The following is a 43,162-nucleotide window of genomic DNA, read 5'->3' as shown; positions in this document are numbered from 1 at the left end:
TCACGGTTTTTTAAGTACCGTCAAACTTTTTTCGCTTTCCACATCTTCTTGTCGCACCCCGCAACCTTCGTTGCAAGACGCTGAAGCTGCTTCAGCGGAGCCTTCGATTATGCACTGTTTTTTCAAACCGCGTCAACTTCGAAGAAGATTTTTTCGACTTCCATCTTCTTGCCTTCCACCCGGTCAGGGTGGCCGCTAGAAGCGCTTTGCAGCGTTGTCTGCCGAGCCCACGAGTATATGCCAAATTCAGGGCGCTGCAAGACTGCGGTGAACAAAATCGACGCCGGAGCCGTTCCTTACAGGGCAGCGCAATTCAGGGCGCTGCAAGACTGCGGTGAACAAAATCGACGCCGGAGCCGTTCCTTACAGGGCAGCGCTTCGCGCTGCCCTGTAAGGAACGGGGGCACCTCCGATAATCCGTGCCACATGGCACTCATCACACTCCTCGACGCCCAACTCGCGTTCGGTCACGTCCCGCTGCTCGATCATGCGGACTTTTCTCTTCTCGAATCCGAGCGCATCGGCCTCATCGGCCGCAACGGTGCGGGCAAGTCGTCGTTGCTGAAGATATTGGGCGGTCTGGAAAAGACCGACGACGGCACGCTGCAGATGCAGCAGAACCTCCGTGTCGCATACGTCGCCCAGGAGCCTCAACTGGATATGGACGCGGATGTATTTACCGCAGCCAGCCAGGGCCTGGGGCCTGTCATTGCCATACGGGATCTCTATCTCTCTGGTGCGGATGGCCTGGATCTGGACGCCCTTCAGTCGCAGATTGAAGCGTTCGACGCCTGGAACTGGGAGCAGCGCGTAGAAGAAACATTGCATCGGCTCCATTTGGACCGCAACGCCCGCGTCGGCTCCCTTTCCGGCGGTACCCGCAAGCGTGTCGCGTTGGCACAGGCCTTGGTAGCCGCGCCAGACGTGCTCCTATTAGATGAGCCCACCAACCATCTGGATCTGGACTCCATCGAATGGCTCGAGCAATTGCTGATCGACTTCAAGGGAAGCGTTGTCACAGTTACGCACGACCGCAGCTTCTTGAACCGTGTCGCAACCCGCATCGTTGAGTTGGACCGGGGCAAGCTGGGTTCCTATCCCGGCAATTTCGAGCAATACCTCCTGCAGAAGGAAGAGCAACTCGCCCAGGAAGCCATCATCAGCGCCAAGGCCGACAAATTGCTGGCGCAAGAGGAGATCTGGATCCGCAAGGGTGTCGAAGCCCGCCGCACCCGCAGCCAAAGCCGCATCAGCCGGCTCGAAGCCCTGCGGGCAAGCCGCGCTGCGCGCCGGGAAGTCCAGGGCAGCGTCAACATGGACGTGGCATCAGGCCAATCAAGCGGCAAGATCGTGGCCGAACTCACCGAAGCGACAAAGTCCTTCGGCGAGAAGACGGTGATCCGTAATTTCACCGGCACCATCCTGCGCGGCGACAAAGTCGGCCTGCTCGGCCCCAACGGTGCGGGCAAGACCACGCTGCTCAAGCTCATCCTCGGCGAACTCGAGCCCGACAGCGGCAAGATCCGCCGCGGCACCAACCTGCAGGTAGCGTATTTCGACCAGATGCGCGACAAGCTCGACCTCGACGCCACGCTGGAAGACTTCATCAGCCCCGGCAGCGAATGGATCGAAATCGGCAACCAGCGCAAGCACGTCAAAAGCTACCTTTCCGACTTTCTCTTCTCCCCTGCACGCGCGAACTCCCCGGTTCGCTCGCTCAGCGGCGGCGAGCGCAACCGGCTGCTGCTGGCACGCCTCTTCGCTCGGCCGGCCAACGTGCTTGTGCTCGACGAACCGACCAACGACCTGGACATCGACACCCTCGAACTGCTCGAGGGCCTGCTGCAGGATTACGACGGGACCGTGTTCCTGGTCAGCCATGACCGGACCTTCCTGGACAATGTGGTGACCAGCACGATCGCTTTCGAAGGCGATGGCCGCTGGCGCGAATATGAAGGCAGTGTGCAAGACTGGTTGATCCAATCGAAGCGCGCTCGCGAGATTGCCGAACAACGGCAGGCTGCCAGCCCACCGGCGCCTGCAGCCGCGCCAGCCGCGGCGCCCGCCGAACCGGCGAACGCTCGCCCGGCAGCGCCGCGCAAGAAGCTCAGCTACAAGGAGCAGCGTGAACTCGACGCCCTTCCCGCCCTGATCGAAGCGCTCGAAGCCGAGCAAAAGCGCATCGGCGAAATGCTCGAACTCGACGGCGGAGCGATTTACGCCGCCGATGCCTCGCGCGCCGCCGAACTGAGCCAGCGCCACGCCCAGATCGACGACGAATTGCTGGCCGCCCTGGAGCGGCAGGAAGAATTGTCCGCCGGACGTTAGTGCGTTAGTTCTCCAAAAAACTGGCCCGCCGTCCCACGCGCGGACAACGCCGACTAGGCTATACATGCGGCTTCCAAGTTCCTGGAAAGCCGCATGTCTTCCATCTCCGCGTTCCTCGGCCGGTCTCTCGTGCTCCTGGCCATCTTGCTGCAAGGCGCCTGCGCGCAATTGCCCGAGAACGTCGACCGGCCGGTATCGACCGCACTTCCCCCCTCATCCGGCACGCCGCTGGAGGCCCTGGTCCAGCAGCGGCGAAAAACCGACGCGGCACGCTTCGAATCGGGTTTTCTGCTGCTCGGGGGCGCTCCCGCCGCCTACGGCAGCCGGCTCGCCCTGATAGAGGGGGCGCAGAAAACGCTCGATTTGCAGTACTACGCCATCCACGCCGATGCCAGTACCGGGCGGCTGCTGCGGAGCATCCGCTCGGCAGCCCAGCGCGGCGTGCGCGTACGGATCCTGCTCGACGACCTTCACAGCACCGGCCGGGATGCGATGGTGCTGGCCATGGCCTTCGTGCCCAACATCGAAATGCGGCTGTTCAACCCGCTTGCGGGCGGGCGCCGCTCTTCGTTCGCGCGCATGCTCAATTCCGCCGGTGATGCCTCGCGCATCCAGCAGCGGATGCACAACAAGCTCTTCATTGCGGACAACGTTCTCGGCGTAACAGGTGGCCGCAACCTGGGCGACGCGTATTTCGGCAACGCGCTGAAGGGCAACTTCATCGATGTGGACATCCTGGCCGCCGGACCGATCGTGCAGGACCTGTCGCGCAGCTTCGACAGCTATTGGAACAACGAGCGCGCCTATCCCGTGCAATCGCTGGTCAAGCGCGAAGAATTGAAAGCCATCCGCGAGCGCGCGCAGCAGGCCGACCGCGAGCTGGCCGACGAATCCACCCGCGCGCAGAACGCAGCGCCAGCACCTGCCAACGACGAACCGAAGCCTGGCGCCGCCCCCACTTCTGCGCAACTTGCCCGCGCCTGGGACGAAAAGCCTCTTGATCTGAAGACCGCCCGCTTCGTCTGGGCGCCCGCAGTCATGCTCGCCGATCAGCCCGGAAAGATCCCGGCCGACAAAGGACCCGACCAGACAAGAGCGCCTGGCCTGGTGGTCAGCCACCCCGGAGATGCGGCCGGTTCGTCGCGGCGAGCGGCATCGCTCCAGGCCACGTCCGATCTTGCCGCCGGCAGCGATACGGTGGTCGAGGGCTTGTTGCAGCTGATCGGGCAGGCGCGCAGCGACCTGCTCATCATTTCGCCTTATTTCGTGCCTGGCCCCGACATGAAGCAGGCCTTCGCGGCGGCCCGGGGACGCGGGGTTCGCATCAGGGTGCTGACCAACTCCCTGGCTTCGAACGACGCCCCGGTGGCGCACGTGGGCTATGCCCGGCATCGGGAAGACCTGCTCAAGCTCGGCGTCGAGCTCTATGAACTGCGCAGCGAGCAGGCCGGCGTGAGCAGCGCATTCGGCTCCTCCGGCAGCGGCAACCTGGGCGAATCGCGCGCCATGCTGCACTCGAAGGTGCTGGTGATGGACGGCCGGCTGCTGGTGGTCGGATCGATGAATCTCGACTTGCGCTCGCAATTGCAGAACACTGAAATTGCGCTGCTGGTACGAAGCGCCGAGCTCTCCCGCGCCGCCTCCGAGCAGATCGAGCGCGGCATGCGCGAAGGCTCATGGCGCGTCGAACTGAACGATGGTTCGCTGCTCTGGCGCGCACCCGAAGGCAGCGGCCTGAAAGACACGTCCACCGAGCCCGACGCGAGCATGACCCTGCGCCTGCTGCTCAGGCTGTTCGGCCCCCTGGCGCCCGACCAGTTGCTGTAGCCGGCAGATCAGTGCTTGTGCTGATGAGCCGGCGCGGCCGCATCGGCGCCTTCCGGTGCGCCCACCGGCAGCTTCACGTCGAGCGATGTCTTCTGGCCCTTTGCATCCTCGAAGCGGAGCGTCATTGGCACCGTCGCTCCCTTGGCCAATGCCTGCTTCAGGTCCATCATCATCACGTGATAGCCGCCCGGCTTGAGTTCCACCGTCTGGCCAGCGGGAAGATCCAGGCCGCCCGGCAGCTCGCGCATCTTCATGGTGTCGCCTTCCATCTTCATCTCGTGCACCTCGGCCACACCGGCCGCCGGCGTCGAGATGCCGACCAGCTTGGCGCCCATGGGCGCGGTGAGCTTCATGAAAGCACCCGTGCCGCTTTGCCCCGGGACCGACTGGCGCACCCAGCCATCGCGCACGTCCACCGTGGCCACGCCCTGCGCCACCACGTCGAGCTTGGCGGCAGGCGTCTTGAGGCCCGCCGTCGAGTTGCCCGATGCCGGCACTTCCGCCCAATCGATGCTGCCGACATCGCAGGTCTGCAGCACCTTGAACCACAGCGGACCGGGCGTGGAGGGCACCTTGCCGCGCAACACGAATTCGGTGCGTTCACTGGCGGGCAACGCGGTTTGGGCACTTTCGGCGGTCCAGCGCACTTCGCCATCGCCGGCGCTTTTCTGCACGTCGAGCTTCCAGCCCTTGCGCGCCTGGGCGTCGCTCAGCACGAAGCCCTTCGGCAGGCGAACGGCCAGGCCGGTGGTGGCCTTGGCCCCTTCGCAGGCATGGCCCACGCGGAAGGCGGCGTTGTAGTCGCTGCCCACAGTCGCGCCGCCCCGCGGCAGGGTCACGTGGGCAAAAGCGGTGGACGCGCTCGCCAGCATGGCGCATGCGGCAACGGTCTTGAGGTTGATGCGCGGATGGTTCATTGATGGAACTCCTTGAAGAAAGCCGGTGAAAAAGAAAATCAGAGGTCGAACTTGAGCTCGGCCACGAAGGTGCGTTGCGGATACGGGTGAAAGGCCCAGTACTTGTTGTTGTTCAGGTTGTCCATGCCCACGGCGGCGCTCCACTGCCGGTCGATGCGGTAGCGGATGCGCGCATCGACAACGAAGAACTTCGAAAAGCCCATGTAAGCCGCGCCGTTCGAATCGCTGTTGTCGAGCGTGCCGTACTGCTTGCCGCTGTATCGTGCGCCCACCGTATAGCTCCATCTCGCATCGGGCCGGTAGGTGGCGAGCAGCGTGGCACGCACTTTCGGCACGCGCGGCTGATCGCGGCCCACACTGGCGGCAAAACCGCTGTTGGCAACAATCTTCGACCGGGTCAGCGTCAGGCTGCCGCCCAGGTCCAGCCCCTTGATGCCCACGTCCACCGCATTCAGCGCCACCTCGAGGCCGCGCGTGCGAATGGCATCGACGTTCTGCACCGTGCTCACCAGGTTGGTGAGCGCCTGGCTATAGAGCGCGTCCTTCGTGTTCTCCACGAACAGCGTGGTACGCAGCACGCCGTCGACGCCCCAGCTTTTCAGGTCGCGCTCGGCACTGAGTTCGGTGGTCCAGGAGCGCTCCGGCCGCAGGTTCGGGTCGGTATTGACGATGCGGTTGCCTTCGATCGATCCCTGGTAGAGCTCGCTCACGGTCGGCATGCGCACCGCGCGGCCGGTCGATGCCTTGAACAACCAGTCCGGTGTGGCTTGCCAGGCGACCGCCGCCTTGGGCGAGTCGTAGCTGTTCTTGCGCGGCGCAAAGTCGAGCAGCCTCGCAGCGTTGCCGAGCTGGCCGCCATAGGCTTCCCATCGCTCGTGGCGCAAGCCGAACGTTGCTTTCCACTCTTCGGCAAAGCGCCAGGTGTCCTGCACATACAGCGACTGCAATCGCGTGTTGCCGTTGAAGGCGGAAAACGGCGCCACCACCGGCCCGCCGATCCAGTCGAGCGTATTGCCGACGCTGGTGCGGAGCCGCGCCGTGTCCTGCTGAAAACCGAAGTCGACCACATGGGCGCCCACGCCTTCAGCGGAGCCGGTCGGCCGCCAGGTGCCCGCGGCTTTGAAGGTGTGCCAGCCGGAGCCGCCCATGTCAGTGGTTCGGCCGGGCCCGCCGTTGAATGCGCCCGGCAACGGGGTGGTCGGCGTGCGCGAGGTGTCGCTTGAATAGTCGAACAAGCTTGCCGCCACCTCCCAGTCGAACACGCCGCCGGTGTGGCTCTTGACCGAAAGGCCGTGCATGTAGTGAGTGAGCGCTGTCTCCGTCGGTGCCAGGGCGGCGCTCGGCGAATCCAGGTTGTACGTTCGCCCCGCGATGTTCACGCGCCCTGAATACACGGGCCGTCCGAGCGCATCGCGCAGGTAGGTGTCGACGCTGCCGTGCGTGGTGTTGTTCCACGCGCCAAAGGTGTACGTTGCGCGCAGGGTGGGCGAAAAGTCGTAGGCGACCTTCAGCTTGGCCTGCTCCTGCGTGGTGTCGTAGAGGGTCGAGCCGCCCGCCAGCCACCAGGGCTGGTTCGATGGGTTCAGCCCCAGCACCGCGCCGGTCACCGGAGTGCCGGCACTGCCCACCGTGCCGGCGCTCACCAGCCGGTTGCCGAACACCAGCGCCTGCCCCTTGCTGTGGGTGCGCGAGGCGCTGAGCCACCAGGACCAGTTGCCGCTGCGGCTCCCCAGCGACAAATCGATCTGCTGGCCCGCCGGAGACGAATGGCTGTTGTAAAGGCCGAAGTTCGAAGCGAAGCCGCTGAGCTTGACGTGCGCTTCGAGCCTGGTGGGCATGCGCGTCACGTAGTCGACCACGGCGCCGACCGAATTGCCCGGGTAGGCGGCGGAAAAGGGCCCGTACAGCACGTCGACCCGTTCGATTTCTTCGGGCGACACCATGCCCCAGCGCGGCGCGTAGGTGGCGCCGTTGCCTAGCGGGTTCGACAGCATGATGCCGTCGGCGAACACCAGCGAGCGAGCGCTGTTGCCCGTGCCCGAGGCGCGCGTGGCCAGTACCGCATGGTTGAAATCACCGATGTAGCGCTTGCGCACCACGAGGCTGGGCAGGTATTTGAGCGCGTCTTCGCTGTCGGTCGCATTGACCGTTTCGGAGACCTGTTCGCCCGTCACCCCCTCGATGGTGGTGGGAATCTGCGTCGGCAGCGAGGTTGGGCGGCCGTCACTGACCGTGACGGTGCTCAGCGTGCGCGCGCCGCTGCCGCTTTCAGGCGGCTCGGGCGCGTCTTGCGCCCACAAGGGCGCGCCAAAGGGAAATGCCATGGCAATTGCCAAGGCGCGGGAATGCTTTTTCACTGGAAACCTGCTCCACGAACTTCAAGCCAGACGGGCCGCACGCACCTGTCGATCGGCGCATGCGGCTACGGTTTTGAAAGCTTCAGGAGAAGGTGGGCGGCCCGCGCGCCGGCAACGGCGCGGCGGTGGCCGCGGCAAGGCGCGCGGCGGGAATGGACTGGACCACGCGGCCCAGCGGCAAGGGGAGATCAAAACCGGCGGGGTCCGCCGAAGGAGGCGGCGCACCGGTGAGCACGCACAGCGGGCAGTCCATGTGCGAGGCGCCCACTTCCTGCACGCCGTCTTCGGTGTGAACCACCACCTTGACCGAGCCAACGCTCGAACACACCAGTTCCACGGCCTGCGGATGCACGATGGGCGACGCCACCGCCACGCCGAGCGAGAGCACGAACCACAGCAGCGCCCAGCGGCCAACAAGGCCGATGAAGCGGGGGTGGTTGCGCAGCAGGTGCATGGTGTTCGCGATTATCGGCGCTGTTTGCCCTTGGTGGCGGACGCCCGCTGCGCGGGCTTGGCACTGCCCTTGGAACCCTTGGCGCCGCTGCTCTTGGCGGCCTGGCTGCTGCGCGTGCCGCGGGCGTCACGGGTATTGCGGGAATTGCGAGCGCCTCGTACGTTCCGGCCTTCCGCCTTGGGGGGCGCCGCTGCCGGCTCCGCGGGCACCGCCAGCGGCGGCTGCGCCGAGAGCGGCACCGCGGCAACGGTAAACCCGCGCGCCTTCAACAGCGCAGGCAGCCCTTGCGGCCCCACCATGTGCAGCGCACCCACAGCCGCGAACACGCGCCGCCCACCCACGTGCATGCGTTCGATGCCGTCCGCCAGTCCCGGATTGCGATCGTCGAGGAGGCGCTTCATCAGCCGCCGCTCGGCCGGCGTGTTGACGCAGTTGCACCATTCGGGATAGCGGCCCAGCTTGTCCGCGTCGCCGCGGGCCCAGGCTTCGGCCAGTTCTTTCATCTGCGCGCGCAGCTGGCCCGACTCCAGCTCGTCGAGGGCGGCGTCGATCTGTTCCGCCTCTTCGGTTTCGGAGTCGCCCGTCAGCATCTTCAACTGGGATGCCGCGCTTTCGAGAGCGAACACCGGCTTGTTGTTGTTGCGGGCCGAAACGGCCAGCGTCTCGTCGACGCCGAATTCGGGGTACAGGCCGTCGGCGCGCGCCACCAGGCCCGCCAGCGCCGTCACTTGCAAGATGGGCTGCAGCCCCTCCATGGTTCCGGGCGGTACGCAGGCCGCCTCGTTCTGGCGGGCGAGCCGTTGCGCACGCGCGCCGCTCAGCAGCCGCGCCACCAGCGCCGGATCTGCCGGCTGGGTCATGGAACGCATGGTCGCCGGATCGCGCGCATCGAGTTCCAGTGCGAGGGCGTCGCTCTGCTCCAGCGCTTTTTGCACCGTGGGCCCCGGCCGCACCCACTCTGCCCGGCCGAGATGAATGGTTCCGTAGAGCCAGGAAGTCCGCCCGTCCCGGTCGGCGCGCCACAGCAAGCCCCGGTCGACCGCATTCCACTGACCGACCGCCGAGCCTGGCTTGCCAAGACTGGCAATGGCCGAAGGCGGGCAGGCGGCATGCGCCACGGCCGCAAGAACCGAGCAGACGCCCGCCAGCGCGAGGCGCGGCAGGCAGGAAAGAAACCATGAACGCGCGGGCGCCTTCAAATCGAAATTGCGCGCTGGCGCAGAGAGGGTCCGGAGTATCCGCAAGGCTTGCTCCACGATGAAAGAAAGTCCGGCATTCTCACAGCACCGCTGCCCATAATCCGGAACCATGCAGAGCATCTTCCATCTTGCCTTTCACGTTCGCGACCTCGATGCGGCCCGTCGCTTCTACGGAAATGTCCTCGGCTGCGCCGAAGGCCGCAGCACCGACACCTGGGTCGACTTCGACTTTTTCGGCCACCAGATCTCCCTGCACCTGGGCGAACCCTTTGCCACCACGCGCACAGGCCAGGTCGGCAACGCCATGGTGCCCATGCCGCATTTCGGCATCGTGCTCGCCTTGCCCGACTGGGAGGCGCTTGCAGAGCGGCTGAAAGCCGCAGACACCGACTTCGTGCTGGAACCCCAGGTGCGTTTCGAGGGGCAGCCGGGCGAGCAATGGACCATGTTCTTCTGCGACCCCTTCGGCAATCCGATCGAGGTCAAGGGGTTCCGTTCGCTCGCCGCGCTGTACGACAAATGACCCACCGGCGCGGGGCCGCTCCGAGCCGGCTCGCCCTCCCTTCTAAAGGATCTGGCGCGATTGGATCTGGCGCGATTGCGCTGCGCGCCGCAACCGCGGCCTTGTCGCTCTTCACATTCTTCAGCGCCGGCGCGGCACATGCCGCACCCGACTGCGAACTCAACGGCCGCCGGGTGAACCCCTCCGACGGCAGCACGCTCCTCGGCACAACAGGACTCATGCGCTGCAAGGACCGGGCGACCGGCGAGCCCCAGCGCGAACAGCAGGTGCAGAACGGCGCCTTCACCGGCCTCGCGCGCTTCTACGAGAAAGGCAAGCTCGCCAGGGAACACATCCTCAATGCCAGCGGGAACATCCAGGGCCTGGCCCGCGAGTTCGGGCCCGAGGGGCAGGTGTTGCGCGAGGCCACTTACGACGACGGCCAGGAGCGCGGGCTGGTTCGCAGCTTCTATCCCGGCGGCCGGCTGCGCCGCGTCACTTTTTACCCCAGCACCGGAACCGACCGCGCCTTTGTCGAGTTCACCGAGCGCGGCCAATTGTCTGCACTGCGCTGCGGCGAAACCGCCATGCTCGCCCCCGCGGCCGACGACGCCCAGCTGTGCGGCTTCATAGGCGGGCCCTCGCAAGTCCAACTTTTCGATGCGCGCGGGTTCCTGCGTTCGCGGCTGTCGTACATGCTCGGCAAGCGCGTGCGGTCGCAAGACTTCTACGACAACGGCAAGCCCTCGGTGCAAGACGAGATCGTCGGCAACCAGCGCACCGAGCGCCACTTTTCATCCGAAGGCGTGAAGCGCCGCGAAACGGTGTGGCTGCTGATCGAACGCAACGCGGTGCGGCAGCGCGAGCAGGAATTCTCTGAAAAAGGCTCGCTGATCCGCGATCAGCGATGGAACCCTGCGGGCCAGCCGGTACGGCACGACAGCTACTACCTCAATGGACAGCCCCGCAGCAAGTCTGCCTACAGCGGGTCCGGCGATGCGCGCGCGGTCGACATCACCGAGTTCTATGAAAGCGGGCAGCGCGCGGCACATGGCCGCTACCTGGTCACGGCGCGGGGCCGGCAGGTGCCGGTCGGCAAGCACCAGCGGTTCAGCGAAAAGGGAACGCTGCTCGCCGAGTCAAGCTTCGACGCCAAGGGCCGCGTGACGCGCGAGCGCAGCTGGGACGAGAACGGTGAGCTGCAACGCGACGAGCACGTTCTGGAAGACGGCTCGAAAAAATAGCTCGCCCAGGCGCTGCGCGCGCCGCCCGGATCCTCAGTCCAGCTTGATGCCGGCCTGCTTGATGATCGGTCCCCAGCGCTTGGACTCGGCGCGCGCCAGCGCTTCGAACTGCCCCGGCGTTCCCGGCATGGCTTCCATGCCGAAATCATCGAAGCGCTTTTGCACGGCAGCCGTGCTGAAAGCCCGATTGAGGTCGCCGTTGAGCTTGGTCACCGCCACCGGCGGAAGCCCGGCCGGGCCAAGCACGCCCTGGAACGCGAACACCTCGGTATTGGGCACGCCCACTTCCGCCAGTGTGGGCACGTTGGGCAGCAGCTTGTTGCGGGCGCCGGAGCCGATGGCAAGCACGCGCACCTTGTTGCCCTGCATGATCGGCAGGCCCGAGGCCAGGTCCAGGAACATGCACGGCACCTGACCGCCCATCACGTCGGCCATGGCCGGGGCGGCGCCACGGTAGGGAATGTGCGTGATGAAGGTGCCGGTGCGCACCTTGAACATTTCCATTGCCAGGTGGTGCGGCGAGCCGTTGCCCGGCGAGGCGTAGTTGACCTTGCCCGGATTGGCCTTCACATAGGCCAGGAACTCCTTGAAGTTCTTGGCCGGAAAGTCCGGGTGGACCACCAGCGCCAGCGGAAACTTGCCGATCGCGCCGATGTAGGTGAAGTCTTTTTCAGGGTTGAAAGGCAGCTTGCCGAACAGGTGTTCGTTGAAGGCCAGCACGGCGTTGTCGGCCGACATCACGGTGTAGCCGTCCGGCTTGCTCTTGGCGACAAGGTCGGCGCCGATGTTGGTCGAGGCACCGGGCCGGTTGTCGACGACGATCTGTTGGCCCAAGGTCTGGCGCATGGCCTCGGCCAGCGTGCGCGCAATCACGTCGGTACCGCCGCCCGCGGGGTAGGGCACCACCCACTTGATGAGCTGCGAGGGATATTCCTGCGCGCGGGCGAACGGGGTTGCGGCCATGGCGGCGCCCGAAGCGAGCGTGGCCAGAAGAGTGCGGCGGTCCATGTGGATCAGTCTCCGGTTTGTTGTGATTGGGTTGCGGACAGCGATGGTACGGGCAGCGCATGAAGTGCGTCGGCCAACGCGCGGCGGCAGCGCGCCTCGTCGCCGACCTGTTCGAACAGCAGCAGCGCAAGCCGCGAGAGAAACAGCGATTCGCGCTCGGTGCCCGCTTCGGTGATGGCGCGCGCGCACTCCGCGTAGATACGGTCCCGCGCATCGGGGGCCAGCGATGTCGTCATGCAGCGATCTCCTTGAAAGCGGCGGCGGCGCGGTGCAGCGCCTCGGCCAACGCGCCGCTCGGCAAGCGCTGCCAGCGCGCGGCCACATGGCCGTCGGGCCGCAGCAGATAAATGGCGCCGGCGCTTGCGCCCAGCGCCTCGAAGACCGTCGCGTCCGCATGCGCATCGGCGCCGTCGATGCCGGCTCCCGCGATGACGCGAATCGCAAACGGCAGATCGCCGCGCAGCGCGTGAGCCACCTCGTCTTCGGGCGGCAAGGCGGTACCGGCCCGCGGCCGCAGCACGAGCAACGTGAACACCGGAGTGACCCAGTCTGTCAGGTGCCCTTGCTCAAGCTGCTGATCGGCCATCACCTCTCCGGGCAACGGACCCGCCGGCAGCACATCGCCTTCGCTGGACAAGGCCGAAACCGCGTAGCGAACGGCTTGCGTCTGCCGCGGATTGATCAGTTGGGCAATGCCGCGATGCGCCTCCGACAGCGACAGCGCCGCTTCGCGCATCAGATCGAAGCCGCGCGAAGGCGGCGACATGAATTCGGTGCTGCGCATGGCGTTCTCGGCATTGACGTGAAAGGCCTCGATTCGCTCCTGCGAATACGAGTCGAGCAACGCTGCATCGGAAAACCCGCGTGCCACGAACGCCAGCTTCCAGGCCAGGTTGTCGGCATCGTCAAAGCCCGAATTGAGGCCGCGCACGCCGAAGATCGGCATCGCATGCGCCGCGTTGCCGGCAAAGAGAACGCGGCCATGCCGGTAGCTTTCGAGCGTCATCGCGCCCGCGCGGTAGACCGAGGTCCACACCGTCTTCCATGGCAGGTGGCCTTCGCCGATGGCATCCAGATGGCGCTGCACGAACTCGGCCACGGCCGCCGGCGTCAGCGCCTCCTCGGTGCTCTGGCCGGCGCGCAGCTGGTAGTCGATGCGCCAGATGTCGTCGGGCTGGCGGTGCATCAGCACGGTCGAGCCAGGGTTCCACGGCGGATCGAACCACGCGCGGCGCTCGGTCGGATGACCGCTGTGCAGTTCGATGTCGATGATCACGTAGCGGCCCTCGTAGCCCGTACCCTCGAGCGACAGCCCCAGCGACTTGCGCACGAAGCTCTGGCCGCCGTCGCAGGCCGCGAGCCATTGGCCTTGCATCCGGTAGTCGCCCTCTGCGTTGCGCACCTCCAGCGTCACACCGTCTTCGTCTTGCGCAATGCCTGTGAGTTCGGTTCCCCAGCGGATGTCGATGAGCCCCGGCTCCGCCTCGTTGCGGCGGAAGATCTCTTCCAGCAGGTAGTGCTCGGCGTAGTACTGCTCGAGGTTGATCATCGGCGGCAGCTTCTGCCGCTCGTCGTGCGGCATCTCGAAGCGGAACACCTCGGCCGTCTTGTAGAAGCTGCGCCCGCCGGTCCACGGCAGGCCCTTGGCCATGAACGCCGGAAGCACGCCGAGCCGCGCCATGATCTCCAGGCTGCGGCGCGAAATGCAGGCCGCGCGGCTGCCCACGCACACCGTCTCGTCGGCTTCGAGCACCACGCAGCGCACGCCATGGTTCGCGAGCCCCAGCGCCAGGGCCATTCCGACCGGCCCGCCGCCCGCAATCACCACCGGATGGCGACCCGGCTCCACGCCGCCCTGCTCCAGCGGCGGCGTCCACGGTTTGTAGCGCGTGTAGTGAAAGGCACCGACCGAAGGCGGCAGCCCGGTCGCGCTGGACATCGGCGGCACGGGGCCGCTCGCGGCATCGGCGGCAATGGCACCGGGTACCGGTGCGTCGGCCGCAGTGGTGGGGTTGGTCATGCAGCGGGATTGTCCCGATGCGGGACAACAGCCGTTGTCATAACTTTGTACGACGTATTTACCCTAGTCTGGTCTGCCCCCATGAGACGCTGGCGCATTCAACCCACTGCCGACACCACGCTGTCCGCGGCCGTCGTCCGCGACGTGCTGGCGGGCATCGGCACGCCGCAGCTCGCAGCCAATTGCCTCTCGGCCATGCACCGCGTGATGCCCGTGACCTTCTGCACCGTGTTCGCGGTCGATGCCACCGGCCGCATCGAGGCCGTGTCGGCGGCCAGCAGCTACGGCACCACGGCCGAACGCACCGCCGAGGGCTATGTGGCGCAGCGCTTCGACCTGCTCGATCCCAACATGACCTGGCTGGCGAAACGCAAGCTGCCCAAGCGCGCGCAGCTGTGGCTGGGCTACCAGCGCGCCGAGGAGGTGGCCGACCCCGCCTACCGCGCCGCCTGCTACGGCGACGTGGGCATTCGCGAACGTGCGTCGGTGCTGCTGCTGACCCCCACCGGCCAGCGCGTGGCGGTGAGCTTCTACCGGAGCCTCGCGCAGCCTGAATTCGACGAGCGCGACTTCGCGGCAATCGAGAGCCACGCCACCCTCCTGGCCGAGGCCACGATGGCCCATGGCCGCAGCGCGGCGGTCGGCCGGCAAACGGTCGCGCCCTCGCTGGCTTCGCGTCTGCTGACCTTGAGCCTGCGGGAGCGGGAAGTCATCGGCCACCTGATGGCCGGCAGCACCGCCAAGCAGGCGGCACGCGAGATCGGCATCGAGCTGACGACGGTGCGCACCCATCAATACCGGGCGTTCCGGCGGCTGGGGATTCGGTCCCAGAAAGAGCTGCTGCTCGCCGCGCCGCAGTGAGCGAGCGCGTCAAGCCCGCTTGCCGCCTCAGTCTTCGGCTGCGTCCCCAGCCTGATCGGGTTGTTCAGCCTGCGAGTTGACCAGCGACACCGGCGCCACCTTCGGCCGCCCCGCCACCGACACCACCTCCTGGTCGATCGCACCGAACAGCGAGCGGCCATCAAGCCCCTTCATCTCGATGCGGATCGTGTCGCCGAATTTCATGAACTCGGTCACCGGCTCGCCGCCTTGGATGGTTTCGATGCAGCGCTTCTCGGCGATGCACGAGTAGCCCTTGGGCCAGTCCATGCGGCCGTTCTTTTCCACGCCCTTGTTGCTCACGGTGCCGCTGCCGACGATGCTACCGGCGCGCACGTTGCGGGTCTTGGCGATGTGGGCGATGAGTTGGCCGAAGTGAAAGGTCATTTCCGGACCGGCGTCGCACATGCCGACCTTGCGGCCGTTCCAGCTGCTTTGCAGCGTCAGGTGCACGCGGCCGTTCTGCCAAGCCTCGCCGATCTCGTCGAGCGTCACTGCCACGGGGCTGAAGGCGGTGGCGGGCTTGCTCTGGAAGAAACCGAAGCCCTTGGCCAGTTCGGCGGGAATCAGGTCGCGCAGGCTCACGTCGTTGGCCAGCATCACCAGGCGGATGCCGTCGAGCGCCTGGTCGGGCGTGGCGCCCATCTTCACGTCGCCGGTAATCACCGCGATCTCGGCCTCGAAGTCGATGCCCATGGCTTCGCTCGGCACCACGATGTCGTCGGTCGGGCCCAGGAAGTCGTCGCTGCCGCCTTGGTACATCAGCGGGTCTTGATAGAAGCTTTCAGGCACTTCGGCGTTGCGCGCCTTGCGCACCAGCTCGACGTGGTTCAGGTACGCCGAGCCGTCGGCCCACTGGTAGGCGCGCGGCAGCGGCGCCGTGCACATCGAGGGATCGAACGGAAAGGAATGGCGCGCGCGGCCGTTGTTGAGCGCGTCGTACAGGTCCTGCAGCTGCGGGCCCATGAAGCCCCAGTCGTCCAGCACCTGCTGCAGCCGGCTGGCAATGCCGGTGGCGTAGTGGGCGAGCGTGAGGTCGCGCGAGACGACGACGAGCTGGCCGTCGCGGGAGCCGTCCTTCAGGGTGGCGAGTTTCATGGTGGCAAATGCGTGATGAAGGGCACGGCGCAAACACGAGAGCCGGCGCCGTGCCCACTAAACTGGGTGAACGGGCGGCAGTGTACCGAGGTGCTCTTTGTGAACCTCGGCGCCGGCGCTCACTCCACACCTCAATGCCGACGCTCGCCGCCCTTCCGCTCCCGTCAGTTGCGCCCCCCGCGCGGCCGTCGTGGCGGGCGCTGGCCGGGCTGACCCTGGCGGTGGGGCTGGTTCATGTTCTGCTGCTGGGGCTGGCGCCCACGGCCATAGGCCCCGATCCGTCACCGCTCGCAAACAAGTTCATCACCCGGACGATCGTGATCGCGCCGCCCGCTGCGGAAAAACCGGCTGCTGCCGCTGCGCCCGCTCCCGCCGAAGCCAAGCCGCCGCCGCCCGCAAAACCGCGGCGGCCGCGCGAGCCTTCCAGGCCCAAGCCGGCAGCGGCGGCACCTGAGCCCATGCCAGTTCCGGCGCCCCAGGTTTTCGAAGAGCCTCCACCAGAAACGCGGGCCCTCACAACGCAAGACGCTATCGATTTAGGAGCAAACACTCCCGAGCAACCGGCAAGCGCCCCGGCAGGCGCCGCGCTAGGCGGAGCGGGCAGCACCACCAACGCCGGTGTAGGCGATGGCGGCGCAGCGGGCGCCGCCAGTGCCGCCGCCGGCAATGTCGTCGGACCGGAGGCGCTGCGCATACCCGGTTCGGTCAAGCTCGCCTTCGCGGTAACCGGCCAGCAGGGCGCCTCGCCGATGCAGGGCGTTTTCGGCGACCTGGTCTGGCTGCAGGACGGCAGCAGCTACGACGCGCGGCTGGCGCTCAAATTCCTCTTCAAGACCATTCGCAGCCAGCACAGCACCGGCAAGATCGGCCCCACCGGCATCGAGCCGGACCGCTTTTCCGAGAGCCGCAAGGGCGAGGTGGCTTCGCACTTCCTGCGCGACCAGGGCCAGGTGATGTTCAGCAACAACGCGCCCAGCGTACCCCTGCTGCCGGGTGCGCAAGACCGTCTCAGCGTGGTGATGCAGCTTGGCGGCATGCTGGCGGGCGACCCGGGGCGCTACCCGGCCGGCAGCCGCATTTCCGTCCAGACGGTCGGGCCACGCGATGCGGGCGTCTGGGTGTTCAACATCGAGGGCGAAGAGCAGATGACCGTGCCCGCCGGCGACTTTGCGGTGCGAAAGCTCACCCGCAGCCCTCGCCGCGAATTCGACGACAAGATCGAGATCTGGCTTGCGCCGGCCCTCGGCTACCTGCCCGTACGGATGAAACAGACACAGGCCAACGGCGACTTTGCCGACATGCAGTTGCGCGAATCCCTTCCCGCGGGGCCGCCCAGCTAGCGTGACAGTGGGGTCAACAGCCATAGGAATTAATGCGTTTTCCCTACAAAAAGACAACCGAGCTTGAAACTGGCGCGTTGATTGCTATCTAACCCCCATGAACGCCATCGACATCCTCACAGGCCCCGCAATGAACATGCTCTATGACTCAGAGTCCTTCGTCGTCGTGCACGTGCAGCCGAACGAAAGCGACACGCCGGTCCACCCCAACGTGCCGGTCCTGGAACGCCACGGCTTCGAAATCGTCGACAAACGCTCGGGCAAGGAGGTTTACCTCGACGGCTCATGGGCCGAACTGTTCCAGCAGCAGATTGCCGCCTGGCAGCTCAATACGCCCACCCAGGAAGAAGTCGAGGACACGCTCGAGGGCTATGCGGAACTGGCTCATACGCCGGTGCTGGTGCACTGAGCGCCCTGCCGAGCCCCTCCGCCAAGACAAAAGGCGCCTCCTCAGGCGCTTTTTTTACGCCTGCACAGCGCCGCGCCGCTCATTTCCTGCCGTAGATCCACCGGTACGCCGGCCCCACCAGCAGCAGCACAGCCACCAGCCGGCATACCTGAAACGCGGTGACCACCGGTACGCCGAGCTGCAGCACCTTGGCGGTGATCGACATCTCGGCAATGCCGCCAGGCGAGGTGCCCAGGATCATCGTGGCGGGGTGAAGCCCGGTTGCCCACGCCAGCAACCATGCGGCGCCGGCGCAAATCACCAGCATGGCGACCGTGCCCAGCGCCACCGAACCCAGCCAGCGGGGCGCCGTGTGCAAGAACTCGCGGCTGAAGCGCACGCCCAGGCTCACGGCAATCACAAGCTGAGCGGTGTTCGACATCCAGGTGGGCACGGCCGACAGCGGCTGGCCCGCAATGGTGAAACCCATGGCAACCACGAGCGGCCCCATGAACCACGGATTGGTGCGCCCAAGCGCCCGCATGGCAAGGCCGCCGATGCCGGTGGCCAGCGCAAGCAGCAGGAGCCCGCCCGCATTCACCTCGCGCACCATGGGCGGATTGATCTCGAGCCCGTGCAAGCCGCTCCACTGCATGGCAAAGGGAATGGTGACGGTGACCACCACCAGGCGCAGGCTGTGGGCGGCAGCCACAAGATCGGTGCGTGCGCCGGCCGATTCGGAGAGCAGCGTCATTTCCGACGCGCCACCAATGGCACCTGCGAAGTAAGTTGTCGCTCTCATCGACTTTGCCGGCACATGCGGCATACGCTTGGCATGCAGCGTATGAAGCCAGTACCCGAAGCCCCAGCCGAGCAGCAAGGCCCAGGCAATGGCGAGCGCAATGGCCCACCAGACCCCGGCCACCAGCGCGACCACCTGCGGGGTGAAGTAGAGGCCGAGCGCGGTGCCGATGGTCCACTGCCCGGCGTTGCGCAGCGGCGTGTAGCTGGCCGTGGGGGAGCCGGCAATCGACGCCAGCGACACCGCCAGCAGCGGACCGATCATCCAGGGCAGGGGCGTGTGCAGGGCGAGGCAGATTCCCGCCGCGGCGAGTGCAAGCAACAGCGTGGCCAGCACGCGAACCGGAAAGCGGAAAGACACCACAGGAAAAAAGCGAAATTGGACGGCACGGCGTGCAGGCGCCAACGCATAGTATGGCGCGATGCAACGCCACCCCCTGCCCGTGCGGGCTCCCCGGTTTCTGTTTGCCCTGCTCGCCGCCACCGTGCTTGCAGGGTGCTCCTCTTTTTTGCCGGGCCCTGATGCGCCGGTGGCACAGCGTGCCGCTGCGTTGCTGCCGGCGGATGCGCTCATCCTGGGCGAGCAGCACGATGCGGCCGAGCACCAATCGATTGAACGGGAAACCGTCGAGTCGCTGGCAAGCCAGGGCAAGCTGGCCGCGCTGCTGCTCGAAATGGCCGAAGAAGGCAGCAGCACCGCCCGCCTCGATCGCACGGCCACCGAAGCGCAGGTGCAAGCCGCCCTCGGCTGGAACGACAAGGCCTGGCCCTGGCGCAGCTACGGCCCGGCGGTGATGGCCGCGGTGCGCGCCGGCGTGCCCGTCATCGGCGCCAACATGCCGCGCGCGCGAATGAAGAACGCCATGGCCGACGTCTCGCTCGACGTGCAGCTCAACGGCGAGGCCTACACCGCGCAGCAGGACGCCGTGCGCGAAGGCCACTGCAAGCTGCTGCCCGAAGCCCAGATCGTGCCAATGACGCGCATCCAGGTCGGCCGCGACCGTGCCATGGCGCAAGCCATCGTCAAGGCCCGGCAGCCGGGCAGGACGGTGCTGCTGATCAGCGGCGCAGGCCACGCCACCAAGGTGCTGGGCGTGCCGCAGCATTTGCCGACCGACGTTTCGGTCAAGACGGTGCGGCTGCAGGCCGGCGACTCACCCGAGGCCGACGAAGAAAACAGGGGCGCCTACGACGCCGTGTGGCGCACGCCCGCCCTGCCGCCCAAAGACTACTGCGCGGGCATGCGGGCGCCCGCGTAGCCCGGGCGCCCGGCGGCTCAGGCGAATTTCTTGATCGAATCCGCCAGCGCGTTGACCAGCGTGTCGATGTGCTGCTTTTCGACGATGTAAGGCGGCGCAATCACCAGCACGTCGCCCGCGGGCCGCACCAGCGCGCCCTTGTGGAAGCAGTCCAGAAAGATGTCGTAGGCACGCTTGCCCGGCGTGCCCGCAATCGGCGCAAGCTCCACCGCCGCGGCAAGGCCGAGGCTGCGGATGCCGATCACGTTCGGCAGGCCCTTGAATGCGCTGTGGAACGCATCGCCCAGCACCTTGCCCATTTCGCCCGCGCGCGCAAACAGGTTCTCTTCCTTGAACAGGTCGAGTGTGGCAATGGCCGCGGCACACGCCACCGGGTGGCCCGAGTAGGTGTAGCCGTGGAAGAACTCCACCACGTGCTCCGGCGCGTCGGTCTTCATCATCGCGTCGTAGAGCTTGTCGCGGCAGATCACGCCGCCCAGCGGAATGACGCCGTTGGTCACGCACTTGGCAAAGTTCAGCATGTCGGGCACCACGCCGAAATAGTCCGACGCGAAGTTGGTGCCCATGCGGCCGAAGCCCGTAATGACCTCGTCGAAGATCAGCAGGATGCCGTGCTTGTCGCAGATCTCGCGCAGCCGCTTCAGGTAGCCCTTCGGCGGCAGGTACCAGCCGGCCGAACCGGCCACCGGCTCCACGATGATGGCGGCGATGTTGCTCGGGTCGTGCAGCGGAAGAATGCGGGTCTCGAGCTCGACCAGCGGGTCTTCGGCCCACACCGGCTCTTCGTTGTGGATGTAGGCGTGGTTCACCGGATCGTGGATGAAGCGCATGTGGTCCACGCGCGGCAAGAAGGCCGATCCGAACACCTTGCGGTTGCCCGGAATGCCGCCCACCGACATGCCGCCGAAGCCCACGCCGTGGTAGCCCTTCTCGCGGCCGATGAACACGTTGCGGTGCCCTTCGCCGCGTGCGCGGTGGTAGGCCAGCGCCACCTTCATCGAGGTGTCCGCCGCCTCGGAGCCCGAATTGCAGAACAGCACCTTGTTCAGGTCGCCGGGCGCCAGCGAGGCGATCATTTCCGCCGCCTTGAAGGCCTTGTCGTTGCTGACCTGGAAGGCGGTGGCGTAGTCGAGCGTATCGAGCTGCTTCTTGATCGCCTCGTTGATCGGCTTGCGGTTGTGGCCCGCGCCCACGCACCACAGCGACGAGATCCCGTCGATCACCTTCTTGCCGTCGTGCGTGGTGAACGTCATGCCGTCGGCCGCCACGAAGACGCGCGGGTCTTTCTGGAAGTGGCGGTTGGGCGTGAAGGGCAACCACTGGTTGCCCATGTTGAAGTCCTGGTAGGCCATGCGTGCGTCCTTCTTGGTCTCGGTGGATGCTGGCCGCCCTTGCGGCGGCCGCCCGTGGCATTCTTGCACTTTTGCCACGGGCCCGCCTCATGGCCTGGCTCTGCCGGCGCTCAGCCCCCGATCACCATTGGTAGCCCGCCTGCAGCCTGCCGCCGAGCTGCGCGCTGTTGCCCGCCGCTGCGCTCAGGCCCGCGCCCACGCTCCAGCGCTCGTCGAGCTGATAGGCAAAGGCCACGCCCAGTGCCGACTGCCCTGCGTAGTGCCCCACCGCCGCGCCCAGCCATTTGCGTCCGGGCGCGAGCATCGGGATCGACGGCATCGCCATGGCCTGCGCCACGCCGCGCGCGGCAAAGTCGCGCGCCTGGCCGTAAGACACGGCCACCGCGCGCTCCATCTGCGCAAGGTTGACCGCATCGCTGGCCGCCACGCCGGGTGCCACGTTGGTGATCTGCCGCTGGTAGCCCGTGGCCGCGTTGCCCACGCTCACGCTGTCGGGCCGGTCGGCCACCGATCCCTGGCCCAGCGCCACCGCATTGCTCGCGCTGGCCGTGCTGCCGTCGCCCAGCGCCATGGCCCCGGCCGCAAGCGCCTTAGCGTTGCGGCCTACGGCAAGCGCACCGTTGCCGGTGGCCTGCGAGCCATTGCCGACCGCCGCCGCACCCGCGCCCTCCGCACGTGCAGCCGCCTGGCCCTGCACCGAGCATTGCAGGGCGCCGCCATTGACGGTGCAGACACCCAACTGGCCATTGACCATGGCCTGTATCTGCACCGCCTGCTGCTCGATCTGCTGTGTGTTCTGCGTGATCTGCTGGGTGTGCTCTGCGATCTGTTCGGTGTGCTGAGTGATCTGCTGCGTGTTCTGGGTCACCTGCGTCGTGATCTGCTGCACCTGCGTGCCCTGCTGGCTTGCCAGGTTCAGTGCCTGCTCGGCCGTGCTCCTTACTGCATAGAGCTGGCTTCCGTTGACCGCATCGGTCGAGGTCGCTGTTACGGCGCCGGCGGTAACGCCGCTGATGCGCCCAGCGTTGGTAATACCGCCGCCCAGGTTGTCGATGCTGCCGGAGGTCAGCCGCCCCGCCACCGAAGCATTGCCGTTCACGGAAAGACCGCCGGCGTCGACGTGGCCCGCCGCGCTGATGCCGTCGATGTTGATCAGGCTGCGGCGGTCCGTCGTGCTGCCGAACGAAACGACGTTCTCGCGCCCGCCGTCCGTGCTGCCAGCGCCGATGGCGACCGACCCCGCACCGCTCGAGCTGCTGCCCGTGCCCATTGCCACGCTGTTGAAACCCGATGCGAAGCTTGCCGTTCCGATGGCCAAGGCACCCATGTCGGTCGCCCTTGCGCTGGCGCCAAACGCCAGCGCGAAATCGCTCGTAGCGCGGGCTTCGCGGCCGAGCGCCATTGCGCTGCGTCCCGAGGCGGTAGCCATGTCGCCCAGCGCCGTGCTGCTGTCGCCGCTGGCCTCGCTTTCGCGTCCGAATGCGGCAGATCCGTCACCAGATGCCAGCGCGCGATAGCCCACTGCCGATGCCGCCTCGCCCGTGGCGTTGGCCACATTGCCCACCGCGGTGGCCGAGCCGCTCGAGGCCACGGTGTTCGAACCTATGGCCGTGGCCGAGTTGGCAGTCGCACTGCTGTTCGAGCCCATTGCGGTGGCGCCGTTGCCGGTCGCGTTGCTGTTCGCGCCGACTGCCGCGGCCGAAACGCCCGCCGCAGTGCTGCCGCGCCCGAGTGCTGTCGCCTGGCCGCCGCTTGCGCTGCTGTCGCGCCCTAGAGCCGTGTTCGCGCTGCTCAGGTCGATGCCGGCCTGCGCGCCCGATCCGCCCGCCATGTTGCTCTGGCAGTCCTGCTGCACGATGTCGCGATGCGCGCTGAAGCCCGAGTACGCGCCCGGGTCGGTGCTGCTGTAGAGCGTGCCGCCGGGGCAGGTGTTGGGGTTGAGCACCTGCGCGCCTGCCGGTGCGGCCGCCGCCGCGCAAAAGGCCAATGCAATGCCGGCCCCCAGCCGGCGCCTGCCTCGAAAGCGCATGGTTTCTTCTCCTCGGTCTTGTGTGTGTGAATGCCGCCCGTCCGAAGCCCGAATCGTCCTTCGCGCCCGCCCCCGCCGCCTACCATGGGTTGTGGTAGCCTCCGCCGCCTCGCGATTCGGCAAGCTGTTCGATGACGCCCAAGTCCACGTTCTCACTCACCGATCCGGACTCCGCGGCGCTGGGCCTGCTGCGCCTTGCGCGCACTACCGCCTGCGAGCGCTTTCCGCAGAAACTGCTCGAACGGCTCGTTGCGCTGATGGGCGCCGACCACGGCGCCATCAACATCTGGCATCCGCGCAGCTTCGTGGCCTCGGTCGGCGTCGGCTACGACCTGTCTGGAATGAGCGCCGACTGGTATGCCATCGGCGGCGCCGAGCTCGACTTCACCACCCCCGCCATGCACGCACAGCCCCTGCGGGCGGTGTGCGTCAACGACGACGACCCCCGCTGGAAGCAGAGCCATCCGTCATGGCGCAGCTTCCAGGCGCGCTACGGCATTCACCATCAGCTGGGCGTGTCCATTCCGTTCGAAGGCAGCGAGACCTTCGCGCATTGCTACCTGAACCGCGGGCCCGCATCGCCGCGCTACGGCACAGCCGAGGTCGACGCGCTCACTGCGCTTGCGCCCGGCATCGGCGAGGCCCTGCTCATCAACCGCCTCTACGCCGGTGCGCACCAGGGCCTCGAAGACACCGGCAGCGGAGACCAGCCGCTGGCCGTGACCGACAACGAAGGCTGGATCCTCTTTCCCAACGGCGACTTCTGCCGCGCGTGGCCGCGGCTCGCCGCAATCGCGAAGGTGTCGGAACCGCGCCTGCCCAAGTCATGGCTGGAGGGTGAGCGCGGCGCAATCCGCAAGCTGCATGCGGCCGGATGGCAGTGCGAAGTCACACCCGCACATGGCGGGCTGCGCGTGGCGCTGCGCCGCAATGCGCCAGGCACCGGCGCGATGCTCACGCCGCGGCAAACCGAAATAAGCCGCCTCTACTGCGCCGGCTATTCGGGCAAGGACATTGCCACCCGCCTGTCCGTGTCGCCCGCCACCGTGCGCGTGCACTTGCGTGAAACCTATTCGAAGCTCGGCGTCACGAGCCGCAGCGCACTGCGCAGCGCCCTGGGGCTTTGAACGCGGCCGGCGCCGGGCCGCGGCGCGCACTGCGACAATCGGGCCTCATGAGTGCATACATCCTGACCCTTTCCTGCCCTGACCGCGTGGGCATCGTGCATGCCGTTTCGGGCTTTCTGCTCGAGCGCGGCGGCAACATCGAGGAAGCCGCCCAGTACAACGACCACGGCACGGGCCTGTTCTTCATGCGCGTGCGCTTTGCCTGCAGCGACCACACCGAGGCGGCGCTGCGCGAACAGCTCGCCACCTTTGGCGCCGGCTTTGGCATGAACCTGCAGCTGCACGCCGCAGCCCAGCCAATGAAGACCGTGATCCTGGTCAGCAAGGAAGGCCACTGCCTGAACGACCTGCTGTTCCGCTGGAAAAGCGGGCTGCTCGCCATCGACGTGCGCGCCATCATCTCGAACCACCGCGACTTCTACCAACTGGCCGCCAGCTACAACGTGCCGTTCCATCACATTCCCGTGACGGCCGCCACCAAGGCGCAGGGCGAAGCAAAGCAGTTGGAAATCATCGAGGCGGAGGGCGCCGAACTGGTGGTTCTCGCGCGCTACATGCAAATCCTGAGCAACGACCTGTGCACCAGCCTGGCCGGACGCGCGATCAACATCCACCATTCGTTCCTGCCGAGTTTCAAGGGTGCCAAGCCCTACTACCAGGCGCACGACCGCGGCGTGAAGCTGATCGGCGCCACCGCCCACTACGTGACGGCAGACCTCGACGAAGGCCCGATCATCGAGCAGGACGTGGCGCGCGCCGACCACACCGACACCGTCGAAGACCTCACGGCCCGCGGCCGCGACACCGAAAGCCAGGTGCTCGCCCGTGCGGTGAAATGGCACAGCGAACACCGCGTGCTGCTGAACGGGCACCGCACCGTCGTTTTTCGCTGATTGACATCGGCCGGTGCCGCCGGCTCCCAACGCCACGCGTGTAAGCGGGTGTAGCATCCAGCGCCAAAACGAGGAGAAGGCGCAATGCGACGTTGGATCGGTGGTTTTCTGCTGGCCGTACTGGCGGCCGGCCTGTTCGGGTGTTCCGCCTCCGGACCGCGGCATTCGGAAATGGAGCAAAGCCTCCCCTCGCTGGGCGAGAACGAGGGGCGAATCTATTTCTACCGCAACTCGATCCTCGGCGCGGCGATCCAGCCGGAGGTCTTGCTCAACGGGCAGATCGTCGGCAAGTCGCAGCCCAGCAGCTTCTTCTTCGTCGATCGGCCCGCTGGTTCGTACCGGGCCACGGCCCGCACCGAGGCAGAAGGCAGCATCGACATCGCGCTGCGTCCCCGGCAGACGGCCTACATCGAGATGAGCATCAGCATGGGCCTGCTGGTCGGCCGTCCGGCGTTCGAACGCGTGGCGGAACCGGAAGGCCGCAAGGCGCTGCCGTCGCTGGCTTATGGCGGAAAGTTGCCGCTTGCGGCCAAGGCGGCCCAAGGGGCTTCGATGGCGAATGCCCCGCCGGCAACTGCGGCGGCCTCCGCGGTGGCCACGGCAACGCCGGTTGCAAGACCGTCGCTCGTGCCTGTACCAGTCGCACCCGATGCGCAAGGCCCGGCTGCCGCAGCTGCGCAGCCGCCGGCTCCGGCGCCCACGTCCGCGGTGCCCGCCGCGTCTGACGCCACGCCTTTTGCCAAGACCTCGATCAACGATCTGCGGCTGCTCTTGCAGGCCAACCGATGAAACACCTGCTCCTGCCTTTCACGCTGGCCCTTGCAACCGCGCTGACCGCCACCGCCGCATCCGCGCAAGATGCGCGAAGCTCCGCTCTTGCACCCGATGCGCTCTTCACCCGGGTGTCGCCGAACGTATGGGTGGTGCAAGCCATCGATGCACAAGGCAGGGTGCTCGCCTCCGGCAGCGCGGTCGCCACCGGCCCGGGCACCGCCGTCACGAGCTGCCAGCTGCTTGCCAAGGCCAGCACGGTGGCGCTGAAACGAGACAACGTGAGCTATGGCGCAACGCTGGTGTTTCCGGACGTCGCACGCGACATGTGCCAGCTGCGGATCGCGAACTTCGCGGCACCGCCGCTCGTTACCGCACCCGCAAGTTCGCTGCAGGTCGGGATGCCGCTCTACATCGTCGGATCGCCGCGAGGCAAGGAACTGACGCTCGGCATCGGCATGCTCGCCGGCGTGCGGCGCAACGACGCCGGCCAAATCGAAGCCCTGCAGCTCGCTGCGGCACCGGAGGCAGGCCTGGCCGGAGCCGGGATCTTCGATGCGCAAGGCCGGCTGGTGGGCCTGGCGGGCGCGGGGCGTGCCGGCTCGGCTTCGGCGAACCTCGCGATGCCGGCAACCTGGATTGCGGAACTGCCCACGCGCGGGCAACTGGCCATCGAGCGCCTGGGCACGCAGCCCGCAACGATTTCTGCAGCGGGTTCAACGGGCGGGGGTTCGAATCAGGTTCGCCCCACCGTCGTCGAATACCAGTTGCACGACCGCCTCACCAATGTCTACCGAAAGGTGGTCTACCGGGCCGATCCCCCGACAGACGACCGCATCAGCTTCAACAACGGCGGATGGGTCGAGAAGCCGGGCGGCGAAGTGGTTGGCTTGACCACTGCCATCGCCGGCGAGTTCGACACGGCCATGCCGCCGGGCGGATGGGCCAAGGAGAACCTTACGGAAGAAGCCGCATGGAGAACGCGCTACGACTCCACGCGGAGCGGGACGCGCATCAACATGGATCTGTCGGCCGCAGTAATGGAAGACACCACCCTCACGGCGGGCGGGCAAGAATACAAGGTGGTGCGAATCGAGTACCGCGGATACACGCAGCGCTTCGCGAATGCGGGGGCGGTGGTAGGCAATCAGTATGGCCGCTACCAGGCCGAGGTGTGGTTTTCCCGGGAACTCGGACGCGTCATCCGTTTCGAGGCGAAGACACGCGGCGGCGCGGGCGGCGGGGCGTTCCAGGTCAACGAAGCCCTCGAACTGGTAAGCCTGCGCTAGGAGCGCCGGCCCACGCGGCCCGCCGCCGCGCCTACCTCAATCAACTGCGATTGGGATTGTTCGGACGACGGTCATGGCGGTTCGGCACGCCGTCGCCGTCACGGTCCCACTGGCCGCGGCGGTATTCCCAGCGGCCATCGCGTTCACGCCATTCCGGCGGACGGTAGGCATAGCCCGGCCGCGCACGCACGTACGAGCCGCGGACCCACACATGGCGTCCACCTCGCCATTCGTAGTGCCCCGGGGCCCACACATAGCCACGGCGCGGCGGCGGCACGCGCTCCGAGCGCGGCGGCGGAGGCGGCACCTCGACGTATACACCAGGCTGCGCATGGGCTGCTGTCGGCACCATCAGCGCGCCTCCCGCGGAGAGCAGCGAAGCGGCGCCGATCGAAAGGGTAATTGCGAGTTTTTTCATGGGTTGGCCCTCATGAGTTGTTGGAGCCTTCATGCTGCCGCGGCCATGTGAACCGCCTGTAAGCCCTACACCGGAGTTTGTGTAAACGTGTATCGCAAGAAGTAGTGCTTTTGTTAGCGCTTACTCTTGCAACTCGCGAAGATCCACGGCAGCGGCCATGGCGGCATGGCCTGCCTTGTTGGGGTGCAGGTGGTCGCCGTTGTCGTACAGCGGGTTCAGTGCCAGGGGATCGGCCGGGTTGCGCAGCACGGCGTCGAAATCGATCACCGCGTCGACGTCCTGGCGGCTGCGGATCCAGCGATTGACCTCGCCGCGCATCGCCTCGGAAGCTTCGGTCCAATAGGGTGTGTTCTTGAACGGAGGCACGGTGCCGATCAGAACCTTCACGCCTTTTGCACGGGCCTGCTTTATCAACTGCTGAAGGCCTTCGGTGATGCGCTCCGCGGTCGGCACCTCGTGCTCGGGCGTGGGCAGCCGCGCCATGCCGACCAGCACGCTGCGGCCGATGTCGTTGGTGCCCAGCAGCACGACGACATGCGTGACGCCGGTCTGCCCCAGCGCATCCCGCGCAAAACGTGAAAGGCCGCTGGGACCAATGCCGTCGGTCAACAGGCGGTTGCCGCCAATGCCCGTGTTGATCACCGACAAGGGCTGCGCCGCCGCGGGGCTGTTGCGCAAGCGGGTAGCAAGAATATCGGGATAGGCGCCCTCGCCCGCCTCGCCGCCGCCGGCGGTAATGGAATCTCCGAACGCGACCACCACGCGAATCGGTTGCGTGGTCAGCACGTCGAGGCCGGTGACGATGTGGTTGAGCGGCAGCGGCGTGGCGCCCTGCAGCTTGGGCGTGCCAACAGCGTTGCCGCCGATGACCCAGCTCGTGTCGGACACCTGCGTGTGAACGGTGGCATAGGGCACGGGGCGATCGAAGAAGGCACTCACCGCCACCGCCTGCCCGGCCTCGACTTTCAGGTCGGCGCCGTCGCTCCATACGTCAGCGCCCGGTGCAACGACCACGTTGTCCCGGCCGCCAAAGCGCAGCATGCGCAGCGTTGCCGGAGAAATCGCGCCCGCGCCGGTGCTGTGCCCCACGCTTGCGGCCGCAATGCGCAGCGGTGTCTTGCCGAACCTGTTTGAAAAGCGGATGCGAATGCGCTCGCCGCTCAGCGCAGTCTCGAACTGCTGGCGCAGCGTCTGCCCGCGGAACAGATCGCCGCCGGGCCTCGGGGCCGCAGACTTCGCCAGCGGATTGGCGCTCAGCTCACGAAAATCCACTGGCGCCACAGCCCAGCTGGCCACCCAATGCGCCTCCACCGATTGCTTGGGCCGATCACCCGGCTGAACAGCCTGAACGGCCACGGCGCCGGCCAGCAGCAAGACGGCGACGACGGCCACTCCGTGCCGCAACACACTTTGGCAAAGAACGGAAAGCCAACGGGAACCCAGATTCATGCGCGCAAAGCGGCTCAGTTTACGGAGCCTCCTTGCCCTCTCGTGTGACGAGGTCTAGTGCATCGTTACCAAGTGTCTACATAGGGCAAGGCAGCTTCGACCGACCGGCCGGCCGATGCAAGTCCACGCACCAGCCAGGTGCGCGTTTCAGCGGGATCGATCACCGCGTCGATCTCCAATGTTTGCGCCATGTGAATCGCCTCGCCGTTCGCGTACTGCTGCGCAACGAGCCTCTTGAACAGCGCATCGCGCGCGGCACCTTCGGGCTCGGCGGCCAACTCCTTGCGGTAGCCCAGCCGCACTGCGCCTTCGAGCCCCATGGCGCCGAACTCGCCCGAGGGCCAGGCCACGGTGAACACCGGGGCATCGAAGCCGCCGGCCGTCATGGCCTGCGCACCCAGGCCATAGCCCTTGCGCAGCACGACGGCAAAGAAAGGCACGCGCAGGTGCGAGGCCACCATGAACATGCGGCACACGTGCCGCACCTGCGCCTGCGCCTCGATCTCCGGCCCAACCATGAAGCCGGGCGTGTCGCACAGCGAGACGATCGGCAGCCCGTGCGCGTTGCACAGCTGCATGAAGCGCGCGGACTTGTCGGCCGCCTCCACATCGATGGCGCCGCCGAGGTGGTGCGGGTTGTTGGCCATCAGCCCCACCGGCTTGCCCTCGATGCGCGCCAGCGCAGTGACAATGCCCGCGCCAAAGCCGGCGCGCAGCTCCAGCAGCGAGCCCGTGTCGGCCACGCCGCGCATTGCCGAGCGCACGTCGTACACGCGCAGCCGGTTCTCGGGCACCACGTGGCGCAGCGCGCGCGGGTCGGCGCAATGCCACTCTGCCACCGGGCCCTGGAAGTACGAGAGGTATTGCCTGGCCGCAGCCACCGCAGCCGCTTCGTCTTCCACGAGGATGTCGATCACGCCGTTGCGCGACTGCACGCTGCTCGGGCCGATCTGTTCCGGCGCAAAGCTGCCGAGCCCGCCGCCCTCGATCATCGCGGGGCCGCTCATGCCGATGTTGCTTGCCTTGGTGGCAATGATCACGTCCGCGCAACCCAAAAGCGCCGCATTGCCCGCGAAGCAGCGGCCGTGCACGATGCCCACCACCGGCACCTTGCCCGAGAGCGCCGCAAACTGGCTGAAGGTGTGGTTGTTGAGGCCCGCAACAATGGGCATGTCTGTATCGCCGGGCCGTCCGCCGCCGCCTTCGGCAAACAGCACCACCGGCAGCTTCAGCTGGTGCGCCACTGCCAGCAGCCGGTCGGTCTTGTGGTGGTTGCGCATGCCTTGCGTGCCGGCCAGCACCGTGTAGTCGTAGGCCAGCACGGCGCAACGCGACTTCTCGGGGCCGAACAGCTTTGCGTTGATGCTGCCAAGGCCCGTCACCATGCCGTCTGCCGGCGTGTTGGCAATCAGGTCTTCGAGCGTGCGCCGCCGCGTTTGCGCGGCAATGGCAAGCGCGCCGTATTCGATGAAGTTGCCCGGATCGGACGCGGTGTCGCACAGGTCGGCAATGTTCTCGCGCGCGGTGCGCCCGCCTTGCGCGTGCCGCTTGGCCACGGCGGCCTCGCGGTTGGCGTCGAGTGTGTAGGCATGCCGGTCGATCACCTTCTGCAGATCGGGGCGGATCGCATCGAGGTCGTGCCCGCCGTGTGCCTCGGGTTCGACCGCCTGCGCATCGACGGGCTCCAGCCGCACCAGCGACTGTCCCTCGACCAGGTAGTCACCCGGTTCGGCCAGCAACGCGATCACCCTGCCGGCGGCGGGCGCATGCAGCAGGTGCTCCATCTTCATCGCTTCGAGCACACCAAGCTGCGCACCGGCGGGAAGCACATCGCCCAACGCCACCTCGAACTGCACCAGCTTCGCGGGCATGGGCGCCTTGACCGTGAGGCCGTCTTCGTCATCCGAAGAACTTGCAGGTGCCGCGTTCCCGACTTCGGAAGTTGGTGCGGTTTTTCTGGGGCTCTTCTTCTCGAACGCGACTGCCGATGCGAGCAGGTCGCCAAGATGCGCTTCGACGAAGCGCGTGTGCACTGCCTGGCTCGCGAACTCGGGCCGCGCCGCAATGGCGCGCAGCAATGAGAGATTGGTCGCGATGCCGTCGATATGGCATTCGTCCAGCGCGCGAAGCGAGCGGCGCAATGCGTCGGCGAAGTGCGGCGACGGCGAGTGCACGATCAGCTTGGCAAGCAGCGTGTCGTAGTGCGGCGAAGGCGCAAGGCCTGCGTAGCCATGCGTGTCGATGCGCACGCCCGGCCCCGCCGGCAGATCGAAGCGCGCAAGCGTGCCGCCGGATGGCCGCGCATTGCCGTGCGCATCGAGCGTTTCCGCGTTGATGCGCCATTGCACTGCAAAGCCGCGCTGCGGCGCAGTGCGGTCCGCATCGATGCCCAGCGCGTTCAGCGGCTGGCCCGCGGCCACCGCAATCTGCAGCTGCACCAGGTCGAGCCCGCTCACGGCCTCGGTCACCGTGTGCTCGACCTGCAGGCGTGGGTTGGCCTCGATGAAAACGAAGGGCAGCGTGGCCGATTCGGTATCGACCAGAAATTCGAAAGTGCCCAGGCTGCGATAGCCGACGGCCTTGGCCATGCGAAGCGCCGCATGCGTGATCTGCGCCCGAAGCGAATCCGGAAGCGAAGGGCTGGGTGCAATTTCCACCAGCTTCTGGAAGCGCCGCTGCAAGGTGCACTCCCGCTCGCCGAGGCTTGCCACCGCATGGCCGTCGCCCAGCACCTGCACCTCGATGTGGCGCGCATTGCGCATCAGGCGCTCCACGTACACGCCCTCCACGCCGAATGCGGCCTTGGCCTCGGATGTGCAGCGTGCATGCGCTTCAGGCAATTCTCCGGCATGGAGCACGGCGCGCATGCCGCGCCCGCCGCCGCCACCGATGGCCTTGATCATCACGCCCGCGCCTTGCGCCTGCTGCTCGGCAAAGAAAGCCTGCGCCTGTGCGAGCGTTACCGTGCCGGTGCTCCCTGGCATCACGGGCACGTCGCATTGCGCGGCGAGCGCGCGTGCGCGGGCCTTGTCGCCGAACAGCGCAAGCTGTTCGGGCGTCGGCCCAATAAACGTCAGGCCCGCGGCCGCGCAAGCCTGAGCGAAGTCGGCACGCTCGCTCAAGAAGCCGTAGCCGGGGTGCACCGCATCGCAGCCCTGCGCGCGCGCGACGGCGACCAGCCCACCGATGTCGAGGTACGCAGACGGGCCGGTTGCGTCGAGCGCGACGGCCGCATCGGCCAACTGCACGTGCAGCGCCGATGCATCGTCGCGCGCATGCACCGCCACGCTGGCAATGCCCAGGTCACGCAGTGCGCGCACCAGGCGCACGGCAATCTCGCCGCGGTTGGCAATCAGGATCTTGGTGAACAAGAGAGAACCTTTCAGGCTTTGTCTTTCAGCAGGCGCCGAAGCACCTTGCCCGCGCCCGTGGTCGGCAACGCGTCGATGAAGCTCACGGCGCGCGGCGCCTTGTAGCTCGCCATGTTGTCGCGCGACCAGGCAATGAGCGCGTCGGCTTCGAGCGCGGCACCGGGCTTGCGCACGATGAATGCCTTCACCACTTCGCCCTTCTCCGGGTCGGGCTGCGCAATGACCGCGGCCTGCGCCACGGCGGGATGCTTGATGAGAATGGTCTCGACCTCTTCAGGGAACACGCTGTAGCCCGAGACCTTGATCATTTCCTTGAAGCGGCCGATGAAGGTGAGATACCCGTCCGCGTCGAGCTTGCCCATGTCGCCGGTGTGCACCCATTTGCCGCGCAGCGTGGCCGCGGTGGCCTCGGGCTTGTTCCAGTAGCCCTTGAAGCAGCCGGGGCTGGTCAGCACGATCTCGCCGACCTCGCCTGTGGGGACGTCGGCTTGCGTGTCGGGGTCGACGATGCGAATGGTCACGCCCGGCACCGCAATGCCCTGCGTGCCCCAGCGGGGCGCATGGTGCGGCGTGTAGGTGTCGCAGGTGTGGGTTTCGCTCAGGCCGTAGGCGGCCTCGAACGATACGCAATGGGGCGCATGCGAGCGCCATTGCGCGGCCAGCGGCTCGGTAAAGGTAATGCCGAAGCTGGTAACCGGATTTCGCTTCAGGCTCGAGAGATCGAAGCTCGCGATGTCGGGCACCTGCATGCAGGCCACGTTCATCGGTGCGATGCTGTACCACCAGCTCACCTTGTGCTGTGCAATGGCTTGCAATGCAGCGCGCGGGTCGAAGCGATGCAGCAGCACCGATGCAGCGCCGCTGAGCACCGGCACGTTCACGCCCATCAGCATGCCGGCGATGTGATAGAGCGGTGCAATGGAAAGCAGCACGTCGTCGCCAGTCACGCCATTGCAATCGGCCGCGGCGCGCGTCTTGAAGAGCGCGTTGCCGTAGGTGAGCATTGCGCCCTTCGGCAAGCCGGTGGTGCCCGAGGTGTAGGTCATGAGCGCCACGTCGTCCAGGCCGATGCTCACGGGCTGCGGTGCGGCACCGCTTTGCATCACGGAGAGAAAGTCTTCGCACCCTTCGGGCACGCTGCGAACCGAATTGCGTTCTGCCAGCAGTTCGGCAGGCAGGTCGAGCGCGGGCTCGGCGGGCAGCAGGTCGGCGTAGTGCACCACGAACACGTGCTCGAGTGCACTCTCGGGCTGCACCTTGCGCACCACCGGCAAGAGCGGCGCGGCCACGACGATCGCGCGCGCCTTGAGGTCGTTGACCTGATAGGCCAGCTCGTGCTCCTTGTTGAGCGGTCCGCTGGGGCAGACGATGGCACCGATCTTCTGGATGCCGAAGTGCGCCACCAGGTACTGCGGGCAGTTGTTGAGAAAGAGCACCACCGGCTCTCCCTTCTTCACGCCGATGGTTTGCAGTCGGGCCGCAAAGGCATCGCTCGCAAGATCGAGCTGCGCCCATGTCATGGCATGGCCGTACCAGATGCATGCCGCGCTGTCGCCGCGCTCGCGCGCATGGGCGCGCAGGTACTCGTGCAGCGGTTGCTGCGGACGGGGTGGAAGCTCGCTCAACCCGCGAGCCGTTGCGGTTGTCTCCATGGCGTCACTTTCTCAGGGTTATCGATAGCCGCCTGCGCGGGGCCGGCGCTTGCCAATGAGTGCATGGTGCACCAACAATCCTACCCATGGGTATAACTTCGGCGACACGGCACAAACCCTCTGGCGATGCCGATGCTTCGGCATCCACCACGGCACAGCCGCATCTGCCCCAGGGCACGGGCCGCCAACGCGCCGCCACGCAGGGCACCGACCTGCAGCGCGAGCGCATCTTGCAGGCGGCCGCGCAGCTCTTTGCGGCACAGGGCTATGCCAACACCACCATGGCGCAGATCGTTCGCGCACTGGGTGTGACCAAGCCATTCGTGTACTACTACTTCCGCGACAAGCAGGAGATCTTCGAGACGCTTTCCTGGCGCCCCGCGGTCGACTGCTTCACCGCGCTCGACTTTGCCGCGGACGATCCGCGCCGAGCGAGCGAAAAAGTGATCGAAGGCATCGAGCGGCTGATTCGCGCGACCGTTTCGCACCACCCCTGCGCTTTTTTTGCGTACCGCGAGCCGCAGGTGTACCGGCCCGAATACATCGCCGCGCAAAAGAAGCTCGCGCACCACTTCTACGACCTGCTGTGCCCGCTGCTCGAAGAAGCGAGACGCGATGGCGACCTGGACTTCACCGAAACCAAGATCACCGCGCTGGCCGCCTGCAGCCTGCCGGGTTTCCTCTACAGCTGGTACCGGTCCGACGGCCGCCTTTCGGCCGACGAAGTGGTCGCCGAACTCACGAAGCTTGCAAGCCGCGTGATCGGCCTTCGCGCCAACGAACCGCATTGATGCGAAAGGCGCGCACGGCGCCCTCCGCGGAAGTTTCTTTTCAAACAACATCGGAGACACACTGACATGAAATCCAGGCACGCCCCCATCGCCCTCGCGGTGCTGCTGGCCCTTGCGGGTACGGCACAGGCCCAGCAGCAAACCTACAAGATCGCGTACATCGATCCGCTCTCGGGGCCGTTCGCAAACGTGGGCGAGCTCATGCTCACGCACACGCAATACGCCATCGAAGAAATCAACGCCAAGGGCGGCGTGCTCGGCGGTACCAAGCTGCAGTTGCTTCAATTCGACAGCAAGCTCTCGGCACAAGAAAGCCAGAGCGCATTGCAGGCAGCCATCGACCAGGGTGCCAGGGCCATCGTCACTGGCGGGTCGGGCTCGTCGGTGGTGGCGGCGCTCGTCCAGTCGGTGACGCGGTGGAACCAGCGCAATCCGGGCAAGGAGCTGATCGTGCTGAACCATTCGTCGATCGACCCCGAGATGACGGGCAAGACGTGCAGCTTCTGGCACTTTCAGACGGAGGCGAACACGGCGATGAAGATGAAGGCGCTGGCCAACTACATCAAGAAAACGCCCGACGTGAGGAAGGTGTACCTGCTGAACCAGGAATATGCGCACGGCAAGCAATGGGCAAGCTACGGGCGGCAGCTGGTAGGGCTTGCACGGCCCGATGTGCAGTTTGTCGGCGAAACGCTGCATCCGATCGGCCGGGTGAAAGACTTCTCGCCGTATGTCGCGAACATCAAGCAGAGCGGTGCCGATTCGGTGATTACCGGCAACTGGGGGCAAGATATGACGTTGCTGCTCAAGGCCGCGGGAGACGCGGGCTACGACCTGCGCTATTTCAACCACAGCGCGGGCTCGGTGCCGGGAACGGTGTTGGCGGTGTCGCAAGCCAAGCTGGGGCAGCTGACGTGGGTGGCCGAATGGCATCCGGGCCAAGCCGATACGCCGCGCGCCGATGCACTCGCGAAGGCCTACAAGGCGAAGACGGGCAAGGACTTTCTCGCGCCGCGCATCGACTTCACGCCGCGCCTCCTGGCTGCGGCCATCAACAAGGCCGGCAGCACGGACACGGTGAAGGTGGCGCGTGCGCTCGAGGACCTGAGCTTCGATTCTGTGGTGGGGCCTGTGCGCATGCGCGGCGAGGACCATCAATTGCTGCTGCCGCAAGTGGTGAACACCATTGCGCCTGTGGATGGCAAGAGCGTGAAGGTGGGCTGGGAAGGAACCAACTACGGGTTCCGGACGGATGCTGTGTATACGGGGAACGAACTGGCTCAGGGGACTGAGTGCAAGATGGTTCGGCCCTGACGGTTCGTTGAGCTTTTTCAGGGCGGGTGCAAAGGCCACCGGGTACTCCCCTCCGCGAATGTCCCCCGGGGCTGCGCCCCTCCATGTCCCCCGGGGCTGCGCCCCTCCTCCTTTATTTCGCTGCGGGGAGCACCCGATGCCCTGTGCACCGGGGCACGCTGCTGGTGTTCCGCTGATCAACCACGGCTCCGCCCAACGCACCCGCTGGCGGGGTGCCTTGCGCAGCGAAATAAAGGAGGAGCCCGAAGGGCGGGGGACATTCGCGGAGAAAGGTACCCCGTCGGCGGGTGCGCCGCCCTGAACAAGCGGCGCCCCAAGCACCGACCAAGCCTAAGGGAAACCCCGTCTGCCTTGTCCCCATGCCGTCGAGATACTCCGTGGAGTCACACCCCGGACATCCCGAAGCGGGTGCACTCCAAAGGCGCAAACCCATGGCAGGCAAGAACTCGCTCCATCCGATACCGCATCCGGCAAAGAAGCCTTTCGTAGGCAACCTGCTGTCGATCGGATCTGATTCGCCCGTGCTGGACATGTGGCGCATTGCGCAGGAGCTTGGCGGAATCTACTGGCTCGACATGCCGGGCATGCCGGTGATCGTGGTGTCGTCGCCCGCGCTGGTCGACGAGCTGTGCGAAGAAGCGCGCTTCGACAAGAGCACGCGGGGCGCGCTGCGCCGGTTGCGGGCCGCTTCACACGGGCTGTTTACCTCCGATACGCACGAAGAAACCTGGTCCAAGCCGCACAACATCCTGTTGGCCAACTTCAGCCAGCGCGCAATGCAGGCCTACCACCCGATGATGCTGGACATCGCGAGCCAGCTGGTCACCAAATGGGAGCGCCTGAATTTTGACGAAGAGGTGGACGTGGTGCGCGACATGACGGCGCTCACGCTCGACACCATTGGCCTGTGCGGCTTTGGCTACCGCTTCAATTCGTTCTATCGCGAAGGTTTTCATCCCTTCGTCGATGCGATGGTGCGCACGCTCGAAACGGTGCAGAACCGCCGCGGCCTGCCGCTCGAGGAGCTCATGCTGAAGAAGGAGCTGGCGCAGCAGCGCAAGGACATCCGCTACATGCACAAGATGGTGGAAGACATCATCGAGGAGCGGCGCGCGAGCGGTGCCGATATTGCCACCAAGCCCGATCTCTTGAGCTACATGATCGCGGGCGTGGACAAGAAGAGCGGGGAGCAGCTCACCGACAAGATGATCCGCGACGAGTGCATCGAGTTTCTTATCGCGGGGCATGAGACCACCAGCGGCCTGCTCTCGTTTGCGATCTACTTTCTGCTCAACAACCCCGAGGCCATGGCCAAGGCGCAGGCCGAGGTCGACAGCGTGCTGGGCGGCGACACCTCGCAGAAGCCCACCTATGCGCAGGTGAACCGGCTGACCTACGTGCTGCAGGTGCTGAAGGAGTCGCTGCGCCTGTACCCGACCGCGCCGGCAATCTCGATGCGCGCGAAGGAAGACACCACGATTGGCGGCCAGTACACGATCAAGAAGAACAACATGGTCATCATGCATGCGCTCGCGCTGCATCGCGACAAGGGCATCTGGGGCGAGAACGCCGACCAGTTCAACCCCGACAACTTCAGCCGCGAAGCCGAGCGCGAGCGGCCGGTCAACGCCTTCAAGCCCTTCGGCAACGGGCAGCGCGCCTGCATCGGGCGGCAGTTTGCGCTGCAAGAGGCGGTGCTTACGCTGGGCATGATCCTGCAGCGCTTCAACCTGGTCGATCACACGGGCTACAAGCTCAAGATCAAGGAAGCGCTGACGATCAAGCCCGAAGGCTTCAAGATCAAGGCGCTGCTGCGCGACCCCGCCTCGCGCCCGCGTGGCAACGGCGAGACCACCGCCGCCGCGCCGGATGCGCCGGTCAAGCCCGCGGCACGCAAGCCGCAGGCCGCGCGCCACGGCACATCCCTGCTGGTGCTGCAGGGCTCCAACCTGGGCACGGCCGAAGACCTGGCGCGCCAGCTGGCCGAGGCCGGCGAGCTGCGCGGCTTCTCCACGCAAGTGGCTTCGCTCGACGACTATGCCGAGCGGCTGCCCGCGAACGGCGCGGTGGCGATCGTCTGCGCTTCTTACAACGGCGTGGCGCCCGACAACGCGGCCGAGTTCCATCGCTGGCTCGACAAGGCCGACGACTCGCTCAACGGCGTGCGCTTCAGCGTGTTCGGCTGCGGCAATACCGATTGGGCCGCCACCTACCAGGCGGTGCCGCGCCGCATCGACGAGCGGCTCGGGGCGCTGGGCGCCACGCGCGTGCATCCGCGCGGCGAAGGCGATGCGCGCGAAGACATGGATGGCGCGTTCCAGGACTGGAGCGACGCGCTCTGGCCCGAGCTGGTGAAGACCTTCGGCATCCAGGCCGGGGCGGACACACCCGCCGAGGCCGAGCCGCTCTACACGTTGGAAGAACTGCCGCCGCCGCAGAAGAACGCACTGGTCGATGCGCTCGGCGCCGTGCCGCTGCGCGTGGCGGAAAACCGCGAACTGCAAAGCCCCGGCGGCGATGCGGGGAGCAGCCGATCCACGCGCCATGTCGAGCTGATGCTGCCCGAAGGCGTCGACTACGTGCCCGGCGATCACCTGAGCGTGGTGCCGCGCAACAGCCCCGCGCAGGTGGAGCGCGCGATGGCGCGCTTCGGGTTCGACCGCTCCGCGCATGTGCGGCTGCATGCCGCGGCCGGCCGCAAGGCGGCGCTGCCGGTCGACCAGGTGGTGGCCGTAGACCGCCTGCTGGGCGACTACGTCGAGCTGCAGGACGTGGCCACGCGCAAGCAGATTGCAACGCTCGCCGCCTACACCGAGTGCCCGTTCACCAAGCCCAGGCTCATGGCGCTCTCCGGCAGCGACGAGGCCTCGCAGGCCACCTACAGGGCCGAGGTGCTGCACAAGCGCAAGTCGCTGCTCGACCTGCTCGAGGAGCACCGCGCCTGCCAGGTGCCGTTCGCGGTGTTCCTTGAAATGCTGTCGCCGCTCTCGCCGCGCTACTACTCGATTTCTTCGTCGCCCTCGATGACGCCGGGGCGATGCAGTGTCACGGTGGGCGTGGTGAGCGCACCGGCGCTTTCGGGCAACGGCACCTTCGAGGGCGTGTGCTCCAACTACCTGGCGCGCGCGGAAGCGGGCGACACGGTGCACGGCGTGATCCGCGAAACCACGGCCGAAGGCTTTCGCCTGCCCGAGGATGCGCAGCGCCCGCTCATCATGATCGGCCCAGGTACCGGCCTTGCGCCGTTCCGCGGCTTTCTGCAAGAGCGCGCGGCGCGGGTCGAGCGGGGCGAAGCGCTGGGCGATGCAATGCTGTTCTTCGGCTGCCGGCACCCGGAGCAGGATTTCATCTACGCGGAAGAACTCAAGGCCTGGTCGCACCGCGGGCTGATGAAGCTGCACACGGCCTTCTCGCGCTCGGGTGAACGCAAGGTGTATGTGCAAGACCTCATCCGCGAGCAGGGCGCGGCCGTGTGGAAGCTGCTCGAAGCAGGCGCGGTGATCTACGTGTGCGGCGACGGCTCGCGCATGGAGCCCGACGTGCGGCGCACCTTGAGCGACCTGGCCCGCGAACACGGGCACGACAGCAATGCCTGGATGGACAAGATGATTGCCGACCAGCGCTACGTGCTGGACGTCTGGGCGGGGGCCTAGCCCGTGCGGCTCAGCTCAGACCTCGCGGTCTGGATCGGGATAGACCAGCGGCCCGAGCAGGCCGCGGTTGAAGGGCTTCCACTTGCCCTCTGGCTGCGCCAGGCGGTCGGCCACCGCATAGAGCACGGCGGGGTGGCCGCCCAGCCCCAGGTGGCTTGCCACCACCTCGATGTTCTCCGCCTTGGGTCCGGGTTTCTCGAGGCTGCAGCGCCAAGCGACGACACCGTCGGTGCGGCTGAAGATCGAGGTCGTGGGCACCGGCGGCGTCGGCTGCACGAACTTCATGCGGCGCGGGTCGTGTGAGCTCTGGCCGCTTACGCCTTCGTACACCCGCCAGGCGTTGGTGGCGCGCGGGCTGCCGGAAAACGGGCTGCCCAGGGTGATGACGTTGCGGACCAGATCTGGCTGTGCGGATGCGAGAAGCCGCGCATAGATGCCGCCAAGGCTCCAGCCGATCACGCTGACCTTCTGGCCGCTCTTTTCATTCAGCGACTTGAGCAGCGCCAGCATGCCGTCTTCCACGCCTTCGCGCGGACCGAAGTTGCGGCCCAGGCCCCAGCCGTGTGCGTCGTAGCCGCGGCTGCGCAGGTAGCGGCGCAGCAGCAGCGTGGAGCCGTCGCCCGCCACGAGCCCCGGCAACACGATCACCGGGTGCCCGTCGCCGCGCGGCGTGAGCTGCAGCAGCGGCCACATCGCCACGCCGGCACCTGTTTCCCAGAGTGCGCGTGCTTCGGCCAGCATCAGCAGGCCCGATGGTGGCGCAATGTGGTCTCGGGTGGCGGTGGTCATGAGGGCGGAATTCCTATGCTTTCTGTTTCGCTGTTGTGTGGGACGAGCATGGCGAACCAAAGTTTCACCGCCTCGTCGGACAACTGCGATGTTTATCCGAGGTATTTGCCCCGCAGGTAATCAAGGTAAGCCCTCGATTCGCTGGAAACATACGGGGAAATCAGGGTGAGCGTATAAAAAGCCGCCAGTCCCGGGTCGGCCTGCGCGAGCGCATCGCGCCCCGGCACCAGGCGCTCGAACGAGAGCCAGCAGGTGGTGGTGAAAACCATCTGCAACGCCAATATGCGCGCCTGCTCCGCACTGGTCTGGATGACGCCCGAGGCCACCAGGCCTTCGCACAGCGCCTGGGCCGCGAGCAGGTTCTGCGCGGTGAGCGCCTGCGCACGTTGGCCTAGCGCGGGGTATTCGCCGGCCAGGAAAGCCATGTCGCGGTAGATGAAGCGGTACTCATCGATGGCCTCGAAGCGCAAATGCAGCGCAAGCCAGAGGTCGTCGATGGCGGCAATCGAATCCGAAGAGCCGTTGAGCACTTCGAGCCGCTGCTCGAAGCGCCTGAACAGCCACTCGACGATCAGCTGCTTGGCCTTGAAGTGGTAGTGCAGGTTGCCCGGGCTCATGCCGAGCTCGGCCGCAATCTTGTGGGTGGACACCGCCGCAAGGCCTTCCGCATTGAACAGCGCAAGGCTGGCCTGCAGGATGCGATCGCGCGTGGTGTTGGAACTGGCCACAACCGGCTGGTGCGTGCGTCGGTATTCGCTGGGCCGGGGCTCAGCGCTTGCCGCTGCCGCGCGGGCTGGGGTTCTTGGGTTCGAGCTCGGCAAGGCGTTCGCGCAGCCTGGCCACTTCTGCACGCAACGCCTGCACCTCTTGCGCGCTGGGCATGCCGAGCCGCTCCAGGGCGGTGGCCACGCGCTGGTCGAACACGTCTTCGAACTTGCGAAGGCCGAAACTGTCGAGGCTCGGAAAGCCGCGCGTGAGCGGCGCCTTGGCGGCACCGGCCGTTGCGTCGAACTTGCCTTGGCCGATGCCGAGCAAGCCTTCGATCACGTTGGCCTGGCGCATGGCGACGTCGTCGCGCACATTGCCGAGCGCCTTCAGGCCCGCGCGAAGCAGGCCCTCGGCGCCGCCGGCCTTTTGGGCCGGCAGCGCCTTGGGTGTGACAGCAGCAGATTTTTTCTTGGCTGCCGCAGCCGTTTTCCTCGCTGCGGGCGCCTTTTTGGCCGCGGGGGCTTTCTTCGCAGGCGCCGCCCTCCTCTTCTTCAGATCCTCAGCCGAATCGGTCGAACGGGGTCGGGTCGCCATGCGTTGTTTGCTCCAGGATCGGGTCAGGCCGCCTTGCGGGCGGCGGTGCGGCGAACCGGCTTCTTGGCGGCTGCCGCCTTGGCCTTCACGGTACGCACGGGCTTGGCTTCTTCGGTGCCGCTCACGCGCACTTCGATCTGCTTGGCACCGGCCGCAACCTTGTCGGCGATTTGCACCGACACATTGGCGATCGGCTGGTTCAGCGCGTTGAAGGTCTTGACCACCGAGGTGACCACGGGCGACTCGACGCCTGCCACGCGGCCGGCCACGGCTTCGATGCCGCTCGTGGTGCCAGCAGCGACGCGGTCCATCACCGAGACGATGCGGCCGGTATCGATGTCCAGGCGGTTGGCCAGGAAGCCGTTGATCTTTTCTTGCGCGCCGATCAGGTTGGCCTTGACCTGCTCGCTCACCAGCGGAATCTGGCGGCTGCCCAGGAATTCGCTGTAGCGCGAAGCAGCGCCGCCGAGCAGGCGATGCACGCCGGCGCGGTAGGCACCCACCAGGGTCTTGCCGGCGTCGTTGTACTGACCGATGACGTGGATGGCGGCGGAAGAGAAAGAAGCTTGCGTGGTCATGTCGATTTCCTGGAAGTTGAACGGTTCGCGGGATTCGCGATGGGTTGATCTTCTTCCGGAGTGCCTAGGCCTGGAAAACTAGAACGGTCGGAAAACTAGTCCAACTGCCCCAATTTTCTCGCTGCGAGCCTGCGAATCATGCCGCAGCCGCCGTTCTGGCGCGCTTGACCGGCGCCGCGGGCTTGCGGGGCGCGGCCTTGCCCGGGACCGTCTTGATTGGCGCCTTCCTGGCGGGGGCCTTGGCGGCCGTTGTCTTTACCGCCGCCGGCTTCTTCGCTGCCACCTTCTTTGCAGCGGGCTTCGGCACGGCTTTCGGGGCAGCCTTTGCTGCGGGCTTGGCCGCAGCCTTCACGACAGGTGCCGGCTCAGGAGCGGCCGCAGCCTTCGCGGGCGCCGCACCCGCAGCCGCCGGATGCGTCTGCGTCAGGTCCATCAGCAGCTTGTGCTCGGCCAGCATGTAGTCGCCGATCTCGGTGATGTCCGGCACCGCCCGGCGGCAGGCAATGAGGCCGTAGTCCATGCGCCCGTTGTAGCTCTGCACCGTCACGTTCAGCGCCGTGCCGTGGCTCGCGATGGACACCGGGTAGTAGCTGGTGACCAGTGCGCCCGCAAAGTACATGGGGAACGGCGCGCCCGCCACGTTCGAAATGGCCACGTTGGCCGCCGGCGGCAGCAGGTTCACAAGCCCCGAGCGGCCGACCATCGACGCGATGCCCGACACCAGCCAGGGCGCAGCAAAGGTCGGAAAGTCGTCCAGGATCAT

The 43,162-nt window shown here is 66.6% G+C and carries 35 protein-coding genes (1 of these 35 only partly in view); 15 read left to right on the top strand and 20 right to left on the bottom strand.

Annotation, left to right across the window (positions count from 1 at the left end; all coding sequences use genetic code 11):
- Positions 1–426 precede the first annotated feature (426 nt).
- Together QHG62_RS17490 and QHG62_RS17485 are read left to right on the top strand one after the other, a co-directional pair.
- Entirely contained in the window at positions 427–2,328 is a 1,902-nt protein-coding gene (locus QHG62_RS17490) for an ATP-binding cassette domain-containing protein (protein ID WP_281146816.1), read from the top strand.
- 93 nt (positions 2,329–2,421) lie between these two features.
- A complete protein-coding gene (locus tag QHG62_RS17485; RefSeq protein ID WP_281146815.1) occupies positions 2,422–4,155 on the top strand; it encodes a phospholipase D family protein in 1,734 nt (577 codons plus the stop codon).
- An 8-nt stretch (positions 4,156–4,163) separates the two neighbouring features.
- Here QHG62_RS17485 and QHG62_RS27740 read toward each other — a convergent pair whose 3' ends face one another.
- The 4 genes from QHG62_RS27740 to QHG62_RS17460 all read right to left on the bottom strand — a co-directional run bounded on the left by QHG62_RS27740 (position 4,164) and on the right by QHG62_RS17460 (position 9,127).
- The gene (locus tag QHG62_RS27740; protein ID WP_348638667.1) at positions 4,164–5,072 is read right to left on the bottom strand and encodes a copper chaperone PCu(A)C; all 909 of its coding nucleotides are present in this window, start codon (positions 5,070–5,072) and stop codon (positions 4,164–4,166) included.
- A gap of 38 nt (positions 5,073–5,110) precedes the next feature.
- The gene (locus QHG62_RS17470; protein WP_281146814.1) at positions 5,111–7,396 is read right to left on the bottom strand and encodes a TonB-dependent receptor; all 2,286 of its coding nucleotides are present in this window, start codon (positions 7,394–7,396) and stop codon (positions 5,111–5,113) included.
- Positions 7,397–7,511: 115 nt separating this feature from the next.
- The gene (locus tag QHG62_RS17465; protein WP_281146813.1) at positions 7,512–7,883 is read right to left on the bottom strand and encodes a DUF2946 family protein; all 372 of its coding nucleotides are present in this window, start codon (positions 7,881–7,883) and stop codon (positions 7,512–7,514) included.
- Between the two features lie 11 nt (positions 7,884–7,894).
- Positions 7,895–9,127 (bottom strand): TraB/GumN family protein, encoded by a 1,233-nt coding sequence (locus QHG62_RS17460; RefSeq protein WP_281146812.1) that lies wholly within the window; start codon positions 9,125–9,127, stop codon positions 7,895–7,897.
- Between the two features lie 64 nt (positions 9,128–9,191).
- On the opposite strand from QHG62_RS17460, the gene QHG62_RS17455 reads away from it, so the two are divergent.
- Complete coding sequence (locus tag QHG62_RS17455) at positions 9,192–9,605, top strand: VOC family protein (RefSeq protein ID WP_281146811.1); 414 nt, start codon at positions 9,192–9,194, stop codon at positions 9,603–9,605.
- Positions 9,606–9,706: 101 nt separating this feature from the next.
- A complete protein-coding gene (locus tag QHG62_RS17450) occupies positions 9,707–10,828 on the top strand; it encodes a toxin-antitoxin system YwqK family antitoxin (RefSeq protein ID WP_432445535.1) in 1,122 nt (373 codons plus the stop codon).
- A gap of 33 nt (positions 10,829–10,861) precedes the next feature.
- Here the strand turns inward: QHG62_RS17450 and QHG62_RS17445 are convergent, their stop codons facing one another.
- The 3 genes from QHG62_RS17445 to QHG62_RS17435 are packed head-to-tail and all read right to left on the bottom strand — an operon-like array spanning position 10,862 to position 13,856.
- Positions 10,862–11,836, bottom strand: coding sequence for a Bug family tripartite tricarboxylate transporter substrate binding protein (locus tag QHG62_RS17445; RefSeq protein WP_281146809.1), 975 nt, complete (start codon positions 11,834–11,836; stop codon positions 10,862–10,864).
- 5 nt (positions 11,837–11,841) lie between these two features.
- On the bottom strand, positions 11,842–12,072 hold the full coding sequence (locus QHG62_RS17440; RefSeq protein WP_281146808.1) for a hypothetical protein: 231 nt from the start codon (positions 12,070–12,072) through the stop codon (positions 11,842–11,844).
- On the bottom strand, positions 12,069–13,856 hold the full coding sequence (locus tag QHG62_RS17435) for an FAD-dependent monooxygenase (RefSeq protein ID WP_281146807.1): 1,788 nt from the start codon (positions 13,854–13,856) through the stop codon (positions 12,069–12,071). Before QHG62_RS17435 ends, QHG62_RS17440 begins: the two co-directional genes overlap by 4 nt.
- A gap of 81 nt (positions 13,857–13,937) precedes the next feature.
- Between QHG62_RS17435 and QHG62_RS17430 the strand changes: the two genes are divergently transcribed.
- Entirely contained in the window at positions 13,938–14,717 is a 780-nt protein-coding gene (locus QHG62_RS17430) for a helix-turn-helix transcriptional regulator (RefSeq protein WP_281146806.1), read from the top strand.
- A 27-nt stretch (positions 14,718–14,744) separates the two neighbouring features.
- Here QHG62_RS17430 and QHG62_RS17425 read toward each other — a convergent pair whose 3' ends face one another.
- On the bottom strand, positions 14,745–15,833 hold the full coding sequence (locus tag QHG62_RS17425) for a fumarylacetoacetate hydrolase family protein (protein ID WP_281146805.1): 1,089 nt from the start codon (positions 15,831–15,833) through the stop codon (positions 14,745–14,747).
- Between the two features lie 134 nt (positions 15,834–15,967).
- Between QHG62_RS17425 and QHG62_RS17420 the strand changes: the two genes are divergently transcribed.
- Positions 15,968–17,173, top strand: coding sequence for a DUF3108 domain-containing protein (locus QHG62_RS17420; protein WP_281146804.1), 1,206 nt, complete (start codon positions 15,968–15,970; stop codon positions 17,171–17,173).
- 97 nt (positions 17,174–17,270) lie between these two features.
- Positions 17,271–17,582 (top strand): BTH_I0359 family protein, encoded by a 312-nt coding sequence (locus QHG62_RS17415; protein WP_281146803.1) that lies wholly within the window; start codon positions 17,271–17,273, stop codon positions 17,580–17,582.
- Positions 17,583–17,661: 79 nt separating this feature from the next.
- Here the strand turns inward: QHG62_RS17415 and QHG62_RS17410 are convergent, their stop codons facing one another.
- Positions 17,662–18,723, bottom strand: coding sequence for an AbrB family transcriptional regulator (locus QHG62_RS17410; RefSeq protein ID WP_281146802.1), 1,062 nt, complete (start codon positions 18,721–18,723; stop codon positions 17,662–17,664).
- 61 nt (positions 18,724–18,784) lie between these two features.
- Here QHG62_RS17410 and QHG62_RS17405 point away from each other — a divergent pair, with 61 nt between their 5' ends.
- Entirely contained in the window at positions 18,785–19,621 is an 837-nt protein-coding gene (locus QHG62_RS17405) for a ChaN family lipoprotein (RefSeq protein WP_281146801.1), read from the top strand.
- 17 nt (positions 19,622–19,638) lie between these two features.
- Here the strand turns inward: QHG62_RS17405 and QHG62_RS17400 are convergent, their stop codons facing one another.
- A complete protein-coding gene (locus tag QHG62_RS17400) occupies positions 19,639–20,973 on the bottom strand; it encodes an aminotransferase class III-fold pyridoxal phosphate-dependent enzyme (protein WP_281146800.1) in 1,335 nt (444 codons plus the stop codon).
- Positions 20,974–21,094: 121 nt separating this feature from the next.
- Complete coding sequence (locus QHG62_RS17395) at positions 21,095–23,002, bottom strand: YadA-like family protein (protein ID WP_281146799.1); 1,908 nt, start codon at positions 23,000–23,002, stop codon at positions 21,095–21,097.
- 131 nt (positions 23,003–23,133) lie between these two features.
- Here QHG62_RS17395 and QHG62_RS17390 point away from each other — a divergent pair, with 131 nt between their 5' ends.
- From QHG62_RS17390 to QHG62_RS17375, 4 genes are all read left to right on the top strand, one after another.
- Positions 23,134–24,129 carry a LuxR C-terminal-related transcriptional regulator gene (locus tag QHG62_RS17390; protein ID WP_281146798.1) on the top strand — a complete coding sequence of 332 codons (996 nt, stop codon included), beginning with the start codon at positions 23,134–23,136 and terminating at the stop codon, positions 24,127–24,129.
- Positions 24,130–24,176: 47 nt separating this feature from the next.
- Positions 24,177–25,022, top strand: a complete 846-nt coding sequence (purU, locus tag QHG62_RS17385; RefSeq protein WP_281146797.1) for a formyltetrahydrofolate deformylase — start codon at positions 24,177–24,179, stop codon at positions 25,020–25,022.
- 84 nt (positions 25,023–25,106) lie between these two features.
- Positions 25,107–25,811, top strand: a complete 705-nt coding sequence (locus QHG62_RS17380; RefSeq protein WP_281146796.1) for a DUF2846 domain-containing protein — start codon at positions 25,107–25,109, stop codon at positions 25,809–25,811.
- The gene (locus QHG62_RS17375) at positions 25,808–27,082 is read left to right on the top strand and encodes a S1 family peptidase (protein WP_281146795.1); all 1,275 of its coding nucleotides are present in this window, start codon (positions 25,808–25,810) and stop codon (positions 27,080–27,082) included. The genes QHG62_RS17380 and QHG62_RS17375 overlap by 4 nt, the downstream gene beginning before the upstream one ends.
- A gap of 40 nt (positions 27,083–27,122) precedes the next feature.
- Here the strand turns inward: QHG62_RS17375 and QHG62_RS17370 are convergent, their stop codons facing one another.
- The 4 genes from QHG62_RS17370 to QHG62_RS17355 all read right to left on the bottom strand — a co-directional run bounded on the left by QHG62_RS17370 (position 27,123) and on the right by QHG62_RS17355 (position 33,945).
- Positions 27,123–27,500 (bottom strand): hypothetical protein, encoded by a 378-nt coding sequence (locus tag QHG62_RS17370; protein WP_281146794.1) that lies wholly within the window; start codon positions 27,498–27,500, stop codon positions 27,123–27,125.
- 120 nt (positions 27,501–27,620) lie between these two features.
- The gene (locus QHG62_RS17365; RefSeq protein ID WP_281146793.1) at positions 27,621–28,892 is read right to left on the bottom strand and encodes a GDSL-type esterase/lipase family protein; all 1,272 of its coding nucleotides are present in this window, start codon (positions 28,890–28,892) and stop codon (positions 27,621–27,623) included.
- Positions 28,893–29,014: 122 nt separating this feature from the next.
- Entirely contained in the window at positions 29,015–32,320 is a 3,306-nt protein-coding gene (locus tag QHG62_RS17360) for an acetyl-CoA carboxylase family protein (RefSeq protein ID WP_281146792.1), read from the bottom strand.
- An 11-nt stretch (positions 32,321–32,331) separates the two neighbouring features.
- Positions 32,332–33,945, bottom strand: a complete 1,614-nt coding sequence (locus QHG62_RS17355) for an AMP-binding protein (RefSeq protein ID WP_281151690.1) — start codon at positions 33,943–33,945, stop codon at positions 32,332–32,334.
- A gap of 113 nt (positions 33,946–34,058) precedes the next feature.
- Between QHG62_RS17355 and QHG62_RS17350 the strand changes: the two genes are divergently transcribed.
- The 3 genes from QHG62_RS17350 to QHG62_RS17340 all read left to right on the top strand — a co-directional run bounded on the left by QHG62_RS17350 (position 34,059) and on the right by QHG62_RS17340 (position 39,730).
- A complete protein-coding gene (locus tag QHG62_RS17350; RefSeq protein WP_281146791.1) occupies positions 34,059–34,763 on the top strand; it encodes a TetR/AcrR family transcriptional regulator in 705 nt (234 codons plus the stop codon).
- Positions 34,764–34,829: 66 nt separating this feature from the next.
- Complete coding sequence (locus tag QHG62_RS17345) at positions 34,830–36,077, top strand: branched-chain amino acid ABC transporter substrate-binding protein (RefSeq protein WP_281146790.1); 1,248 nt, start codon at positions 34,830–34,832, stop codon at positions 36,075–36,077.
- Between the two features lie 431 nt (positions 36,078–36,508).
- Positions 36,509–39,730: a bifunctional cytochrome P450/NADPH--P450 reductase gene (locus tag QHG62_RS17340; protein WP_281146789.1), complete on the top strand. Its 3,222-nt coding sequence runs from the start codon at positions 36,509–36,511 to the stop codon at positions 39,728–39,730.
- Positions 39,731–39,745: 15 nt separating this feature from the next.
- On the opposite strand, the gene QHG62_RS17335 is transcribed toward QHG62_RS17340, so the two are convergent.
- From QHG62_RS17335 to QHG62_RS17315, 5 genes are all read right to left on the bottom strand, one after another.
- Complete coding sequence (locus QHG62_RS17335) at positions 39,746–40,519, bottom strand: esterase/lipase family protein (RefSeq protein WP_281146788.1); 774 nt, start codon at positions 40,517–40,519, stop codon at positions 39,746–39,748.
- 92 nt (positions 40,520–40,611) lie between these two features.
- The gene (locus QHG62_RS17330) at positions 40,612–41,247 is read right to left on the bottom strand and encodes a TetR/AcrR family transcriptional regulator (protein ID WP_258502574.1); all 636 of its coding nucleotides are present in this window, start codon (positions 41,245–41,247) and stop codon (positions 40,612–40,614) included.
- Between the two features lie 40 nt (positions 41,248–41,287).
- Positions 41,288–41,821, bottom strand: coding sequence for a phasin family protein (locus tag QHG62_RS17325; RefSeq protein WP_281146787.1), 534 nt, complete (start codon positions 41,819–41,821; stop codon positions 41,288–41,290).
- A 23-nt stretch (positions 41,822–41,844) separates the two neighbouring features.
- The gene (locus QHG62_RS17320; RefSeq protein ID WP_126748321.1) at positions 41,845–42,399 is read right to left on the bottom strand and encodes a hypothetical protein; all 555 of its coding nucleotides are present in this window, start codon (positions 42,397–42,399) and stop codon (positions 41,845–41,847) included.
- Between the two features lie 136 nt (positions 42,400–42,535).
- A protein-coding gene (locus tag QHG62_RS17315; protein WP_281146786.1) for a WS/DGAT/MGAT family O-acyltransferase crosses the window boundary here: on the bottom strand, positions 42,536–43,162 show its 3' portion. Its footprint extends 1,065 nt past the window's final position; 627 of the gene's 1,692 nt are visible here — the last part of the coding sequence; its start codon lies beyond the right edge, outside the window — the gene reads right to left on this strand; the stop codon is at positions 42,536–42,538.

The organism is Variovorax paradoxus, assembly GCF_029919115.1.
Lineage (GTDB): Bacteria > Pseudomonadota > Gammaproteobacteria > Burkholderiales > Burkholderiaceae_C > Variovorax > Variovorax paradoxus_O.
The sequence above is the reverse complement of the archived record's forward strand: the minus strand, read 5'-3'. Positions and strand labels throughout refer to the sequence as shown.

Coding starts and splice junctions, on each gene's coding strand:
- QHG62_RS17325 (WP_281146787.1), bottom strand. CDS start 41,821: ATGGCGACCCGACCCCGTTCGACCGATTCGGCTGAGGATCTGAAGAAG.
- QHG62_RS17455 (WP_281146811.1), top strand. CDS start 9,192: ATGCAGAGCATCTTCCATCTTGCCTTTCACGTTCGCGACCTCGATGCG.
- QHG62_RS17485 (WP_281146815.1), top strand. CDS start 2,422: ATGTCTTCCATCTCCGCGTTCCTCGGCCGGTCTCTCGTGCTCCTGGCC.
- QHG62_RS17400 (WP_281146800.1), bottom strand. CDS start 20,973: ATGGCCTACCAGGACTTCAACATGGGCAACCAGTGGTTGCCCTTCACG.
- QHG62_RS17420 (WP_281146804.1), top strand. CDS start 15,968: ATGCCGACGCTCGCCGCCCTTCCGCTCCCGTCAGTTGCGCCCCCCGCG.
- QHG62_RS17370 (WP_281146794.1), bottom strand. CDS start 27,500: ATGAAAAAACTCGCAATTACCCTTTCGATCGGCGCCGCTTCGCTGCTC.
- QHG62_RS17375 (WP_281146795.1), top strand. CDS start 25,808: ATGAAACACCTGCTCCTGCCTTTCACGCTGGCCCTTGCAACCGCGCTG.
- QHG62_RS17350 (WP_281146791.1), top strand. CDS start 34,059: ATGGGTATAACTTCGGCGACACGGCACAAACCCTCTGGCGATGCCGAT.
- QHG62_RS17345 (WP_281146790.1), top strand. CDS start 34,830: ATGAAATCCAGGCACGCCCCCATCGCCCTCGCGGTGCTGCTGGCCCTT.
- QHG62_RS17490 (WP_281146816.1), top strand. CDS start 427: ATGGCACTCATCACACTCCTCGACGCCCAACTCGCGTTCGGTCACGTC.
- QHG62_RS17435 (WP_281146807.1), bottom strand. CDS start 13,856: ATGACCAACCCCACCACTGCGGCCGACGCACCGGTACCCGGTGCCATT.
- QHG62_RS17415 (WP_281146803.1), top strand. CDS start 17,271: ATGAACGCCATCGACATCCTCACAGGCCCCGCAATGAACATGCTCTAT.
- QHG62_RS17425 (WP_281146805.1), bottom strand. CDS start 15,833: ATGAAACTCGCCACCCTGAAGGACGGCTCCCGCGACGGCCAGCTCGTC.
- QHG62_RS17320 (WP_126748321.1), bottom strand. CDS start 42,399: ATGACCACGCAAGCTTCTTTCTCTTCCGCCGCCATCCACGTCATCGGT.
- QHG62_RS17380 (WP_281146796.1), top strand. CDS start 25,107: ATGCGACGTTGGATCGGTGGTTTTCTGCTGGCCGTACTGGCGGCCGGC.
- QHG62_RS17430 (WP_281146806.1), top strand. CDS start 13,938: ATGAGACGCTGGCGCATTCAACCCACTGCCGACACCACGCTGTCCGCG.
- QHG62_RS17465 (WP_281146813.1), bottom strand. CDS start 7,883: ATGCACCTGCTGCGCAACCACCCCCGCTTCATCGGCCTTGTTGGCCGC.
- QHG62_RS17445 (WP_281146809.1), bottom strand. CDS start 11,836: ATGGACCGCCGCACTCTTCTGGCCACGCTCGCTTCGGGCGCCGCCATG.
- QHG62_RS17335 (WP_281146788.1), bottom strand. CDS start 40,519: ATGACCACCGCCACCCGAGACCACATTGCGCCACCATCGGGCCTGCTG.
- QHG62_RS17470 (WP_281146814.1), bottom strand. CDS start 7,396: ATGGCATTTCCCTTTGGCGCGCCCTTGTGGGCGCAAGACGCGCCCGAG.
- QHG62_RS17395 (WP_281146799.1), bottom strand. CDS start 23,002: ATGCGCTTTCGAGGCAGGCGCCGGCTGGGGGCCGGCATTGCATTGGCC.
- QHG62_RS27740 (WP_348638667.1), bottom strand. CDS start 5,072: ATGAACCATCCGCGCATCAACCTCAAGACCGTTGCCGCATGCGCCATG.
- purU (WP_281146797.1), top strand. CDS start 24,177: ATGAGTGCATACATCCTGACCCTTTCCTGCCCTGACCGCGTGGGCATC.
- QHG62_RS17340 (WP_281146789.1), top strand. CDS start 36,509: ATGGCAGGCAAGAACTCGCTCCATCCGATACCGCATCCGGCAAAGAAG.
- QHG62_RS17390 (WP_281146798.1), top strand. CDS start 23,134: ATGACGCCCAAGTCCACGTTCTCACTCACCGATCCGGACTCCGCGGCG.
- QHG62_RS17440 (WP_281146808.1), bottom strand. CDS start 12,072: ATGACGACATCGCTGGCCCCCGATGCGCGGGACCGTATCTACGCGGAG.
- QHG62_RS17405 (WP_281146801.1), top strand. CDS start 18,785: ATGCAACGCCACCCCCTGCCCGTGCGGGCTCCCCGGTTTCTGTTTGCC.